General features: G+C 46.7%; 56 protein-coding genes and 2 pseudogenes (1 of these 58 running past the window's edge). 46 read left to right on the top strand and 12 right to left on the bottom strand.

All coding sequences use genetic code 11. The features are described 5' to 3' along the window. The 7 genes from FEF09_RS20705 to FEF09_RS20685 all read left to right on the top strand — a co-directional run. On the top strand, window positions 1–848 hold the 3' portion of the coding sequence (locus tag FEF09_RS20705) for an Ig-like domain-containing protein (RefSeq protein WP_146306870.1). The gene continues 2806 nt to the left of window position 1, outside the view; the window shows 848 of its 3654 coding nt (coding positions 2807–3654); its start codon lies beyond the left edge, outside the window; the stop codon is at window positions 846–848. Window positions 849–872: 24 nt separating this feature from the next. Continuing rightward, a complete protein-coding gene (locus FEF09_RS20700) occupies window positions 873–1841 on the top strand; it encodes a type IX secretion system membrane protein PorP/SprF (protein WP_146306869.1) in 969 nt (322 codons plus the stop codon). A gap of 19 nt (window positions 1842–1860) precedes the next feature. Then, entirely contained in the window at window positions 1861–3699 is a 1839-nt protein-coding gene (locus FEF09_RS20695) for an OmpA family protein (protein ID WP_146306868.1), read from the top strand. Window positions 3700–3865: 166 nt separating this feature from the next. Next, window positions 3866–4423: a hypothetical protein gene (locus tag FEF09_RS20690; RefSeq protein ID WP_222597052.1), complete on the top strand. Its 558-nt coding sequence runs from the start codon at window positions 3866–3868 to the stop codon at window positions 4421–4423. Further along, on the top strand, window positions 4384–4539 hold the full coding sequence (locus FEF09_RS31690; protein WP_222597051.1) for a helix-turn-helix transcriptional regulator: 156 nt from the start codon (window positions 4384–4386) through the stop codon (window positions 4537–4539). Before FEF09_RS20690 ends, FEF09_RS31690 begins: the two co-directional genes overlap by 40 nt. Next, entirely contained in the window at window positions 4536–4718 is a 183-nt protein-coding gene (locus FEF09_RS31685; protein ID WP_222597054.1) for a helix-turn-helix domain-containing protein, read from the top strand. The genes FEF09_RS31690 and FEF09_RS31685 overlap by 4 nt, the downstream gene beginning before the upstream one ends. 145 nt (window positions 4719–4863) lie before the next feature. Then, on the top strand, window positions 4864–5430 hold the full coding sequence (locus FEF09_RS20685) for a DUF417 family protein (RefSeq protein WP_146306867.1): 567 nt from the start codon (window positions 4864–4866) through the stop codon (window positions 5428–5430). Between the two features lie 132 nt (window positions 5431–5562). Here FEF09_RS20685 and FEF09_RS20680 read toward each other — a convergent pair whose 3' ends face one another. The 7 genes from FEF09_RS20680 to FEF09_RS20655 all read right to left on the bottom strand — a co-directional run bounded on the left by FEF09_RS20680 (window position 5563) and on the right by FEF09_RS20655 (window position 8184). Beyond that, window positions 5563–5742 (bottom strand): hypothetical protein, encoded by a 180-nt coding sequence (locus tag FEF09_RS20680; RefSeq protein WP_146306866.1) that lies wholly within the window; start codon window positions 5740–5742, stop codon window positions 5563–5565. Window positions 5743–5807: 65 nt separating this feature from the next. Continuing rightward, window positions 5808–6059, bottom strand: coding sequence for a hypothetical protein (locus FEF09_RS20675; RefSeq protein ID WP_146306865.1), 252 nt, complete (start codon window positions 6057–6059; stop codon window positions 5808–5810). Beyond that, window positions 6017–6259, bottom strand: coding sequence for a hypothetical protein (locus tag FEF09_RS20670; RefSeq protein ID WP_146306864.1), 243 nt, complete (start codon window positions 6257–6259; stop codon window positions 6017–6019). Before FEF09_RS20670 ends, FEF09_RS20675 begins: the two co-directional genes overlap by 43 nt. Before the next feature lie 63 nt (window positions 6260–6322). Then, entirely contained in the window at window positions 6323–6703 is a 381-nt protein-coding gene (locus tag FEF09_RS20665) for a hypothetical protein (protein WP_222597050.1), read from the bottom strand. Beyond that, the gene (locus tag FEF09_RS20660) at window positions 6700–6975 is read right to left on the bottom strand and encodes a DUF6770 family protein (RefSeq protein WP_146306862.1); all 276 of its coding nucleotides are present in this window, start codon (window positions 6973–6975) and stop codon (window positions 6700–6702) included. The genes FEF09_RS20665 and FEF09_RS20660 overlap by 4 nt, the downstream gene beginning before the upstream one ends. Window positions 6976–6991: 16 nt before the next feature. Continuing rightward, complete coding sequence (locus FEF09_RS33355) at window positions 6992–7165, bottom strand: hypothetical protein (protein ID WP_261387631.1); 174 nt, start codon at window positions 7163–7165, stop codon at window positions 6992–6994. After that, a complete protein-coding gene (locus FEF09_RS20655) occupies window positions 7132–8184 on the bottom strand; it encodes a M48 family metalloprotease (protein ID WP_261387630.1) in 1053 nt (350 codons plus the stop codon). Before FEF09_RS20655 ends, FEF09_RS33355 begins: the two co-directional genes overlap by 34 nt. A 449-nt stretch (window positions 8185–8633) precedes the next feature. Here FEF09_RS20655 and FEF09_RS20650 point away from each other — a divergent pair, with 449 nt between their 5' ends. The 3 genes from FEF09_RS20650 (at window position 8634) to FEF09_RS20640 (ending at window position 11572) form a co-directional block, all read left to right on the top strand. After that, window positions 8634–10328, top strand: a complete 1695-nt coding sequence (locus tag FEF09_RS20650; protein ID WP_146306861.1) for a serine protease — start codon at window positions 8634–8636, stop codon at window positions 10326–10328. A gap of 266 nt (window positions 10329–10594) precedes the next feature. Beyond that, window positions 10595–10867: a UBP-type zinc finger domain-containing protein gene (locus tag FEF09_RS20645; protein ID WP_146306860.1), complete on the top strand. Its 273-nt coding sequence runs from the start codon at window positions 10595–10597 to the stop codon at window positions 10865–10867. Between the two features lie 162 nt (window positions 10868–11029). Beyond that, window positions 11030–11572, top strand: coding sequence for a hypothetical protein (locus tag FEF09_RS20640; protein ID WP_146306859.1), 543 nt, complete (start codon window positions 11030–11032; stop codon window positions 11570–11572). Window positions 11573–11625: 53 nt separating this feature from the next. Here FEF09_RS20640 and FEF09_RS20635 read toward each other — a convergent pair whose 3' ends face one another. Continuing rightward, window positions 11626–12018: a winged helix-turn-helix transcriptional regulator gene (locus FEF09_RS20635; protein ID WP_146306858.1), complete on the bottom strand. Its 393-nt coding sequence runs from the start codon at window positions 12016–12018 to the stop codon at window positions 11626–11628. A gap of 119 nt (window positions 12019–12137) precedes the next feature. Between FEF09_RS20635 and FEF09_RS20630 the strand changes: the two genes are divergently transcribed. Next, a complete protein-coding gene (locus FEF09_RS20630; RefSeq protein ID WP_146306857.1) occupies window positions 12138–13118 on the top strand; it encodes an MBL fold metallo-hydrolase in 981 nt (326 codons plus the stop codon). A 48-nt stretch (window positions 13119–13166) separates the two neighbouring features. On the opposite strand, the gene FEF09_RS20625 is transcribed toward FEF09_RS20630, so the two are convergent. The 3 genes from FEF09_RS20625 to FEF09_RS20610 are packed head-to-tail and all read right to left on the bottom strand — an operon-like array spanning window position 13167 to window position 19533. Further along, window positions 13167–15530, bottom strand: coding sequence for a hypothetical protein (locus tag FEF09_RS20625; protein WP_186774437.1), 2364 nt, complete (start codon window positions 15528–15530; stop codon window positions 13167–13169). Window positions 15531–15538: 8 nt separating this feature from the next. Next, complete coding sequence (locus tag FEF09_RS20615; RefSeq protein ID WP_146306854.1) at window positions 15539–17464, bottom strand: hypothetical protein; 1926 nt, start codon at window positions 17462–17464, stop codon at window positions 15539–15541. Then, entirely contained in the window at window positions 17461–19533 is a 2073-nt protein-coding gene (locus tag FEF09_RS20610) for a CHAT domain-containing protein (protein WP_146306853.1), read from the bottom strand. Before FEF09_RS20610 ends, FEF09_RS20615 begins: the two co-directional genes overlap by 4 nt. A gap of 320 nt (window positions 19534–19853) precedes the next feature. On the opposite strand from FEF09_RS20610, the gene FEF09_RS20605 reads away from it, so the two are divergent. Continuing rightward, window positions 19854–21683, top strand: a complete 1830-nt coding sequence (locus tag FEF09_RS20605) for a beta-N-acetylhexosaminidase (protein WP_146306852.1) — start codon at window positions 19854–19856, stop codon at window positions 21681–21683. Window positions 21684–21965: 282 nt separating this feature from the next. Here the strand turns inward: FEF09_RS20605 and FEF09_RS20600 are convergent, their stop codons facing one another. Next, the gene (locus FEF09_RS20600; protein ID WP_146306851.1) at window positions 21966–22724 is read right to left on the bottom strand and encodes a hypothetical protein; all 759 of its coding nucleotides are present in this window, start codon (window positions 22722–22724) and stop codon (window positions 21966–21968) included. Window positions 22725–23440: 716 nt separating this feature from the next. Here FEF09_RS20600 and FEF09_RS20595 point away from each other — a divergent pair. From FEF09_RS20595 to FEF09_RS33350, 34 genes and pseudogenes are all read left to right on the top strand, one after another. Then, window positions 23441–24055, top strand: a complete 615-nt coding sequence (locus FEF09_RS20595) for a DUF4255 domain-containing protein (RefSeq protein WP_012792858.1) — start codon at window positions 23441–23443, stop codon at window positions 24053–24055. A 3-nt stretch (window positions 24056–24058) separates the two neighbouring features. After that, the gene (locus FEF09_RS20590; RefSeq protein WP_146306850.1) at window positions 24059–25282 is read left to right on the top strand and encodes a hypothetical protein; all 1224 of its coding nucleotides are present in this window, start codon (window positions 24059–24061) and stop codon (window positions 25280–25282) included. Window positions 25283–25293: 11 nt separating this feature from the next. Continuing rightward, complete coding sequence (locus FEF09_RS20585) at window positions 25294–26691, top strand: phage tail sheath family protein (protein ID WP_146306849.1); 1398 nt, start codon at window positions 25294–25296, stop codon at window positions 26689–26691. A gap of 55 nt (window positions 26692–26746) precedes the next feature. Further along, window positions 26747–27685 carry a hypothetical protein gene (locus FEF09_RS20580; protein WP_146306848.1) on the top strand — a complete coding sequence of 313 codons (939 nt, stop codon included), beginning with the start codon at window positions 26747–26749 and terminating at the stop codon, window positions 27683–27685. A 42-nt stretch (window positions 27686–27727) separates the two neighbouring features. Beyond that, window positions 27728–28573, top strand: coding sequence for a hypothetical protein (locus FEF09_RS20575; RefSeq protein WP_146306847.1), 846 nt, complete (start codon window positions 27728–27730; stop codon window positions 28571–28573). Between the two features lie 43 nt (window positions 28574–28616). Further along, the gene (locus tag FEF09_RS20570) at window positions 28617–29060 is read left to right on the top strand and encodes a phage tail protein (protein WP_012792853.1); all 444 of its coding nucleotides are present in this window, start codon (window positions 28617–28619) and stop codon (window positions 29058–29060) included. A 2-nt stretch (window positions 29061–29062) separates the two neighbouring features. Further along, on the top strand, window positions 29063–29527 hold the full coding sequence (locus FEF09_RS20565) for a phage tail protein (RefSeq protein ID WP_146306846.1): 465 nt from the start codon (window positions 29063–29065) through the stop codon (window positions 29525–29527). 21 nt (window positions 29528–29548) lie between these two features. Further along, window positions 29549–29719, top strand: a complete 171-nt coding sequence (locus FEF09_RS30860; protein WP_186774436.1) for a DUF5908 family protein — start codon at window positions 29549–29551, stop codon at window positions 29717–29719. Beyond that, on the top strand, window positions 29719–30426 hold the full coding sequence (locus tag FEF09_RS20560) for a CIS tube protein (RefSeq protein WP_146306845.1): 708 nt from the start codon (window positions 29719–29721) through the stop codon (window positions 30424–30426). Before FEF09_RS30860 ends, FEF09_RS20560 begins: the two co-directional genes overlap by 1 nt. Window positions 30427–30428: 2 nt before the next feature. After that, the gene (vgrG, locus tag FEF09_RS20555) at window positions 30429–32219 is read left to right on the top strand and encodes a type VI secretion system tip protein VgrG (protein ID WP_146306844.1); all 1791 of its coding nucleotides are present in this window, start codon (window positions 30429–30431) and stop codon (window positions 32217–32219) included. 11 nt (window positions 32220–32230) lie between these two features. Continuing rightward, window positions 32231–32521: a PAAR domain-containing protein gene (locus FEF09_RS20550; protein WP_089804255.1), complete on the top strand. Its 291-nt coding sequence runs from the start codon at window positions 32231–32233 to the stop codon at window positions 32519–32521. A 25-nt stretch (window positions 32522–32546) separates the two neighbouring features. Then, complete coding sequence (locus FEF09_RS20545) at window positions 32547–33005, top strand: GPW/gp25 family protein (RefSeq protein WP_146306843.1); 459 nt, start codon at window positions 32547–32549, stop codon at window positions 33003–33005. Continuing rightward, window positions 33005–37003, top strand: coding sequence for a baseplate J/gp47 family protein (locus tag FEF09_RS20540; RefSeq protein ID WP_146306842.1), 3999 nt, complete (start codon window positions 33005–33007; stop codon window positions 37001–37003). The genes FEF09_RS20545 and FEF09_RS20540 overlap by 1 nt, the downstream gene beginning before the upstream one ends. Window positions 37004–37033: 30 nt before the next feature. Then, a complete protein-coding gene (locus FEF09_RS20535) occupies window positions 37034–38722 on the top strand; it encodes a tail fiber domain-containing protein (RefSeq protein WP_146306841.1) in 1689 nt (562 codons plus the stop codon). Between the two features lie 43 nt (window positions 38723–38765). Then, window positions 38766–41762: a hypothetical protein gene (locus tag FEF09_RS20530; RefSeq protein ID WP_146306840.1), complete on the top strand. Its 2997-nt coding sequence runs from the start codon at window positions 38766–38768 to the stop codon at window positions 41760–41762. Window positions 41763–41828: 66 nt separating this feature from the next. Next, window positions 41829–42059 carry a hypothetical protein gene (locus FEF09_RS20525; protein WP_146306839.1) on the top strand — a complete coding sequence of 77 codons (231 nt, stop codon included), beginning with the start codon at window positions 41829–41831 and terminating at the stop codon, window positions 42057–42059. Then, complete coding sequence (locus FEF09_RS30855; protein ID WP_186774435.1) at window positions 42028–42273, top strand: hypothetical protein; 246 nt, start codon at window positions 42028–42030, stop codon at window positions 42271–42273. The genes FEF09_RS20525 and FEF09_RS30855 overlap by 32 nt, the downstream gene beginning before the upstream one ends. A gap of 109 nt (window positions 42274–42382) precedes the next feature. Continuing rightward, window positions 42383–43081: a hypothetical protein gene (locus FEF09_RS20515; protein WP_146306837.1), complete on the top strand. Its 699-nt coding sequence runs from the start codon at window positions 42383–42385 to the stop codon at window positions 43079–43081. A 67-nt stretch (window positions 43082–43148) separates the two neighbouring features. Further along, window positions 43149–43616: a hypothetical protein gene (locus tag FEF09_RS20510; protein ID WP_146306836.1), complete on the top strand. Its 468-nt coding sequence runs from the start codon at window positions 43149–43151 to the stop codon at window positions 43614–43616. A gap of 270 nt (window positions 43617–43886) precedes the next feature. Next, window positions 43887–44282, top strand: coding sequence for a hypothetical protein (locus tag FEF09_RS20505; RefSeq protein ID WP_146306835.1), 396 nt, complete (start codon window positions 43887–43889; stop codon window positions 44280–44282). A gap of 27 nt (window positions 44283–44309) precedes the next feature. Continuing rightward, window positions 44310–46007, top strand: a complete 1698-nt coding sequence (locus FEF09_RS20500; RefSeq protein ID WP_146306834.1) for a hypothetical protein — start codon at window positions 44310–44312, stop codon at window positions 46005–46007. A 27-nt stretch (window positions 46008–46034) separates the two neighbouring features. Then, the gene (locus FEF09_RS20495) at window positions 46035–49280 is read left to right on the top strand and encodes a hypothetical protein (RefSeq protein WP_146306833.1); all 3246 of its coding nucleotides are present in this window, start codon (window positions 46035–46037) and stop codon (window positions 49278–49280) included. Continuing rightward, a complete protein-coding gene (locus FEF09_RS20490) occupies window positions 49280–51082 on the top strand; it encodes a contractile injection system tape measure protein (RefSeq protein WP_146306832.1) in 1803 nt (600 codons plus the stop codon). The genes FEF09_RS20495 and FEF09_RS20490 overlap by 1 nt, the downstream gene beginning before the upstream one ends. 68 nt (window positions 51083–51150) lie before the next feature. Continuing rightward, window positions 51151–51789, top strand: a complete 639-nt coding sequence (locus FEF09_RS20485) for a hypothetical protein (RefSeq protein WP_146306831.1) — start codon at window positions 51151–51153, stop codon at window positions 51787–51789. Further along, the gene (locus tag FEF09_RS30850; RefSeq protein ID WP_186774434.1) at window positions 51720–54230 is read left to right on the top strand and encodes a DUF4157 domain-containing protein; all 2511 of its coding nucleotides are present in this window, start codon (window positions 51720–51722) and stop codon (window positions 54228–54230) included. Before FEF09_RS20485 ends, FEF09_RS30850 begins: the two co-directional genes overlap by 70 nt. Window positions 54231–54269: 39 nt before the next feature. Further along, window positions 54270–54563 carry a hypothetical protein gene (locus FEF09_RS20475; RefSeq protein ID WP_146306830.1) on the top strand — a complete coding sequence of 98 codons (294 nt, stop codon included), beginning with the start codon at window positions 54270–54272 and terminating at the stop codon, window positions 54561–54563. Window positions 54564–54613: 50 nt separating this feature from the next. Then, on the top strand, window positions 54614–54949 hold the full coding sequence (locus FEF09_RS20470) for a hypothetical protein (protein WP_146306829.1): 336 nt from the start codon (window positions 54614–54616) through the stop codon (window positions 54947–54949). 314 nt (window positions 54950–55263) lie between these two features. Further along, a complete protein-coding gene (locus tag FEF09_RS20465) occupies window positions 55264–55512 on the top strand; it encodes a hypothetical protein (RefSeq protein WP_146306828.1) in 249 nt (82 codons plus the stop codon). Window positions 55513–55672: 160 nt separating this feature from the next. Then, complete coding sequence (locus FEF09_RS30845; RefSeq protein ID WP_186774433.1) at window positions 55673–55828, top strand: hypothetical protein; 156 nt, start codon at window positions 55673–55675, stop codon at window positions 55826–55828. Window positions 55829–55991: 163 nt separating this feature from the next. Further along, window positions 55992–56382, top strand: a pseudogene (locus FEF09_RS34855) (ParA family protein); the annotation flags it as partial. After that, window positions 56365–56670, top strand: coding sequence for a ParA family protein (locus FEF09_RS31670; RefSeq protein WP_409994869.1), 306 nt, complete (start codon window positions 56365–56367; stop codon window positions 56668–56670). The pseudogene FEF09_RS34855 and the gene FEF09_RS31670, both read left to right, overlap by 18 nt. A gap of 40 nt (window positions 56671–56710) precedes the next feature. After that, window positions 56711–57112: a hypothetical protein gene (locus FEF09_RS30835; protein WP_186774432.1), complete on the top strand. Its 402-nt coding sequence runs from the start codon at window positions 56711–56713 to the stop codon at window positions 57110–57112. Further along, window positions 57099–57299: a hypothetical protein gene (locus FEF09_RS30830; RefSeq protein WP_186774431.1), complete on the top strand. Its 201-nt coding sequence runs from the start codon at window positions 57099–57101 to the stop codon at window positions 57297–57299. Before FEF09_RS30835 ends, FEF09_RS30830 begins: the two co-directional genes overlap by 14 nt. Further along, window positions 57299–57671, top strand: a pseudogene (locus tag FEF09_RS33350) (DUF4157 domain-containing protein); the annotation flags it as partial. The gene FEF09_RS30830 and the pseudogene FEF09_RS33350, both read left to right, overlap by 1 nt.

Raw genomic sequence — 57671 nt, 5'->3', positions numbered from 1 at the left:
CACCAGTGAATAATCCGCCGACTGGTTTTGGAGATTCTAAAACGACACCGGAAAATACGCCTGTCAGCGGTACTGTAAGTGGTACTGATCCTGATGGCGATGTGGTGACCTTTACAAAAGCAACGGATCCTGCGCATGGTACGGCGGTTGTAGGCGCCAATGGTACTTATACTTATACGCCGGCAGCGGGTTATAGTGGTCCGGATAACTTCAATATTACCATCAGTGATGGCAAAGGTGGTACCGCCACTGTAACAGTAAATATCAATGTAACGCCGGTGATTGTGATAGAAGATCCGGTGGCCCTGAATGACAGAGGTGAAACAAAATCCAATATACCTGTTACGATTGATGTACTGACAAATGATGATGCGCGTAATTCTACACTGGATAAGACCTCTGTGGAAGTTGTTGCATCTCCGGCGCATGGCACCGTGAAAATAAACGAAGATGGTACTGTAGTATATACCCCTGATCCGGGATATACCGGTGATGATAGTTTCACTTATCAGGTGAAGAATGCAAATGGTCAGCTGAGTAATGCGGCGACTGTTGCGGTGACGGTCACAGCGACCAGTATCAATGTACCGAATCTGTTTACACCGAATGGTGATGGTAAGAATGACTTCTTTGAAATACGGGGCCTGAACCAGTATGCGGAGAATGAGCTGATCATTGTCAACCGTTGGGGTAATGAAGTGTACAGACAAAAAGGATATCAGAATAACTGGAAAGGTGACGGCCTGAATGAAGGAACCTATTACTACCTGCTGCGCATCAGACGTAACGGTAGTGCAGAATGGGAAGTGATGAAAGGATACGTTACACTGATCAGGGCTTTCAAATAATCATGTGAACCTCAGACCTAAACTATGAAAAAAATATTTTTGATAGCTGGACTGCTGACATCATTGGGATTGTCTGTGCATGCACAGCAGGATGCACAGTATAGCCAGTACATGTTCAATGGCATTTATATCAATCCTGCTTATGCAGGGTATAAGGAGCAGTTGAACCTGCATGCTTTTTACCGTAATCAATGGACAGGATTGAAGGGTGCTCCGGAAAGTTTCTCGCTGGCTGTGGATGCGGTGGCCAACGACGGTAACGTCGGACTGGCCCTGCAGTTATCCGGTGATAAACTGGGTGCACAGGACAATCTTTCTGCCTATGTCAGTTATGCTTATCGCATCCGCCTGAACAGGGAAGGGACTTCCCGTCTGGCGCTGGGATTGAGCGTAGGGATGTTGCAAACCGGTATTAACGGCGCCGTGTTGAACCCGAATGATCCGGAGACGGATATGCCGGCTGGTCTTCACAGACTGACACCGGATGCGAGAGCCGGGATATTCTATTCGGATGATCGCTACTATGCTGGTTTCTCTGTAGACAATCTCGTTGTACAGGCATTTGATAATAAGGGCAGATTCCTTTATCTGCCACAGACCAAACTACACTACTATCTGACCGCCGGTACGCTGATCCCATTGAATGAGGACATTCAGCTGAAACCGTCCTTTCTCCTGAAAGACGACCGTGGTGGTCCGACCAGTCTCGATCTGAATGCATTCGTACTTCTGAAAGAGGTGGTTTGGATCGGTGGTTCTTACCGAACCGGGTTGAAGATGTATGATAAAAGCTATCTGCAGAAAAACCTGATGTACCGTAACGCTGCGGTGGGAGCTGTAGAAGTATTCCCTGTACCCAATTTGCGTATCGGATATGCCTATGATTTTTCTGTAGGTCCTTTACAGAACTACAGCGGCGGCACACATGAGATCTCTGTAGGGTTCACCTTTAATAAACAAAACATCAGGATGGCCACGCCAAGGGTATTCTGATTGCTTAATCATGCTGACGATGAAGACAATACATTACGCGATCGGTCTAAGTTTTTTGCTTACTGCGGTTTCTGCGAAGGCGCAATATATTATTAAGGCGGCTGATAAAGCATACGATAACTATAAGTATGCAGAAGCGACTGAACTCTACGAGAAAGCTTATAATAAAAAGGCAAGTCTGCACGCTGCGGAACGCCTTGCAGATTGCTACCGTTTTAATAATAACTATCCGGAGGCAGAACGCTGGTACGCGGTGGCTACGGGTATGAGTGGCAGTAAAGCGGAGAACACTTATTATTATGCAAGGGCTTTACAGAATAATTCAAAGTATCCGGAAGCACGGGCACAATACGAAAAATATGCGGCTGCAGCTACGACGGTGTCGCCTGAACTGTCACGCACCTGGATCGCTTCCTGCGATTCGGCCATCAGCTGGATGCAATCGCCTGACCGTTTAAAGATCGACAACTATAAGGCCCTGAACTCCGGTAAATCTGATTGGAGTGCGGTTCCATATATGGGCGGTGTGGTGTTTACGTCCGACCGTTTCGCCGGTGGCGCACATCAGCCTAAAAAGCGGCATTTTTTCCTGCGCTTTGATACCAGAGTCAAGCCCGATCCTTTGTTAAACGGATGGACGGGCAATGATTATCTGCATCTTTTCCTTAAGCCGGCAAATGGCGATAGTATTGCTATGTTCCCCTTACAGACCGGTACCGGTTACCATGTGGGTGCTGCCAGCTTTACAAAAGATGGGAAAGAGATGTTCTTTACCCTGACGCGCATTCCCGGCAGGGGAGATCGTGCGAAAGGCAAAGCAGCGACCGTCAATGTAGAGATCTATAGCAGCAGACAGGATGCTTCCGGTAAATGGTCCGCGCCTGTGGCATTTACACACAATAACGTAAATGCTTACTCAGTAGGTGATCCGTTTATTACATCGGATGGTATGACGCTGTACTTTGCTTCCAATATGCCGGGTGGTGCAGGGGGAACTGACCTTTATATGTGTTATCGTACTGCTTCGGGAGAGTGGGGCCCGCCGTCAAACCTGAAGACGATCAATACAGCGGGTAATGAACGCAGTCCGGCGATCATAAAAGGAGACATCCTCTATTTCGCCAGTGATGGACGTATTGGAATGGGTGGGCTTGATATTTACCGCGTAAAGCTGCATAAGATGCTTTCTGGTCAGATGACCGGTACGATCAGGAATATGCGTTATCCGCTGAATTCACCACAGGATGATTTTGCCTTCGGTTTAACTGATGAAGGTATTGCCTATCTGTCTTCCAACAGGGAAGGGGGTAGCGGCAGTGATGATATTTATGCGGTAGCTTACCTGCCGGAGGAGGAAATACCTGCACACGTTCCGGAAACGCCTGTTAAGGATGATGCGCCGCAGAAGGTAACCGCTGATGCAGCTGATACGATAGCAACACCGCCGGTGGCGATTCAACAGCCGGATCCTGCACCTGTAACAACGCCATCGGCTGATTCCGTGAAGGCTGGATTACTGGATATCTATTTTGACTTCGGTAAGGCGGCTGTCAATCCGGCGGCTGCGAAGGTACTGGATGGTCTGGTAAAGATCATACAGGAAAACCCTGACAAGCTGGTAGAACTGAGTGCACACACGGATGCCCGTGGCAATGATGCCTTTAACCTCACGCTGTCTCAGCAACGTGCGACGTCTGTGATGAATTATCTGATATCCAAAGGTGTCGCAAAGAACAGGATCTCAGCTAAGGGATATGGTGAAACTAAACTGTTGAATAGATGTGGTAATGGTGTAAACTGCAGCGAGGAAGAGCATAAGCTGAACAGAAGAACAGAATTCAGACTGATAAAGCAATAACGGAAATATATACCGTTACAGACAAAGCGGAAGGGATCACCTTTCCGCTTTGTTATTTCCCGGCTATTGGGATTTGCCATAAAATACACTTTCATCACCGTAAGACGGACAATCTGTTTATATTTACTTCCATATTTTTGTATTCGTCAGATAATCAGCTGTGTGCATGAAAAGAATCTGTTCTTCTTCCAATGAAACTTTACTCGGACTCGATACCGGAGAAGATTGTCTGGCGAAGCCTGTGCAATATGCCGAGTATACGATTGTATTTGTGGAAGAAGGTGAAGGCATCTTTCATGCAGACTTTGGTGCATTTCCATTTAAAGGGCCTGTATTGTTATTCTCTACGCCTCTGCAAATGATCTATATTGAGCAGCCAAAGCCCTGCAAACTGGCAATGCTGCAATTTCATAGTGATTTCTATTGTATAGAATATCACAAAGCACAGGTGGCATGTAATGGCCTGCTGTTTAATAATATCTATATCGAACCCTCGGTACAGTTAAATGAGCGGGAGGCGCGAATATTCAGGAATCTGCTGGAGGAGCTGGCAGAGGAGTTTGACGTCAGCGGTTGTGACGAGATCGTCATGCGGGCTATTTACAGCTGTTCCTCGCGAAATCGAGTAGTATTAAAACCAGATCTGCCGCCAATCAGCCAGATCCCGGAGAACGGGATGAACAGATGGAAGAATTCAGGCGTCTGCTGGACAAACATTACCTGACCTTACACAAGCCGGCTGACTACGCCGAACTGCTGGCTATGTCGCCCAATAACTTTACCAAACGTTGTACAAAATACTTTAAGAAGTCGCCTTCTGCCATGATACAGGAGCGCTGATTCTCGAGGCAAAGCGACAGCTACATCTGACCCGGCGCAGTATCAAAGAGATCGCTTATTCATTGCAATTCAGCGATGAATTCTATTTCAGCCGCTTTTTCAAGAAGTTTACAAAGGTTTCCCCCCAGACCTTCCGGCAGAAGACCGGCATTTCCATCGTGGCTGACCTTCCTCAGTAATACACCCGTCTTATTGTACCCTTACCTGACACCTGGCATATTTGTCCAAGTGACAGACTGTATCGTCCATGTTCTGCCGTGACAGACCTGCCTAACTTTACATCGTCAATAAGCACACTAACAACTAACTATAAAAAAATGAAAAATTCAATCGTCAGTTCGTAGCAAACTCGATCAGTTTGGTAAAAAGGCCGTCCGTTTTGGTATTGTTGTAGTATTCCTCTGGATCGGAGGTCTGAAGTTCTTTACTTATGAGGCAGATGGTATTGTCCCATTTGTGGCCAATAGCCCTTTTATGTCCTTCTTTTATCATCATCCTGATGAATATAAAACACACCAGAATAAAGAGGGCGAACTGATCGCTCAGAACCATGAATGGCATACTGCGAATAACACCTATGGTTTTTCTGCGGGATTGGGTGTACTGCTGGTAAGTATGGCCATATTGGTGGCCTTGTATAAGGTCGCTCCGTTTGCCAGTATGATAGGTAGTCTCCTGATCTTCATTATGACACTGGGTACCCTTTCCTTCCTCGTGACCACGCCTGAGAGCTGGGTGCCACATCTGACAGACACGGACTGGGGATTTCCTTTCCTTTCTGGTAGAGGTCGGCTGGTGATTAAAGATATTGTGATATTAGGTGGTGCGATCATTACGGCGAGTGAGTCAGCGAAGCTGTATCTGCAGAGACATAAGGCAATCAGGAAGTAGGGATTACTAATCAGGAATCAGATAAAAAAGCCTTACACGTCACACGTGTAAGGCTTTTTTTATAGCGTTTACAAGCTATTTATATCGCTTCTATAGACAACTTCGTGTATTTCTCTTTTCTATTGTATTCAGCTACGATAACATGTCCTTCTTTGGCAGGATAATATAAGTACGTACACCTCCGTCTTTGTGCGGAATGACGCGGACAGTCTTGCTTTTATCCAGATTATAGATGATCGAATTAACCTGATCATTCACGATCAGATAAACGGATCTGGCCTCTGAAGAAGATACTGTGTAGAACGGTGGCATACTGATGAAATCAAACTGTTTCTTTACGGAGAAAGGATCGAGGTCTGACTCAGCGAAAGGGCTTACTACCGCCAGTTTTCCCTTTGCATCCAGCGGAGCATCACTACGCCGCCGTAGCGGGATTTACGATAGTTATTCAGGCCTGCGATATAGGTGTTACCACTGAAGTCTCTGAAACCGTATACTTCTTTCATAAAACCGTTGTTGTTTGAAAGAAAGTCATTGGCTGCCAGTTCTTCGTCTGTGCCGTCATTCCAGTAAGTAAACTGGCGTTTTACAGCCGCTTTTTCATGTCCGTTAACATTGACAGTGAACATACCGGAGAGATGTGGCGTACGACATCTTTTGTATTCAGGTAAGCGCCTGCAGCCATCGGATCATGAATATAACCACCCAGATATGGATTGCCAGTGGCAGGGTCATTCTCGAATGCAACTACCCATAACGGATTCCGCAACTGATCCTGCAAAGGGTATTTCAGAATGCCGGCTTTTGTATCCGTATCATAGGAGATCACCGTAAATTGCTCATTGCCATCGCCTTATCTGTTCTGATCAGCAGAAAGCATCTCTGTTGGAAGTCAGCAGCTGGTAGCGGTCGCCTTGTTCCAGAATGTATTTTTCCCAAAGCAGTTCCCCCTGTGTGTTAAGACCAGCAGATAAGTATGCTCATCGTCTCCGAAGAAAAAAGTAAATCCTTTCTGGTCCTGATTTTTGAGTTGCAGGCGATGTTTAAGTCCGCCGTTACCGATCTGACCATCCCGGATAATTGACCATGCCACCCGGATATCCGTGGTCAGTTTTTTCTCAAAAGTGTGGGCGATTTTACCATCCAGACTGATGAACTGTGCGAACAGGGAGAGGTAACCTTTGGCAAGGGAATCATTCCTTTCATTTCTGTTGGCCCAGTCATAACCCAGTACATTACTTTTCAGGTAAGCCATACAAAGGGTATCATTCACAAAGATACCTGTTGCAGATCCAGTTTCTTCTCTTTGAAATTTACAATACCAAGATCGTTCAGGTTTTCGTCCATGATATCGATCCGGTAATTGAAAGAGTCTTTATTGGCCCGCTCCAGTTCCGAAAAAGTGAGATACCCTATAAGGTTCCCATTTTGAAAGATGGGTTTGAATTCAGTAGAAATACCCTCATGCACTTCCTTGAAGACTTTCGTCTGGGCCTGTAGCAGGAGGGGAGAGAGTATCAGTAAAAGAAGGGTGATTTTTTTCATTATAAGAGGTTCAGGCTTATTTCTTGCTTTCCTTTTCTTTCTTCAGGTCATTCGCGTACTCCCCGTACAGGCTGCTGTTATATTTATCCATAAAGGTTTTGGCAGCCTTTGTTTTGTTTGCCTCGCTGTTGTCGGTACCAAGCGCAACACTCTGCATCAGCGTTCTGAAGCCCTGTTCCTGCTCCTGCATTTTGCTCCAGAAACCGGCGCTCTGCATTTGCTGACAGCTTTTACCCAGTTCTTCGCGGGGCATCTGCTCCAGGAGGTCTGCAGTTCGTAGAAGTCTTTGGAGATATATTCCTTCTGCGTTACCCCGATAGCGGCAAAACGATGCAGCTCGTTGTCAGCATGGAATAATTCCAGCATGATATTGTGAATCATGAAATCATACCATGGATCGTTTGTGCCCTTGTCTTTGGCCAGCAGTACGCGATAAAGACATGGCGCCAGATTCATGTTACAATACATATTCCATATCAGCATCTTATTGGCTTTTTCCCGGATAGCAGCAGGAATCGGTGTTTGTGGTACGGGTGTTGTGGCAGCCACTTTAGTTTTGTTATACCTGTCCACACAATCAGGGTGTGTTTTCAGGGAATCCTGCATGGTCACATTTTCCTGAAAGTTATAGTTTCTGGTAGAAAGCCCTTTAGAGCGTTTCTTCAGCCATGCGTCTTCTATGGTGATACCATATGCGGTGAAGTAGTTTTTAACCGGTTGTTTCAGCGGCTGGTGATACAACATGTCGGCAGTGTCGAGGCGGAGGAACACGTTCGGATCGAATGCGATGTTTGCGTTTTTGAGCAGTACAATAGCAAGTGAATCGGCATCTCCTTCATGGTAGCGCTGGTGACGGCTTCTATCGAAGGAGAAGTTTTCGAATACTTTTTTCAGACGGGTCAGTCGCTCGTATTTAGAGTCGAGCACTTCATCCATAGACTGCTTATATTCATTGGAAGTCAGCCACTCGGCACGTTTCTTCATACTGTTTTCTGCATGCAGGAGGATGTTGTGGGAGAGCTCGTGTGCAAGTGTCAGTACGAGTTCTTCTTTTGTCTGGGCAAACTGGATCAGACCCAGATTGACCGCAATCACGTTACTGCCTACTGCATAGGCGTTGATAGATGGGCTTCTGTCCAGCACAAGGAATGGCTGTGCAGGCAGATAGCCTTTATTCCCTTTGCAGAGGTCTGCTACAATGCTGTACACATAGTTGTAGATGTCTTTGTCATAGACATAGTTATCAGACTTGATAGCGCCGGTGAAAAACTCGGTTCGCCCGTCCCATATCTCCTTATATTTCTTCTGGGTGTCCTTGTCCTTGTAATTGGCAGGGCAGGTCCATGCTTTTTGCAGAGAGTCTTTTGCTTCTGGTAAAAGAGATGGGAGAGGTCCTGATAACTGTAAAGCTCATTTGCTGACTTTGGGCTACCTGACTGGTTACTATGAGCAGTAACAGCAGCAGGGATACATACTTTGGTATAGGTCTCATGCTTGTATTGTCCTTCTTAGTCCGGATAATAGTGCAAGATAATTATTTTATATATATATCTAAGCTTTTCATTGTAAGGGACCTGTGCTTTTCCTTGTCAGGAGTATAAAAACTTGCAAGCGGTAGATTATCTTTATTTTTCCGGTGCCCTATATCCGGTTAAAAAATGAAAAAAAACCAACTATTAATTCTTTTCCTGCTCCTGTTGGCGGGAAATACCTATTGTCAGCGCATTGATGAGACACTTTCTTCAACCTTCCAGCGGCTCAGTACCGAAATCCCACCTGCTTATGTCAGGATGTGGGCTTATGATACGACTACTCAACAACAAATGAGTGCGACCTTCAGCGGCGTCGTTGTTACAAAAGAGGGGCATATTCTGACCGTAGCGCATACTACGATACCCGGTAAGACCTACATGGTGACTTTTGCCGATGGCAGATCCGCGATTGCACAGGCACTGGGTAAGATTAACTTCCCTGAAACGCCTGAGTTGCCTGATGTAGCCATGATGAAACTACTTACACCGGGTGACTGGCCGGTTGCGCCTATGGGCTGGTCATATGACCTGAAGGTCAATGAACCCTGTTTCAGTATTGCATATCCGGAAACGCTGAATCAGCCATTGCCCATGATGACCATGGGACATATCACCCGGGTAAAGAATGAGAAAGGGTTTATTGAGTCAACCTGTATGATGGAACCGGGGGATTCCGGCGGACCGCTATTCGACTACCTCGGCCGGGTGATTGGTCTGAGAAGTGCCATAGAACCTGATGAGCGTAAAAACTACGATGTACCTGTTGATCTGTACCGGAAATACTGGACGGCCCTTACGCAGCCGATCCATTATACAAAGTACCCGGAGATCATAGATAGTATAAAGACAGATCCGGCGGAAAAGCTGATCAGCAGTAATGATCAGCTGGAAGATCTCAACCGCACCATGAAAATAAATCAGCTGGATAAGACAGCCTGTGTACGTGTGAAGAGTGCAGAAGGTAATCAGCAGCGCGCCATCAATGGTATGCTGATCACTGTAAAGGGGAAGTCTTTTGTGGTAAGTAAGAATAGTGAGGTAGGGCAAGAGCCGGTTGTTATATATAATGGTAAAAGCATAAAAGCCCTTACGATAGCCCGTGATAAGGAGAATGACCTGGTGTTGCTTGGACTGGCATCACGCGTGAAAGGGGGCATTGAAATGCCCCTGAAACAGCAGAAGGGGCTTCGCCGCGGAGCTATATTATTATCTCCATTGCCGGATACATTGGGTATTGCCGGCGTATTTGGGAAGGATACTTTCAGTCTTCCAAAGATGAGTAGTCTGGGTTTTCTGGGTGCGGCTATTGCACCCGACAAGAAGCCCCTTGTACTGACCTATGTAATGCCGGGATCTCCCGCAGATGGAAAAGGAGCCACTCCGGGGGATGAAATTCTAAGTATCAATGGTGTGGCGGTGAATGAGCCGATGGATTATGGCCGGGAATTATTTACTTACTGGCCGGGTGATACTGTGATCATAAAGCGCCGGCAGCATGCGGTTGATGCAAGTGCTGACGGAACAGGGGGTACCAGCCGGTATGTGTCTGAAGTGAATGATACTATTGTGCTGGCAAAACGTCCTCAACAGCCTGTTACCCATGCGACAGATATGTTTGCAGGCGGCAAGAGTGAGCGGAGAGATGGCTTTCAATCGGTGATTGCGCACGATGGGATACTCAGGTCCGGACAGTGTGGCGGTCCCGTATTTGATATCTATGGTACATTAGCAGGGATCAATATCGCCCGTTTTTCCAGAACAGTTACGCTGGCCATTCCGGCAACAGTGGTACAGGCATTTGTCCTGAAATCCATCAGATAGTATAACTATAGTCAGATAATACTAATGTTACGTTAATGCTACGTTTTAAACGTAGCATTAACGTAACATTAGTATTATCTGATCCTCTTTTGATACATTCCCTTATTATACCATTATTACGCCGTTGCAGATGGTTATATAGATGTCAGGAGTGGAAAGATGCAGCTATAAGCCGGTTTATGACAATAAATGCTGTTACAAAAGCAGTTGGAATATGTTATCTTGTTACCTGTTAACGCAATTATATCACATTAATTCCTGTCATTATGCAAGAACAGAATACCTGTCAACACATCAGAGATATCAAAGAGGTGCAAATCGGTCAGGAAGGTGTCTGTGAAGAGTGCATCAAGAGTGGGGGAGACTGGGTGCATCTGCGTACCTGCCAGACCTGTGGCGAAACCCTGTGTTGCGATCAGTCACCGAATAAACATATGACCCGTCATCATCATGCTACAGGACATCCGGTAGTAGCTTCGGCAGAACCGGGAGACCGCTGGCTCTGGTGTTATCCTGATAAGCTGTTTGTAGAATATTAGCAGAAAGACATACGTAGTTCTACGCATTTTTGGATGCTAACCCTTATCCTGATACGTTAATTACCGGATTTGATAGCAGATAATATAAAAAGTGCTTACATTCGTATACATTATATTTTTCTATTGACCATCCATCTTTAATTCTAAACCAATAATTATACGATGAAAAGGATCATTCTTGTGTCTTCTGTTGCCCTCATGGTAGCTATGGCTGCATGTAAAGGAAAGAACAAAACTGAGAATGCTGATCAACAGGCCCCCAGCTCCGAACAGCAGTCTGAAAGCACCCCAGCTGCCAGCACACCCGCAAACGAGCCTAAAACGTTCGCAATTACCTTTGCTCCGGATTCCGTATTTCTGGGCAAGAAAAAAGAAGTCTTTGTTCGCTTAAAGAATGCAAAAGGTATTGAGTTAACTGACCCTGATGGGAAAGTAACGGGTACTGAAATTACCTACGAAATTGAAGTGACCAACAAAAATGCAGTAGGTGGTAATGGTATTTTCTTTAATCCAAACGATTTCCGTCTGCAGCTGGATAATGGTAACAACCTGACCCACGACAATTACAACACTGTAAATGTTGATGCAGAGTCTACAAAAACATCAGAAGAGAATAAATTCAAATTGCCAGCGGGTGCAAAACCTAAAAACCTGAACCTGTTTTATGATGAAACAAGGGTTTCAGTTGGCGTTGAAATGAAATAACCGGATATAATCCGTTTTTTACAGTAAAGAGCTCTGGCAATTGCCGGGGCTTTTTATTTTTCGGCCCCTTCTTCCTCCGTGATCACACATGATAAACTGCTCTTGATAGCAGGTATGTTTTCCTTTGCCATCTGTTTATCTCCCCATTCCCGTAAATGATCAATAAATGGTATCAGTTGCTGGCTGGCGGCTGTCAGTGAGTACTCTACACGCGGAGGCATTGACTGAAATACCTCCCGGTGTACCAGCCCGTCTTCTTCCAGTTCGCGCAGGGTCTGTGTCAGCATTTTAGTCGTAATATCCTGTATGCTGCGGCGTAGTTCCCCATAACGTAATACCTTATACTGATGCAGGTACCAGATAATACGGCCTTTATATTTACCACCTATTCTCCTGAATGCAAAATCGACTGCACAGATAGGGCCCTCTATATTTTTCTTTGCCATGCGGGCATTTTTTTGATGTTGAAAATCAATGTTAGTTACTTTTTGGTATCCAGGATACTAAAAAGTACTTACTTGACTCAAAGATACAACCCCCATACTTTTGATCTAAATATTTGAAGATGGAAAGAAGAACCCTGATAAAAAGCATCGCCATAATGGGCCTTGGCGCCACATTACCTTTACGTACACTGCTGGCCCGTTCCGCAGCAGCGGCCAATAAGCGGCCATATCACCGCTTTCAGCTGGGAGATCTGGAAATGACGGTCGTTACAGATGGTCATATTGTAATGAGCCCCGTGCAGGATCATTTTGCACAGGATGTGCCGGCGGCAGCAGTGACAAAGTTGTTACAAGATAGTTTTCGTTCTGTAAAGTCCGTTGATCTGGGTATGAATATGCTGCTGGTCAGGAAAGAAAAAGAAGTTATACTGATCGATACCGGTGCTGGTTTTGGCTTCGGGCCTGACTCGGGCTGGCTGCCTTTGTCACTGAAAGATGCAGGTATCAGTACAGATGAAGTGACAAAAATTGTGATCACACACGCACACCCGGATCATATCGGCGGTCTGTTCAGCAAAGATGGACAATTGGTTTTTCCGCAGGCACAGGTGTATATGTCAGCGACAGAGCATCGTTTCTGGATGTCAGATAAGCCGGACTTCTCTAAAAGTAAATTTAGTAATAAAGCGCTGCTGGCGAAGATTCTTGTATCTACAAAGCAGACCTTAACCGCTTTGAAAGACCGCCTGCATTTCTTCGATGATAAGGAGACCTTATTTGGCTGTGTGCGGCTGCAGGCTGCTCCCGGTCATACGCCCGGACATACACTGGTGCGGGTATTCTCAGGTAATGAAGAGATTGTACATATAGCAGACCTCATACATTCGGATGTATTGCTATTCCCACATCCGGAATGGGGATTTGATGGCGATACTGATTTTACACTGGCAGCAACTACCCGGAGAACAGTGCTGGAATCTCTGGCGAAGGATCGCACGATGGTATTTTCCTATCACCTGCCATGGCCGGGTATCGGACATGTGACAAAGAAAGACGATGGCTTTGCATGGATCGCTGAAACCTATGCATTTCCTGATTGATGAGCGTTGACACAAGCAGCAGCAACTGCTGCTTGTGTTATTGTATAATTATCGGATAGCAATATCTTCCAATGCTTTTTCCAGTTCGGATGAACTGAATGTTCTGAGCTTACGTTGTGCAGAAAGTGCATCCGGTGTGCCTTTTACCCAGAGTTTGAGCCTGAGGCCATTCATGCTCATGATCATATCTGTATTGGCCGGATTGAAGGCCCATGAGGTATAATTGGCATAACCACCAAAATTCTCTACACGGTAGCCGTTATTATCATAGATAGACAAAGAACCACTTTCTCCTGTGATAATATAGTTGCCATTTTCTGACAATACCACCCGTCTCGCATAAGGAATATTACCGGGGAGCTTCCTGCTGTTCTTAGGCAGACTGAACGCATATAATACAGGCGGAGTACTCAGCTGTGGTCTGATAAAGTTCTTACTGATCTGTTGCTGCTGCACCTGTTGCTGTTGTTGTATCACCTGCTGTTCTGCGGGTTCTGCCATGAAGAGTAGCGTGCGCAGGTTATCTGCAATACTGATAATGGACACCCGCGAGTAATCTTTTTCCAGTGGTACGAAATATCTTTCCTGCACCACTTTATTGCCTGCACTTCTTGCCAGTAATAATCTTTTTCCGGATACAGCGATAAACCCATTACCGCCTTTGGCAAGGAAGCTGTTAGGCTCCTGATAAGTTCTTATCAGCCGGCCGTTAGTCAGGTCATATGCTTCTATGATATCATTCTTTCTGATGTATAATAAGGAGTCATTGGAACTGACTTCCGTATCGTCATCATTATTACCCGAAGGGATCACCACTGCCGTTGTTGAATTGACGTTTTTTCTGATCTGGACTTCTGCAGGGGTCACGACGATGATTCTGCCCCTCGCGGTATATACTGCTTTTACTACGTTCTCCATTCTTTCTGAGGTAGCTCTTAAGACGCCGTTGGCATTATAGCTGAAGATATTGTTTCGGGTAGCGATTAATGCACTGTTATCTACCGGACTGAATTGCGCAGAGAGGATCTTGCCATTGATGATGATATTGGTGTCTTTATGATTGACCAGATCCAGTAAACGAAATTTATTATCTCCATGTATGGCGAGTACTGTTTTCCCGTTGTCAGCAAAGAATGCAGAAGAGACATTCTCAACAATAAAAGATTCGTAGAATGTGTTACGGGTGTCCAGAGTGTCGTGAATATAGTTTTTGATCTTCTGATTACCACTGTCATACTTCAAAGATTCCAGCGCCAGCTGATAGGCCATTGCCGGATCCGAATGCATCAGCGAACGGGATTTTGTGAGATAGGCAGCCGTCAGTTTTGCATATTCTACTTCCCGGGTTTTGTTCTGGATGATGACAAGCTGCGTCTTCAAAGAATCGGAATATGTACGCAGGGAATCGGCTTTCGCCTGTAGGGAGAGCGAATATTTTTTTACCTCTTCCTGTGAGAGCAGCAAGGCATTTTGTTTTATCAGCAGTTCTTTCTTTTGTCTTTCGACAATGGTGCGTGCTTTCTTTTCCTGCTGTGCTGCGGAATCTGCTTTTTGTCTGGCGATATTCGCTTCCGCTGCACTTTGCCGGGCTTTTTCTGCGGTAACGTTCAGCGACTGATTCAGTTTTGTGAGATCATCCGCAGAGCTTTGCAGCCGGTGATTGAGTTCCTGTATCTGCCGGACAGACTTTTCTGATTTATTCCACTGACTATATACATAACTGGCCGCGATGAGCAAAGAAATGAGGCCCAGTGCCAACAGGATGGTTCTTTGTTTCTGCAACCGGGTTTTTGCTTTTTCCCCTTTGAGTTTTTCGAGCAGGACGGCTTCTTTTTCGCTGTTCAGTTTTGCAATGGCTTCCTGTTTACTCAGTTTTTCTTCCAGCAGTTCTTTTTCCCTTTTTTCTTTTTCTGTACTCAGTTTGGCTACTGCTTCCTGCCGGCTTATTTTTTCTTCTACCAGTTCCTGTTCTCTTCTTTTCTTTCTGTCTTCCAGTTCATTCCTGCGTTGCAGGCTTTTCTTTACGAAATTGGTTTCCTGTTTGTTTAACCAGTTGTCGGGTGACTTCATGATATTCAACAGGGTATTCAATTTCGGATCATCATGCCAAAGCTTTTTCGGATTGAGTTTGAACTGTTTGACGGCATCCGAAAGGTCTTGCTGCAGATAGAGCAGGTCTTTACCGAATTGTTTGATCCAGTCGCCGATCAGGTTCCATGAGCGGATGAGAGAATCGTGGGCTGGTTCGTAGTAGATCTGGCCGTTTTCATCCGGACCCGATACGATCAGGCGGCTGTTCACCAGTTCGTTGAGCACTTTCTGTACACGTTCATTCTCCACCGGACTTTCATACACAAGGTCTTCCGCCAGTATTCTTTTAGAGGCCTTTTCATTGATACTGAGTGACAGCATACGCAGCATCACATTTTGATAGTGTGTTGGGTTTCCGGATCGGAATTACTGTATAGTTTGGATGCCCGGAGCCGTAGACCGTCTACTACGCCGCCGATCGCATTATAATGGTCTTCTGTGAGAAAACCGTCATTGGCGCCACTTTTTTCATACTCGATATACATCTGTTCCAATGCGTAGGATAGCAGGGGCAGTGTGCCGTTGGACTGCATGACATCGCGTACGATATTGTCAACGAGGTAGGTCGGTTTGTATTCAAGTCCGGCGAGATAAGCCGGTTCTGTAATAATCTCTCTGACGGCGCTTTCCATCAGGTCGGGAATTGTTTTTTTGGCTTCCCGCCAGCCGGTGAGCGTTCTTTCAAATTCATATTCATAATCAGCGCGGACGCTGAGGATTATTTTCAGTTGCTGGAGACCGGGATCGCTGCTGTTCTGGATGTCATTAAGCAGTTGGATAAATTCTTCGCTTTCCTGTGTGCTGGCCTGTGTACTGAGTTCTTCGAACTGGTCGATATATATCAGGGCTTTGGCGCCGCTGAGGTTTGTCAGCCGGCGTTGCAGATCCCTGCCGAAGATCATGGGATGTGTGCCGGGTTCACCATTAAAAACGGCATAACCTTCCGTTTTCAATGTAGGGATGATACCGGCTTTGATAATAGAAGATTTACCCGAACCGGAGGGACCGACGATAACCAGCAGGCGTTTATCCTCGAAGAAGGTCAGGAGTTCCCGGAGAATAACACTACGGCCAAAGAAGATGGTGGCGTCTTTTTCTTCGTAGGAGGGCAGTCCTTTGAAAGGATTACCCTGTACGCTGGGGTGGATATTCCTGCCTCTGGATGCGGCTGTTTTCTTTTGTGAGATGAGGGGCACGAGACTGTCATGCGTCAGGGTATAGACTTCGTTGTCTGTTTCCCTCCCACATTTCACGAGTTTACTTTTACTGAGTTCGTTGAGCCACATACGGGCCGTCTGCAGATCGATGTCCTGTAATTCGGCGAGCCGAAGCGGCTGTTTGGTCTGGGAGCGGGACACAAAATGTTGCAGGAGGAACCATACGCCGCCTGTTTTGCCTTTGGAGACCCTTTCGACGACGGCATTCAGGTAGCGGGCGAGCACGTTTCTGCCATCGCCGATCTCCCTGAGAATGTTGTAGGTGAAGGCGATGTCTGCGTCAGGGGGGGCTTTTTCGGCCGCTTTTTCCCATGCCCAGAAGAGGTATACCTGCAGATTGGCCAGATCGACCCGTCCTTCTATGGAGCAGTCGGTGGCTATTCTGGCCGCGCAGGCCCGGTGATCCGCATCGGGTGTCTGGATATTATACTTGTCGAGGAGTTTGGCGACGGCTTCCGAGGCCTCCGGAATATTCATGGGTTCTATCTTGACGGAGGCTTTGAAGACCGGCAGACCGGCATCCTGTAATGTTTTCAGGTGACCATGGTATTCCTCCCGGACCACGAGGATGATCTTGCATTGTATGTCACTGCTCAGAATCTCCTTTATGATGTTTATGAAGGCCTGAATTTCGCCGTTTGATCCGAAGATGAATAATTCCTCCAATTGATCAAAAACGAGAAATATGGGCTTAAAATGCTTTAAATAAACCCGCCGGATAATTTCCGGCACCGGAGAGGGAGGCGCAGAGGGGCTATCCCCGGCTTCCCGGGAGAGTGTTTCGGTCAGGCTTTGGTTAAGGTCGTCCTTTCTGGTGATCCAGACGGCGTGCCAGTCGGTGCGTCTGAACTTATTGGCCAGTCCGCATTGAATAAGACTGGTTTTACCAACGCCGGAGGTACCGTATACCAGTATGAGGTTGGCCGCAAAAGAGAGATTGTACAGGTGTTCTATTTCTGCCGACCGGCCACCCCATATGTCCTTATCCTCTTTTGTGTAGGACTCCAGCAGTTTGAAGGGATTTTCCATCAATTTCATGGCTGGCTGTTTATGGGAGTGTTGTTTTGTACGGCGACCGGTGTGGCCGCAATCTTGGACCGGTAGTATGCGAATTCCGCATGCAGTTGCAGCAGACGGTTGGTGATCCTGTTCTTTTCCCGGTCTGTTTTGATCGCCATATCCTCAATGAAGCGCAGCGTTGTTCTGGTGATGGTGGCGGCGCCCAGTTCTATATCCTGCGTTTCCGGCTGGATGTGGATCAGTCTTTCGTTGTTGGTCAGGCTTTTATAGACGATGCCATTGCCTTCTGTGTAGTTGTAAAAATAGAGGTCAACACCATCAAACTCACACAGCACATTTTTATCGATCAGGAAGGGGGACAGGGAAAGGTACTCGAACATTCTGTAGATCTCTTTGACCAGTATCACGGAATAGGATTCCGCGTATTCCGGCAGGGATTGCAGTTCCATTACCTCCATCCGGTCGGAAATGCGCTGTTCCAGCAACATGTATTTATGGAAGTAGGTTTTGGCGAGCACATTCCGCTTACGGATGGCCTCTACGTTTTTGATAACAACCATCTTGTACTGGAGAATGAAGAACAGTTCCTTCAGGAGATTGATGAGTCCCAGTTCGATCTCTTTACAGTGATGAATATAGGCGGCTGTTGTATTGAGCATAGGTAGTTTGGCCTTGATGCCTTTGATCACCATATGAGAATTAAAGAAGTTATTCTCATAGGTGTTGATGCTTTCGAAATGCAGATATTCTTTGACAAAGGGGGCAATGTCCGGTTCATCTTTCAGGTTTTCTTTCAATACCTGACTGATGACCTCGATGAAGGAGGTGTAGTCAAAGTCCTGTTCGTTGTCTTTGGTCTGCCGGAAATAATTCAGGATAATCTCCTTCTGGATCGGATTGAACACCAGTATTTTCCCGATCTTCTCTTTCATGCCGTATACTTCCAGCAGGTCGGAGAGGATGGTGGCGGCGGCCAGTTTGACCAGTATTTCATAGAAGTTGATCTGCAGGTCAAGAAATTCTGCATAGTCGTCTTCTGTGAGGAGGTTTTCTTTACTGAAAGAATACATCCGCTGAAGGAGTTTACCCAATGGCAGGGGAAAGGTATTGATGAGTTTATCAGCGATATCGCTCAGGCTTTGCGGGTCCTGTATATAGGCGGCGTAGAGGTCATTGATCTCTTTGAGCTGGTTGTTACGCCGGTTGAATTTATCGTTGATGTTTTCGACTTCTATGAGCACCTCTTTTGCGGAGAGGTCTGATTTATCATAGAGGGTAGCGATGAGTGCGTCCCTTTCTTTGGTCAGGTTACTATATAAACGGCTGGCATTGGAGGCCAGTGCCCGGATCAATTCATCATTGGGGGCATATTTCTCCTGACTATCATATTTTTCGTTGAGGTATTGTGTAATGGACCAGTCGTCTGTCAGAGATTCCTTGTAGTATATGCCCCACGGAAATTCTTTCTGTGCTGCTTCATCATCCGGATCATCATCCATGACAGCGGCCCGTTTAGTACCTATGTAACGGTTGGGTCCTTTGGGGAACAATGCGAAGTGTTCGCCGGATAAGACGAAGGTCTTTGCAAAGTCGAAGGCTTTTCCGATGGGCCATGACTTGGTCAGGGCGGTGTAGAAGTAGATGGAGAAATCGCTGGCTACCTTATCGTATACGGGACGTTGTGTGCCGATGACGATAGGCACACCTTTCTGCGGATTGGCAGGATCGGGGGTATGCAGTACGTCTATGATCTCTCTGGAAGCACAGGCGTTAAGGAATACGAGTTTGAGGTTGGGTGCAAAAGCCATCAGTTCTGCGAGCCCTTCTTTTCTGAAGGCACCGTCTTTTGTGAAGAAGAGGGCCAGGCTGTTGCCGTGTCCTGAAAAGTGCATTATTTCGATATCCGGGCCGTGGTCGGCGAAATAACGGAACAGATCATCTTTAGTGGCACTTATAAGGATATCCGGATTTAAGTGCTTTTTGATGTTTCCGAAGTAGGTGTTGATCTCTTTGATCTCCTGTTCGACATAATGTAGCGGCTCATCTTTCATGTCGTTGGCATACGCCAATAGCGCTAATCTTGACATTTCTCAGTAATGTTTTAACCAGGTTGGAAGGATATATTGGGGTTGCTGGGGTGCTTCGAAACTTAGCTGTTATTTATAATATACCACTATTAAGTTAAGGAATTTAATTGCAATTGAAAAATATAATGGACTATAGCCAGCTGAGCTTTGATTCCCATTAAATTATTTCTATATTGGCTGCTAACGAAGCCCGTTACGGAAAACCAGTATAAATAATATCATAATAGGAGAATATTATGGCAATAAGGGGTCTATTCCATGTTTACAGGCATTGCAATCTTACACCAGGCAAATAATTCGTAAACTATTAAAGTAACAAGATGTTAAAAAGAATTGCATCTATTTTGGTCTTAACACTCGGCGTTAGTGGCGCTCATGCACAAAGTAACTACGCTATTATCCCGAAACCGGTTGCTGTACTGGCAGCGGCGGGCCATTTTGTATTAGGTAAACAGACAGTATTGGTTGCAGCAAGTGATGCGGCAAGAAAAAATGCAGACCTGTTCAATGAATTTCTCCTGAATCGTTATGGTATCAAACTGACGGTGGCCCGTGAGGCCAGCGGAAAGGCGATTGTGCTGGAAGATCAGGCAGATGCCGCCGCACAAGAGGCTTATAGCCTGAGTGTAACGGCTGACAGGATCACTATCAAGGGAGGTAGTGCAGGTTGTTTTTATGGACTGCAATCAGTATTGCAGCTGATCGAAACGCAGAACGGCGGACTGACAGTGCCGGCAGTCAACATCAATGACAAGCCGGAGTTTGGTTACCGTGGCGTGATGATCGACGTAGCAAGACATTTCTTCTCACTCGATGAAATGAAGAAGATCGTTGATCTGCTGGCTTATTTTAAATTCAACAGACTGCATTGGCATCTGACAGATGATCAGGGATGGAGACTGGAGATCAAAAAGTACCCGAAACTGACACAGGTATCCGCATGGCGTGATTCCAGTATTCTGGGACAGTATGGCGATTACAAACCTTTTGTGTATGATGGCGTAAAACACGGCGGTTATTATTCACAGGAAGAGGCGCGTGAGCTGGTAAAATATGCCGCTGACCGTAAGATCACCATTCTGCCGGAGATCGAACTGCCGGGTCATAGTACAGCCGTACTGGCTGCCTATCCACAGTTTGGCTGTAAAGATACCATGTACCACGTACCGGGTTACTGGGGCGTGCATTATGCGATCTATTGTCCGAAGGAAGAGACGTTCAAATTCCTCGAAGACGTGCTGACAGAGGTGATGGCGATCTTCCCGGGTGAATACATCCACGTAGGTGGTGATGAGGTACCAAAGGAGCACTGGCAGGAGTCTAAATTTGCACAGAGCCTTATTGCGAAGCAGAAGCTGAAAGACGAGCATGAGTTACAGAGCTATTTCATTGCCCGTATCGAGAAATTTCTGAATAAGAACGGCAGACGTCTGGTAGGTTGGGATGAGATACTGGAAGGCGGATTAGCACCTAACGCAACTGTGATGAGCTGGAGAGGCGAGAAAGGCGGTATTGCAGCGGCCAGAATGGGACATGATGTGATCATGACGCCTAATAGTCACTTGTACATCGACCATTATCAGTCTAAAGACAAACAGAATGAACCAACAGCTATTGGTGGATTCCTGCCGCTGGAAAGAGTATATAGCTATCATCCACGTCCTGATTCCCTGACACCGGAACAGCAACAACATGTACTGGGTGTACAGGCTAACCTCTGGACAGAATATATCGGTACCAATAATAAACTGGAATATATGCTGTTCCCACGTATGCTGGCATTGTCAGAAGTGGCGTGGTCAGCGAGGAGTCAGCAGAACTATGATGACTTTTCAACCCAGCGCTTACCATTACGTTTACAGGAGCTGGAACAGATGAAGGTGTTTTATCGTATTCCGGAGGCGAAGGTAACATTTGGTACAGATGCTGCCGGCAGAAGAACGGCGGAGATCATTCCGTTTGTGGCGAATAGTAATGTGTATTATACTGTTGACGGACATAAAGCTGATCAGACAGCCAATCTGTACAACGGCGCGATATCACTACCTGTGAAAGGTAAGAGTGAGAAACCGATGGTATTGAACTATATCATTGTGACACCGGGTGGTAGAGTGAGCAATATGTTTACGGTGCCGTTGGAGGGTAATTAATCATTCTGATAAAGTTAAAAGAAAGGGCCGGCTTAGCTGGCCCTTTTCTTTTAGTATACCGGGCGTTGTGACGGTGTATACGATACATATACAGGACGTATAACAGGTGGTGAGCTGGACTTGACAGGAAGGTGCTGATCAGGGAGGAGGAGAAATGCTGCGGCAATAGAAAAGCCCTTTGCATGGGCTGCAAATAACTTATTAAGGAAAATACGGTATGACTAAATGAGCTGTAATGAATATATGAGGGCACCTTTATACAATTGCATGGCAACAGATGGTCTATTCCCTTTGAACAGGAGACAGCTTCTTATAAGCACGTGCGGGGCGTAATACCTGTTCTTCGGATACGGGTATATGAGTTTGTGCAACTGCTGCCGTTTTCACTACAGCAACCTTTGTTTCCTGTACAGCGATGATATCCGCTGTCAGCAGTTGTTTGTTTTGGGACGGATGCTGATCGCTGCATGCCTGTACCTGCAGGACCACTACAAGTGTACCGTTACCCGGAGCGGATACAGACAGGTTTGCACCGTTAAAAGGTACCCGGGGATCTATTGTAATACCGGCGATATCTGTACCGGTTGTTTTGCGTGTGTTGAAGTCGATACGCGTAGCAATCACTTTTACTGCCCATGTACGGATGCCTTTGAATATTGGCAATGTCTGGGCGGGGATATGCAAATGTCCGTCTTCAGAGAATACCGGTGTAACCGCAAAGAAGCGACTGATAGCAGCTGACTGATTGAAGCGGAAGCCTTGCAGGGCACGTATGTTATGGACGCCTGTGTGAATCAGTGCGGCGGTAAGCCGGGTAATATGACTACTATCACATGGGATATCCAGTTCGCCATAAATAGCCTTACGGAGTAAGGCGCCCCGTTTACTCGCGATACCGAAGCGTTTTGCTGCACGACAGGTGGCCATGGTCTGCCGCACCTTTTGGGGCATGCTACGCAGGTAATAGACCCCATTACGGCGGTAGCCGATCAGGTTACCCAGCCGGCCTGTAAAAGGGATGATAGATGTTTGTATTGCCATCGCAAATTGTATTGGTTGCCATAAATGTAGGGTAAGCAACTGTGATGCCGGCGGGTGTGCATTAGTTGTTATTAAAAGGATGCGTGTGTAGTTGGGTGTATGTTTAATGGTGAGGCGGTGGCATATGAATAAAAATGAAAAGCGATTCGCAGGCAATTGAACAAATTGAAAAAAAATGTATCCGTCAGGCGTGTGCTATTCTATGAAAATACGATATAAAAGAGGAGCGAAATATGATGAAAATAGTCAGCGTATAAACGCATAGTATTGATATGAAAAAGGAGGACGTATCCACCGCTAAAAACCCGCTGCGTACTTGTACGCAATTTCTGCTCATGAGTATTTAAAAGTTTTTTATTTCGGGAATAATACCTAGTTTTACATTCTCTATGGTAATCGTGTGTTATGCGTTTGAAGAACTCCAGAATATAAATAATTAGAAGACAATTTTTTTAATTACCCCGAAAAGAAAAATCATAACAGAAAAGAAGAACTTGTAACTCTTGATGCGCTGCAGTCACCGCAACATGTGCATTATGGTCATTATTACACCCCAAAAAGAAATCCGTAATTCAGAATGCTGCATGTGCTGTACAGGAAGACTGGTACACCATTTTCCTCATCAACCGTATCCATAAAGAATACATCATATCGAGTATGCAGCCGCTGGCAATAGCCATTGGCCTGATCTCCGTGTCTTGATTAAAATCATAACCATGATCTTCACTGCTTTTAAGTTATTAAAAGACCAGTTAGATAGTTATATCCAGTCCTTTAACCCTATGGGAAACGACCCCGAAAGCCATGTAGTGCTGGACAATGTAGCTACGCTGGAAACACCTGACAGACCCCCGGGCGCAGAAGAACGAATCATTCTGAGCATGGTGAATATAGAGGAGGAAGCAACCCTGAAAAATAGTTCACATTTTTACAGGAATGCGCAGGGCATCGCCTATCATAATCCTCCTATTTATCTTAACCTGTACATGTTGGTGTCAGCACATTATAAGAACTATGAAGATGCGCTGTCACGACTCTCTCAGGCTATTCAGTTCTTTCAGGGTAAAAGTAGTTTTACGCTGAAGAACTCTCCTAACGAAGTCCTGATCAATAGCGGTCAGGCGCTGGATGACTTGCAGTTACACCTTGAGCTGTTTTCCCTCTCATTTGAACAGTTGAATCATCTATGGGGCGCATTGGGTGGTAAGCAAATGCCTAGTGTGTTATACAAAGTAAGACTCGTAAAGATCACAGAGAACAGGATAACAGGACTTGGTACCATTGTGGAGCAGATCCAGTCCAAAGACAGTATTGCTTTCCCCAAATCATAATGAATGGCTTTTCAGATTACATACAGGCGCCTGGCAGTTGTAAATATGTTGCACAGCTTCTATCTTGATAAGGAGGGCAGCAACTATTACAGCCTGTCACAGGAAGACCAGGAGTTCAGATTGGCCGATCTCCTTATGGATAACCGGTATAATCTGATGGATGATGTGAGCATCACCCCTACACCTGCTACAGAAAAAAAATTAAAAGGACAACGTATCGTTTACCGTCAGACTTCTACAGGGATTGTGCTGGGTGTCGCTTCAACACCAGGCCCCGGCGGAGCATTGACAACTGCGGTACCACTGGATGGGCAATTGCGCCTGCAGTTTTTGATACGACTGAAGAACGCCGCTCTGGTGTCGCGCAGTAACCTGCGTATTAACCCTGTATTCCCTTCGGTTTATTATTTCACCAATGACGATACGACCAGCGGTAAATCTTTTCCGTCGCTTTCGACAGCCGTTGAAGCAATCACTGATGGAAGGACCTATGAAATGGGAGAAACCGCCATTGTGAATGGGAACGTATCTCAGGCCATTGCACGCACGGATAGTGCGGCTACAGGCTGGATCAACACAGATGATTTTCATTATATCAACGAATATGACCGTATACTGCTGCCATTGAAATTTCCATACACTTTCGATCAGCAGGGAGTAGAGCAGGCCACGTTTACATTGCTGCGCGGTGCGGATGAAATTAAAACATTGCCTTTTCAGCAGGTGGGTGGTTTACGTGATGCATTGCTTGACTTCACCGGTACACCGGATGGTATCTATACATTGAAGATCGCCGGTAGTAATAACTATACCCGTAGTTACACAATATATCTGCATGCAACGCTTTATCAGAGAGATGCCTGGGGTGTGCTCGATCTGGTAATGCAACCTGCGGATACTGCATTCCAGCTGATAGATGCAGATGGTTTGCTGACATTACCTGCTGCACCTGTGTTTGAGCTACGTTTTGCCAGCAGGGCGACCTACTGGAAATATTATCTGCAAAAAGGTGATACACCGGGTGCAGATAGTAACTGGGATGAAATCTCTCCCGCTCCGCCAGGTATCAGAAAGGTGATCATCAGCAAACAGCCTTACCCGCTGATGCAATCCTATCGTAAAGTGAGCTACGCTGCTGTCAACCTCCCTAATCCGGACGGAGAGCTGATCAGCAGACAAGGCGATCTGATATGTTCCGAAATTTTACTTCCTAAAATGAAATTATAAATCGATCAACTATGGCAAACACATATTATACACCAGGCGTGTATATTGAAGAAGTCTCCAAGTTCCCCCCGTCCATCACGGCAGTAGAAACAGCAATTCCTGCATTTATCGGCTTTACGCAGACAGGCATCGTAGATGGTAAAGAAATCTATGGTACGCCTGTGCGTATCAGCTCACTGCTGGAATATGAGAACATCTTTGGTGGTCCTCAGCCGGAAGTTAATCTGGTTGTAACCATCACTACCAGCGATTCTTCCGGTACCCGTTACACGGTAAGTTATGATCCTGCTGATGGCAAGGGCCTGTCCAAACACATCATGTATTATGCTCTACAGCAGTTCTATGCCAACGGTGGTGGCCCATGCTGGATCATCTCTGTAGGTCCGTATCAGGATTTCGGTACACCTATCATTGATCAGGACCCATTCATGGATGCACTGACCGAACTGAGAAAACAGGATGAGCCTACGCTTATCATTTTCCCTGAAGGCCAGAACATGCCGCAGGATACTTACAAAACACTGCTGGAAGCAGCACTGACACAGTGTTATGATCTGAAGGACCGTTTTGTGATCATGGATATCTTTGATAATGGTCTTACGCTGAAAACTGAAGGCGAGATCCTCGCCGCTGCACAGGAATTCAGAGACGCGATCAACTCTCCTTATCCAAGCTATGGCGCCGCTTATTTCCCTAACATCCGTTCTACTTTCGATTATGCATATGACGAAAGCACTGTTGTGATCGTAGGTGGCAGCGCCGATAACTTCGGAGCACTGAACAGCCTTGAAAAAGCGAATGTTAAACTCGCCATTTCCAACTACTCTATCATTCTACCTCCATCTGCTTCTGTAGCTGGTGTATACGCCCGCGTTGACAATTCACGTGGTGTGTGGAAAGCACCTGCAAACGAAGGCCTGCTGGCAGTATCTGGTGTTACCTGTGATATCAGCGACCAGATTCAGCGTAACCTGAACGTGGACGTAAACGCAGGTAAGTCTATCAATGCGATCCGTTTCTTTTCCGGCAGAGGTATTAAGATCTGGGGTGCCCGTACTCTGGATGGTAACTCCAACGAATGGCGTTATGTATCTGTGCGCCGTTATTTCAACATGGTGGAAGAATCTACCAAAAAAGCTTCTGAAGGTTTTGTATTTGAACCTAATGACGCGAATACCTGGGTGAAAGTAAAGGCGATGATCGAGAACTTCCTGATCAATCAGTGGCGTTCCGGTGCATTGGCAGGCGCTAAACCTGAACATGCATTCTACGTGAAAATCGGTATCAATGAAACAATGACTGCATTTGATATTCTTGAAGGAAAGATGATCATCGAGATCGGTCTGGCAGTGGTGCGTCCGGCAGAGTTCATCATCCTGAGATTCAGTCACAAGATGCAGGAATCCTGATACTCTGACAACCCCAGGTAACAACAAACTATAAACCCCAGAAAATACACCACATATGAGTGATTTCAAACCTCCGGTAGAGACGCCGGTAGTACAGTGTGTCCCACCTTCTCCGTCTCAGTTCGATCTGTTAATGAAAGACTACGGCGTAGTACTGAAAACAGAGCAACAGCAGAAATCAGCTGCGCTTGAAGCAGAGGTCATCAAGACCAATACAGCCAGTCAGGTGGTATGCGTCGAACGTAAAGTCAATGAAAAGTATGCACGGGCTGTGAAGGAATATAACTTCCTCAGCAACTGTGTGACCGTATATACAGGTCAGGATCTCGAAGGACTGACCAGTACTGTATCGCTTGCACAGGCAAAATATACCGGTGTGAAAACTTCATTTGATGCGGCGGTTGCTGCGATCAAGGCTGCGAAACAGAAGGCCGGTCTGGTAAATACACTGGCAGGTAAACTGAAAGATGCAGTAGCTGATTCCTGTAATTCAGAAGAGCTGAAGCTGATCCGCGAAAATCTTTCCAAGGGAGGTCCCGGCAAAAAGAATATCGAAGACAGCGTACAGGAATTCGTTGCTTATGCAGAAAAGATCGTTAATCAGGCTGATGACGTTGTGCAGGCTGCGATAAAAGTGGCCGGTATCAATGCCTTTGTCAATGTAGATAATCTGGCTGCACTGATCACCACTGCCAAGACAGACGGTACGAGCCTCATTACAGACGTGGAGAACAACGTTAAGAATTCCCAGAAGAAATATGATGATTCCCGCAAGCCGCTGGGCGACGCATTGAAAGAACTCAGCAAAGCCAGCACCCTGAAGAATGTAGCATGGGTGGTGAAAGATGCTGTGGCAGATGCGGCCAAATTTGTGGAGGATAAAAACTGTAACGGCGGTGGCTGCAAAAAACTCGACGAGATCTCAGAACAGGCAGAACACGCATTTGACTGCAATAACTGTGATGAACCGGCTGAGCAGCAAAATGAAAGCTAACGCATTCCACATTATTTAAAACCGTTTACAATTTACATCATCATGGCATCTAATAAAGATACTATTCAGCAATATCTTGACCGCCTCAAAAACGACTGTGTAGAGGCTGATCAGGAGCTCAATAATGCCAAGGCCCAGGAGGCATTCAAAAAAAGTGCACTGGATAAAAAGAGGCGCTGGTCAGATGTACTGAAAGACATTCTGACTACCATCACCGAGACAAACCGTCTGGGTATGATCTATCTCGGTACGCTTGAGAGAACGCGTAAGTACAACAAAAAAACAGGTAAGAACGCGCACCTCTGTATTGACGCTATCAAGATCCTGATCTGCGAAGCAAAGCAGCTGCTGGATTGTTCTGAAGTACTGAAAGGACAGGTCAAGGTACTGACCGATCGTATCGATAATAAAATCCCATCAAAAGGCGCAAATTCTATCATCGCCAATCTGACTGCATTGAAAACAGCAGAAGACGATGCGCTGAATGCCATCAGAGATGCGATCAATGCATTGCTGGTAACCTATCGTCAGGAAGAAGAACTCTGGGGCCTGCTGGCAGGAGAGAAAGGTCTGCTGTTTCAGGTAGAGGGTTCTTATAAACTGGTGACTGACGGTAAGAAACCGGATCTGGAAGATTGTGCTTCCTGTCATCCGCAGAAGACACCGTTGTTTCCGATGGACGATGAAGCCTGTGATTTCTACACCAAAACGAAACATCAGTACGGGTCCACACTGGATGAACTGAAGGATCTGCAGAAAGATGTAGAAGTGGTTTCCTGCAAACGCGAATTTGCTCAGGCGCGTAAAGATGCACTGGACAAAGCATATGCAGCAGCATTGGCGGCAAAATCCTGCGAGACAACACCTGCGCCGGCAGCTAAAAAATAATCAAGATTTCCATATTCAATCATAACAGTACAAAAGAAAAACAATGGCAAATTATCCATTACCCAAGTTTCACTTCCAGGTAGAATGGGGTGGTAAAAACATCGGTTTTACTGAAGTAACCGGTCTTACTGTTGAAACAGAGGCGATCGAATACCGCCATGGCGCCAGTCCGGAATATCACAAGACCAAACAGCCAGGTCTGAAAAAATACAGCAATATCACTCTGAAACGTGGCACGTTCCAGTCGGACAACGAATATTTCGACTGGTGGGAAGAAACTGTCTTCTTTCAGGAGCAGAACGGTAAATACCGCAGAAATATCACTATCAGTCTGCTGGATGAAATGCACAAGCCTATCATCGTATGGAAGGTGAAGAATGCATGGCCGATCAAGGTGCAGTCAGCCGATCTGAAAGCAGATGCCAATGAGATCGCCGTTGAAAGTGTTGAGCTGGTACACGAAGGTCTGGTGATTGAAAATAAATAAAGATGGCAGCCGCTAATTATCCTCCTGTAGGGTTCCATTTTAAAGTAGAGTTCCTGTTCGACAAAAAGGGCACTGTTCAGCAAACGGACAATGACATCCTTTTTCAGTCCGTATCGGGACTCAACTTTCAGATGCAGACAGACACCCTGCGGGAGGGAGGAGAGAACCGCTTTGAGCATGTCCTGCCCCTGCGCAATAAGTGTACGGATCTGGTGCTGCGCCGTGGTATCTTCAAACCGGCGGATTCCATCGTCTCACAATGGTGTCTTGACGCTTTCAAAAACTTCAGCTTCGCGCCCATTGATCTCATTGTAACCCTGCTCAATGAACAACACCAGCCGCTGATGACCTGGAAAGTACACCGCGCATGGCCAAAGAACTGGAAGGTGGCGGACTTCAATGCAGATAAAGGCGAGTTGGTGATTGAAACATTTGAACTGAATTATAACTATTTCAGTGTGGAATAGCAGAACATTAAAACAAGGCCCATGCCAGTAGAGATAAGAGAAATGGTCATCAAGGTAGCTGTCGATGAAGCTGCCGGTAGTAAAGGTAACACAGGTGGTGGTAACGAGCAGCAGGAGGGATCTCCTGAAGCAATCGTACGCACCTGCGTCGAAAAGGTGCTTGAAATCCTGAAAGATCAAAGAGAACGCTGATGGCAAATAAAGAAACAGCGAATGTTGAGAAGATCGTTATCCGGCCGTTTCTGGATCAGAAACAGAAACAGTCGGCCGGAAGCGACTTCACCATCCCGATCAACCCCGAGAGTTATTCGCAGTCCTACAAAGTAGAGGCCAAGCAGAAAACGACCGGGGGTAATCAGGGCAGCGCTCCCGAATACAAGTTCACCGCACCGGAACAGCTGAAACTCGATTTCACGCTGGACAATACCGGTACCATCGAAGGGAACGTCCTCAATGGTACAGAGGTAAAAGATCAGGTGGACCAGCTGCTGGGCGTCGTATACAAGATGCAGGGAGAGGCACATAAACCCGCTATACTGAAAATTCAGTGGGGTTTGTTCACCTTCGATTGTATCCTGACCTCGCTCGACATCAACTATGTGCTTTTTAAGCCTAATGGAGCTCCTTTAAGGGCAAAGGTGAGTGCTACCTTCACCCAATACACGGAGCCCAAAAAACGGGTTGCAAAAGAGGATAAACACTCGCCTGACCTTTTCAGGAGTGTCCGGGTGGCTGATGGTGACACACTGCCCTTGCTTTGCTACAAAAATTACGGCGATCCTGCCCTCTATATGCAGGTTGCTTACTACAATGAACTGGTCAGCGTACGGAAGATCCGTACTGATGATGAACTGGGCTTCCCGCCGGTGAAACAGTCAGAAACACAAAAAACTTCCTGAACATGGCCAATGAGGAAAATATAGCGACAGACGAACGGATCATCCCCACTCCCGGGGTCTACGATTATACCAGCTTTGAAGTGCTGATCAACGGCAACAGGGTGAATAATCCGGCTTATCATCTGCGCTCGGTTACCATTGTGAAGGAAGTGAACCTGATCCCTTATGCACGTCTCCAGTACCTCGACGGTGACGTCGCCGACGAAAAGTTTGCGGTGAGTGAAGCAGCTGACTTCATTCCCGGTAATAAGATCGAACTGAAAGTAGGTCGTGATGGTAAACAGACGACCGTGTTCAAAGGTATCATCATTAAACATGGTATCCGGGCCAGTGAGAACGGTAATGCTGTTTTGCAGCTGGACTGCCGTGATGAGGCGGTATCGCTGACCCTCGGCAGGAAACACAGGTACTTCAGGGAGACCAGCGACAGCGATGCACTGAAAAAGGTGCTGGGCAATAAGGCCGGTGCGCTGGATAGTACGCCCGTACAACATAAGGAACTGGTGCAGTTCAATTGTACCGACTGGGATTTTGCCCTTAGCCGCGCTGAAATGAACAGCTGCGTACTGATGGTGCAGGATGGGAAAGTCGATATGAAGAAACCTGAACTGGCCGGATCTCCCACACTGACACTCGTATATGGCGCTACCATCGACGAATTTGAAGCGGAGATAGACGCCCGTACACAGTGGCAGGAAGTAAATGCCAGTTCCTGGAGTTACAAAGATCAGGCGGTACAACAAAATTCCACTACCAGTGTGTCTTTTAAAGAAGCTGGTAATCTGTCAGGAAAAGAACTGGCGAAAGCAGTATCTCCTGACAAACTGGAACTGCGTCATAGTGGCCTGATCAGCGAGCCCGAACTGAAAGCGTGGGCGGAATCGGTTATGCTGAAAAGCAGGATGGCCAAGATACGCGGCCGCGTGAAGATCAAAGGATCTCCTGATACAAAACCGGGCGACACCGTTGAACTCAAAGGGCTGGGTAACCGCTTCAATGGATTGGTATATGTAAGTGGTGTAAGACACGAATATGCGGAAGGTGTATGGACTACACAAATGCAATTTGGTATTTCTCCTGAGTGGTTTCATCATAAGGAGGATCTGACGGAGACACCGGCTGCAGGTCTGCTGCCGGCAGTACACGGATTGCAGATAGGCGTAGTGGTGCAGCTGGAAAGTGATCCCGACGGAGAAGACCGCATACTGGTGAAAATGCCGCTGACCGATAATAACGACAAAGGTACCTGGGCCCGTATGGCTTCACTGGATGCCGGTAAAGAACGTGGTTATTTCTTTCGTCCTGAACTGGGAGATGAAGTGATCGTAGGTTTTGTCAATGATGATCCCCGCTTCGCCGTAGTACTGGGCATGTTGCACAGCAGCAAGAACCCCGCTCCTGTAAAGGCAGAAGATACCAATCATATCAAAGGCCTGGTGACCCGTAGCAAAATGAAGACCATGTATGACGATGAGAATAAGGTAATGAAAATGGAAACGCCTGCGGGCAATTTCATTGAGCTGAGTGAAAAAGACAAAGCTATTACCATACAGGATCAGCATGGCAACATGATTAAAATGGAGTCAGCAGGTATTACCATTAAAAGCGCAAAAGATATTAAGATGGAAGCTGCCGCCGCTTTCTCACTGAAAGCAGGTACTGACATCAAAATTGAAGGCATGACCATCTCCGGAAAAGCAGATACTTCACTGGAACTGAATGGTCAGGCGAAAGCAAAAGTAGCCTCTTCTGCCATGCTGGAATTGCAGGGCGGAATGGTAAAGATCAACTAAACAAACAGACAATGCCCCCGGCAGCAAGATTAACAGATATGCATGTTTGCCCCATGTCCACAGGTCCGGTGCCTCACGTTGGTGGTCCTGTCAGTGGGCCCGGTGTACCTACGGTGCTGATCGGTGGTATGCCTGCGGCGACGGTAGGAGATATGCTGGTGTGTACCGGTCCGCCTGACGTCATCGTAAAAGGTTCGGCCACGGTGATGATCGGTGGCAAGCCGGCCGCACGGATGGGTGACTCCACTGCACATGGCGGTTCTATCGTACTGGGATGTCCCACTGTGATGATCGGAGGATAATATAGATCGTATAAAAGTTTTGTATATGCCCGACGCGAAAGATTTTCTAGGCTGCGGCTGGTCTTTTCCCCCCACCTTCCGCAAAGACAATGAAGACAAGGATTGTTACGCCGTGATGGCGATAGGGAGGGAGGATATAGAACAAAGTCTGCACATTCTCCTGTCTACCAGTCTGGGTGAACGCGTGATGATACCCCAGTTCGGATGCAATCTGGCAGATTACCAGTTTGAATCCATGAGTAATACACTGATCGGTTTCATTACAGACATGGTTACGAATGCCATTCTCTATTATGAAGCAAGAATAAAGGCAGACAAGATCACTGTATCCCAGTCAGATTCCTGGGATGCCATACAGGGATACCTGCGCATCAGTGTTGATTATACCATCAGAGCCACCAATTCACGGTACAACTATGTATATGACTTCTATGTACAGGAAGGCCGTGCAGAAGGAATAAATGCAGCTATAGCAATAAGATAATGAACGCTTCAGATAACATATCAAATAACCTGGTACGCGATGGTGTAAGCCAGTTGCAGCGTAAAATGGATGCGCTGTCAACCGACAGGGTACAGATTGATGAACGCAGTACTGCACAGTTACTGGGCTTCCTGTACCGCTACGCCAGATATGTACTTTACTATGATGACAGGGATCAGCCGTCCCGCAGGGCAGATACGCCGTTAGTATCGCGTGGGGACTGGCAGGATTTCTTCCGGAATAATCCGCCTTTCCAATATGCCGCTATCCAGCAGTTTGATTCGGCCGGTTTTGATGCCGCCTATCAGAAGGCAAGAACGGAGCTGTCGCAGCAATTGCCTGCTGATCAGTTCTGGTCTATGTTCTTCCGCATACTGGATATGGTGATGCAACTGGATAGCTGGAACACAGATCTGGATGCCGGCACCGGATTGAGCGGCATGCTGCATGCGCTCGTTCAGTCTGACTTCAGTAAAGCATTATACCGGCTTATTGCCATCGCCAATACGATGACAGATGCGGATAATCCTTTGCCTGATGAAGCGGTGAACAATATCGCCATCCTCCGTAAGAATCCCTCCTGGTCACTGACCATGGATAAGCTGATTGCGAAAGATGCTTACCTGCAGAGACTGGGGAACTATCCCCGCAGGAAAAGAGAGAAAATGCTGACACAGCTGGATGAGCTGTTCGTCATCTTCTATAAAGGTATTCAGCAGGTTCAGACTTTTGCGGTGCAGGACTTTGATGCTGTGATGAGCGGTTCGCAGCAACACCAGCCACATGTCGGTTTGTTGTACGGCTTCCTGCAACTCTTCGCTCAGGTGAAGACACAGCTGAATACATTCGGTCGCCAGCACCTGAACTTCTTTTATGAAGAAGTGCTGCAGCTGAAGAAGAAACCACTGACGCCTGATCATGTACATCTGGTAGCAGAACTCGCCAGACAGTTACCGGATTATCTCCTCGAAGATAACATCGGAGTGAAAGCCGGTAAAGATGCGCTGGGGAATGACGTTACTTTTTATACAGAGGAAGAAGTGGTGTTGAACAAAGCAAAGGTTGCTGAGTTACGTACGCTCTTCAAAGATGAAAATGCAAATGTCTATACCGCTCCGGTAGCCGCAAGTGCTGACGGACTGGGAGATGGATTCCGTAATCCTGCTTACAACAGCTGGCCTTTATTAGGGGCAGCAGAGTACGTCAGCAAGAATAATCCGCAGGCAGGTGTATCTCACTTTCCATTTGGTACCACAGGTCTGTTATTGTCTTCTCCTGTGTTACTTCTGAAAGAGGGTACGCGTAACGTGACCGTAAGCATCGAGCTGACACAACCCGCATCAAAAGCAGATCAGCTGGCGGCGCTACTGGCGAAACCTTTCTATCTGCTGAATGAAGAAATACTGATCGCCTTTGAAAAGGCAGCTATCGATAAGGGCACTGTAGCCGCGATCCGTAGTAAACTGAAAACTGCCGGTCTTACTGAGAAGTGGCTGGATGATGAAGTGGGTGACAATGAATTCAGGATCTACACAGGTATCAGTTCGCAGCAATTGCAGCTGGCAAAAGATATCGCAAGGAAAAGACTGTTGCAGGTAGACTGTACCACCGCAGACGGCTGGTATCCTGCACCGGTAACAGCGATATCGCTGACAGCGGGTATTATGACCATCAACTTCGCACTGGCTGCAGATGCACCTGCATTAGTGCCACCTGTTGCCGATGTGTTACAGGCCACTTATCCGGTAAAAGATCCTTTGCTACGGATACTATTTAATCATGGTCTGCATTTTCATCTGGCAGAACAGGATGAACCCTGGTATGATGTGCTGAGCAATCTGGTTATTGTGAATACTTCGATCAATGTACATGTCACCAATATCAAAAATCTGCTGATAGGTAATGATGAGGGTCCGCTGGACCCTAACAACAAATTCATTCCTTTCACCAGTGTGCCGAAAGCGGGTGGCAACTTTTACATCGGCAGCGACGAAGTATTCAGAAAGAAATTAACAGATGTAAAACTGAATATGGAGTGGGAGGGATTGCCCGACAATTTCGCTACCCATTATTCAGCTTACAATATGGGTATCTCCAATACCTACTTCACAGCGTCGATACAACGCCTGAACAACGGACAATGGGAGAGTATCCCCGGTGGCAATGCAATACAACTGTTTGATCAGGATGGCGGCAGTCATCTGCAATCCACACGACAGATCACCATACCGGCGGCGGGCAGTATTCCTGTACTGAAACAAGCAGCGCCTTTATTGCCGTATAATAATGCAACGCTCTACGGCTTCCTGCGTTTCAGACTTGACAAGAGTTTCAAACAGGAAGAATATCCGGGTATACTGGCTGATCAGCTGATTAAAATAGGTAATCTTAAACTGAGTGTCTTACAGACAGATGCAAGTGGGTTGCTGACACAATCACTGGATGCTTACAGCAAGGCATGGAATGTATCCAATCTGGCCACCAATCTGCATAGTGGCGATCCTGAACAGGAGCATCTGGACCTGAAACAGGCAGCAGATGGTACTACCGGCAGTGCATATAGCACCTATAGTAAAGCCGCTTCACTGGATAGCTATGTAAATGGTACATCCGGTAACGTGCTGGGCTTCCCGCCTCCACCTTATACACCTGTTATCAAATCATTTACGCTGGAATATGCGGCTGCTGCCAGCGGTGCAGATATTACGCTGCTGCATCAGTATCCATATGAGCCGGGTAACTATAAACTCTTATCATCCGGTACTACTGCGCATTTTATGCCGGTGTATGAAGATGAAGGTACTTTATATATCGGTCTGCAACAGGCTGTACCCGGTACGAATGTAACGTTGTTATTTCAGCTGGCTGAGTTTACAGCAGATCCGGATATCCGCAAGGCAGATATCAGATGGCATTACATGTTAGGGAATGAGTGGAAAGCGCTGGAAGATCATTCACAGATCATCAGTGATACCACGCAGGAGATGCTGGTGTCGGGTATTGTAACGATCGCGTTACCATGGGATGCAGATACGACGCATACAGTATTACCATCCGGTTATCATTGGTTGCGCATCAGTACACACCTTTATTCAGCAGCGGTGTGTGAAGGGGTGGCTGTAATAGCACAGGCTGCGAAAGCGACATTCCGTAATCAGGAGAACGATCCCGCGAGAGTGGGAACCGTTTTACCTGCACAGACTATCAGCGGACTGCTTGTACCGGATGCAATGGTGACGAAGATCAGTCAGCCGTATCCATCTTTTGGTGGCAGAAAAGAAGAAACTTCAGATGAATTCTATATACGCGTCAGCGAACGTCTGCGTCATAAAGGAAGAGCTATCAACGTTTTTGACTACGAGCGTATCATTCTGGATGCATTTCCCGAGATCTTCAAGATAAAATGTATTCCGCATTCGAAGATGTGCAGGGACGAAGCCGGCGCCATTACACAGTTACAATCACCCGGTTGGGTTACACTGGCTGTGATACCACGTATCGATGCGTATCCTGCAGATGAACGATTCAGTCCGAAGGTAAGCCGTATCATACTCGAAAGAGTAAGCGAATACCTGAGCAGCCGCACATCGGCATTTGCAAAAGTGCAGGTCATCAATCCTGTTTATCAGCCGGTAAGTTTCAAAGGCAATATTCGCCTGAGAGCGGGCAGAGATGCTAATTTCTATCTGAAGAAACTGGTCAGCGAAGTACAGGCTTATCTGTCACCGTGGATCAATACGGGCGCACAGGATATCGTGTTTGGCGGTACCATGATGATGTCTTCCGTATTACAGTTTATCGAACAGAGGGAATATGTGGATTATGTAACAGACTTCACCATGTTTGATAAGAAGGATGGCGTGGAAGGACCGCCGGTAAAGGCGATCACAGCCGATACGCCGTGGTCGGTACTCATCGGAGGAGAACAATCATACACAAATATTATCACCGATTCCTGCACAGCGACCAGTCAGCAAGCGGTATTCAGGATCAAATAAAACATTCATAAAAAACTAAAAGATACTCCCATGTCTATAACAACCAGAGCAGCGCTGAAAGCACAATTCAAGACCGGCGCTATACCCACCTCGCAGGATTTCTTCAACCTGATCGACTCAACGCTGGTAAGAAGGGATGATGCTTTTTTCGGCAAGTGGGCAGCTGGGACCTGCTACTACGAAGGAGATGTAGTGATCTACAACAATGCATTATACACCTGCGTGCCAGCCGGCGATAAACCCTGCGGCTGTGAAGGAAAAGAAGGAGATACCAAAGCGGACAAATCAAAAGGACATTGTTCCGTAGACAATCCTGAGATTGATTGTACCAACTGGAAAATGCTGGATATCGATGCTTCTGATGAAGATTGGGAGATCGTCCGCAATGAAGACAAGGTGCCGATTATCATGTATGCAAAAGTATTTGGTAAGATCGGTATGGGTACAGAAGATCCTAAAGCGCGTGTACACATCCATGCGGATGAAGCAGGCGGAGATTTCCTGTTCAGTCCTGATAATGCACAGACACCGGAGTTTGTGATCAGGCAGGCAGGTGGTGATGCGCCTGCACAATCCCTGTCAGAAAAGATCGCAGATAATAAAGCAGTTTTCACCACGAATACAGACGGTTTCCTGTTCTCTACCACTGTTCCTCCGGTAGCAACAGAAGGAGAGGAGAACGTACCTAAAGAAGCGGCGGCGGTAAAGCCGGTGTTTATTACTACACCAGATGCCGGCGCGGCAATTGGTATTGGTACAATAGCGCCTGAAGGAGCTGTTGATATCCAGAATCAGCCCGCTGCGAGATTGTTACTGAACCCGGTGCAGTCCGTTGTTCCACAGGCTGTATGGCTGCACAAAGGTGAATACGGTCAGCAGAGTTACCTGAATACTGCATTGGATGGTATTGCGACCACTTTCACTACGAATGCTGCTGAAGGTTTTTATTTCCGCAAAGGACTGGAAGAAAGCAAAAACTATCTGAAGAATATTGCCAAACCTGCGGCTGAGACATTGGTGTCTATCAAACAGGATGGTCGTGTAGGTATCGGTACAGAGGCGCCCGTGACCAATGTGGAGATCACCAAAGCAGATAGTGCCGGTGCGTTCCTGTTGTGTCTCGACAATACCAATCCCGGTTTCAGTATCATTAATAACCGCCCTAACAACGAAAAGAGAAACTATTTGTTGCTGGGTGCTGACAATGACTGGGGTGCTTTCCTGACGGATGCTTCCAAAGGATTTGTCTTCAGAAGAGGTGGCGAATATGGTAACGGCAACGAACTGGAGATCAATCAGGGAGATGACCTTGTAACGATATCAAGTGAGGGTAAAACCATTATCGGTGGCCTGACAGCACAGGGTTTTGATCTGAATGTAAAAGGCAAATCCAGAAGTTTCGGCCTGTATCTGGATACAGATGTACGCAAAGTGACCAATCAGGCGAAATTGGGTAGTGTGATTGATAAGGTAAAGAAACTGAATCCTATCACTTTCAACTTCAACCAGAAAGCAAATTGTCCTGCGAATGAATCACAGATCGGTTTCCTGCCACATCAGGTAGAAGAATTCTTCCCTGAGCTGGTGAATACGGACAGCGATGGTACACAGACACTGGCTTATGCCAATATGGTAGCTGTGCTGACGAAAGCGATACAGGAACAACAGGATACGATTGCAGCTCTGCAGAAACGCCTCGATGCGCTCGAAAGCAAATAACAGGATGTGATCACTGATACAATTTACCAAGCACTCTCTTACAATGCCTGATCTCAAATATATAACTACGGATAAAAACAGCGGGTTCCCGGAGTACCTGGACTTTGCCACGCTGCGCAAGCTGGGTATACAGCATATTGCGGAGCTTTCAGGCAAGATATGGACAGACCACAACCTGCATGATCCGGGCATCACTATCCTTGAGGCACTGTGTTATGTGCTGACAGACCTGGACTACCGTACCAAACTTGATTTTAAAGACCTCATCGCTACTCCTGATGGTGCTGAGGATAATTTCTATACAGCTGCGCAGATCCTCGGCAATAACCCGCTGACGATCGCAGATATCCGCCGCATGCTGATCGATATCAAAGGCGTGCGTAATGCATGGCTGATACCGATCAATGAGGCGGAAACGGAAGCGGAATACTCATTGGTATATGATTGTGAAGCGGGTGTATTAGACAATACACGTCTTACAAAAGAACAATCTGCTGTTCCACTGAAAGGATTATATCGCGTGTATATCGAACCGGATGATGTATATGCGGCTGCTTATGAGAAAGACGCCTGCGGCAATGATGTATTCCCGATGGATACAGTGCTTACGACCATTGATCAGCGACTACATGCACACCGTAATCTTTGTGAAGATTTTCCCGATGTAGTTGTATTGGAGAAAGAGCCGATCAGTCTGTGTCTGCATATTGAACTGGCTGCCAACTACAACCCGGATGACGTGCTGCTGAACATTTACAGCAGCATACAGGACTTCCTGTCTCCTGCGCCTGTCTTTTATAACCTGCAGCAATTGCTGGAGAAAGGCAGGAGTATGGAAGAGATCTTTGAAGGTCGTCCGTATGATTTCGACAAAGATGAGCCTTTACAACAGAACGGTTTCATCGATGTACAGGAACTGGAAAGTCTTGAACGTATCACGGAACTGCATGCTTCTGATCTTTACCGTATTATCATGCAGGTGCCGGGTGTGGCAGGAATTACCCGTCTGATGATGACCAGCTTTGATGAAGATGGTTATGCACTGACAGATGCAGCTGGTAATCCTGTTAAACAGGAAGGCGAGGAATGGTGTCTGCATCTGAAGAAAGATCATCGTCCTGTTTTATCTCCCGAAACCTCCAACGTTATTTTCTTCCGTAATAAGCTACAATTTGGAGCCAATACGGAGGTTGTAAATCAGCGCTACAAGAAAGCGATTTCTGATTATAGCAAGTTTCCGAAAGCACCTGCTGCACTTGATACAATAGTACCGAAAGGGCGCAGGCTGGATCTTGCGCAATATACTTCTGTACAGTATGAATTTCCCAAAGTGTACATGATCGGTAAAAATGATGTACCGGGAGATTCGACAGCCGCAAGAAAAGCACAGGCCTTGCAGTTACAGGCGTATCTGTTGTTCTTCGACAGATTGCTGGCAGATTATTTTTCACAACTGTCGTCTGTACGGAAACTGTTTTCGTTGCAAGGTTCCACAGATGCTCGTACTTACTTCCCGGCTGATCTGAATGGTATTCCGCAGTTACCTTCCCTCTTGCGCTACAAGAAGCAGTTGCCTGCAACAACAGCAGGTAATACCTACAATGGTATGCAGCTGGCTTATGAGCCTGATAATACCGGTAGTGGCAGAAAGGAGTATGCGTCCATGTATCTGCGTGATGAAATGATACGCCGCATTATCAGCGAGTGTAGCAATAGTAATGTAGATCGCAAGATATGGCAGAGGGAAGACAATGGGTACTGGTTCTTCCAGCTGACTGATAAAGCAGGCAAGGTATTGCTGGAAAGCACTATCTTTTTTACTACTGAGATAGCAGCTGAACAGGCGGCACTGGATGTGGTATTCCTCGCGGCATTGTCTGGCAGCTATGTAAAGAATAATAACCGTCAGGACGATATATACAGTTTTGACCTCGTCTACAATGATGCGGGTGATACTGAGATGCTGACTGCCTTATATGAGACATCTGCGCAGTATCAGGAGCGTAAAGAACGCTTTCTGAATCATCTGCTGGCAAGGTTCTCGGAAGACTTTACCGATTATGCCCTGATGATGTACAATATCAGCGGCAGAAAGAATGATCCTGCACGCAATATTGCAGATAAGGCAGCTTTTTTGTCTGCGTACCCTGAAACAAGCGCCAATCGGGCACTGGCATTTAATTATAAAGATCCGGGTGTGGGATTTCCTGTCTGCGGACTGGAAAAGAGAGTAGCCGGTCTGATGGGTATCCGTCAGTCTCCTTCTGCCTCTCTGAATAATTTTGATCTTGTTATAGCGGAGAAAAAGACAGGTTTTATCTGTCGTTTGCCAGAGCAACTTACCCCCTTGTTCATCAGTGATAGTCTGCATGACAAGGAACAGATCAGCACTATCTTCAGCCAGTTTCTTGAACTAGGCAAAAATAAGGCTAACTATAAACCTTATGGTTGCATCGGTGAAGGTGTATATGGATTTTCTATTCAGTCACCAGCCACTGCGAAGGAGTGGATCGCTGCTAAATGTACGATTGAATATTCTACAGAGGAGGAGCGGGATACGCTCATCGACTGGTTTGTACATTTCTTTGAAGATGATGGCCAGTATAAAATTTATCCGCAGACACAGGAAGGATATTATTTCCTGTTACCTGATGACTATGGTAAAACATTATTGAAGAGCAAACAAGGTGTTGATACGCAGGAGCTGGCTCTTTCACAGGGATATGATTGTCTTGTGTTATTGCAGGAAGATGTAGTATGGGAGGTAGAGCCAGATGTAGCCGCCGGCAATTTCAGGATCATAATAGTGAAAGATGATGTACAGATCGCTTATCATCCGCAGACCTATGGTACGGAAGACGCAGCTTTACAGAAGATAAAGGAGTTGCAGGAGTATTTCCGCCAGCACTACCTCGTGTATCAGCAGGAAGCAAGTGAACTATATAACTGGAGAATGACCATGAAGGGCAGCCTGCGTGGGAGGGTATTCTTCCTTATAAAGATATGGCGCAGTTACCTATTGCGTTTGTACAGTTTGTAGAACTGGCATCCAAAGCAGAAAACTACCAGATCGTACAGACAGGAGACGGCGTTTTTTCGTTTGCAGGTGGTACGTACTGAACAGGGAGAAGAAGAAGGATCGTCTGTCAGTACCGTGATATCTGAGCATCTGTCGTCCTTTGTGAATGCAGAGGCCGCGCAACAGGTACAGCAGACTTATGTAACCTTATTCAGCGGGTTGTGGCTGACTGTCAGTGGAGGAGTAACAGGTGTATCTGCTGCGACCTACTATTTCAGAGATCTGGATGCACCTAAGATACGGCTGCAGTACTGCTGACCACCGTCGCCCTGTACCGGATGGCGCTACTGTCACACAGGTGACACGCGGTATTATCCGTTATGCATCCAACCCAAAGAATGTTACTGTTAAAACACTGGATAACTGCCAATACATCGTGCAGGTGCAGGATGATAATGTGTGGTATTGGCAGAAAGCAGTGAAACGGGGGATCATGCGTCTGCGACGAATTTACTGGAACGTATTCTGCTGAAAGCAGCACAGGATACGCTGTGGGTAGAGAGAGGAACGTCGGCAGAAGCGTATGGTCTTTATTGGGAAGATGCAACATCTGCAACACCCTTACTCCAAAGTGTACATGTGTGGGAGACCGTGAAGGTGCTGTAACAGCCTTTATGGAATGGTTGCTGCATACAACTGCGGAGGATATTTGTCCGGAGCAACAGGCAGCCGGTGGATATGGTACAAACATTTTCGGGAAAGATAAATCCCTTTTTGCAAGACAGCCCCAATGGTATCCATCTGCAGAAGAAAGAGATGCTGTTATGTTGCTCCTGAAGCAACAGATCGCTGCTTTACAAACCAGCACCGGATGGTCAGCCGTTACACTATATCATTATTATTTCAAGATCAGTGATAAGGAAGGCCTGTTATTACAGGAGCCTCACTACTATACAAGTTATGATGCCGTACGGACGGCGTTTTATGATACGGTGAAATATGGTAAGCAAAGACAGTATTATTTGTTGACGGTACTGGATAATTGCACTTACAGTTTTAAGCTCATCGATGGTGATAAACATGTATTGGCCATACATCCGTTTGAATATACCAGCATGGCCGCGAGAGATGCCGCTGTAGAACGTACGCTGCGTTTCCTGCAGGTACATGGTCAGACGGTCACTCAGGTAAAACTGGCGGGTGCATGGAAATACAGCTGGCAATGGCTATCCTGCTGTTGCTGGTATCCGGAGACAGCCCTGGAGGGGCTGGATGAGAAGCCGGAAAAAGAAGATGCACAAAAGACACTGGAATATATCATTGAGAACTGGCTCCTGTAAAAGATAACTACGATATCGTACAGGAAGAAAGCGGGTTCCGTGTGTTCCTGAGAGAAGGAAAGGAAGAGTGGCAGTACATCCACACTGGTATGACTGCGCAAAGGAAGCCGAAGCCGCAAGAGATCGTCTCATTGTATGGTCAGGTTTCCGTCTGAGTAAAATCGAAGAGGGCAGTTATTCAGTGGAAAGAGATATCCGCACAGATCTGTATAAAAACGGTGATACAGAGCAGGCATTGGGTTATCGTCTATGGGACCGTGATTTCAGGATTGCGCATTATCTGCCAAAGTTTGAAACTCCGACAGACCGTGAGGAAGCGATAACGGCGCTGTTGCAAAGATATCAGCGTAGACTGCCTGCGTTTACTGCGCTGGAGAAAGGATCTTCTGTTGTAGTCTATGAGAATGGTGCTTATTATTATCAGTTGCGTCGCAATGATTTATTGTTGTGGCAGAGCATTATGGGATATGGTTCGGCAGATGCAGCCGCTGCAGCTTTTGAAAGAGTGCTGGGGACTATTACAGCGTACGCTTAAACAGGAGTATTACAGTAGCTGGACACCGGCTGCAACACAACTGTATCTTAATGATGATAAGGGACAAGCACTCGCTGTAGCGGCTATCACGCCGGGTAGTTACGAGGCTTACATTGCGGCCGTACAGGCAAGGCAACAATTTGCCCGTAAACATGGTGTGTTCCTGAATGAAGAAGCACTTTCTCTTTCCATATTTACAATCCGAAAACGAATAGTTACGAATGGGAAAGCACGCACAGTTATGCAGACCCGGTTGAGGCGGAGCAGGCATTGCTGGAATTCAGACAATTGTTACGCTTCCGTGGTAACTATTGTGCGGATGATGAAACCGTTGGCTGTTACTACTCTATTAAGCTCGGTAAAGTATTGTTGGATATACAGCAGGTGACCAGAAAATGCGAGGGTGATAAAGAAACGATGACGGCAACAGACGCCTGGGATCGGCTGCAGGTCTTTCTGGATAATATTGATCCCGACAGCCAGAACCTGTTTCCATACACAGATTATGCAAATGACTGCCGTTATGCCTTCCGTCTCGTGGATGACAGCATTTACCGCGTAGCACAGCATACGGGCTGGTATCAGGGAATGGAGAAAAGGGAAGAGCACAGAATGGAATTGCTGCAGACATTTACTGCAAGAAACATTTGTATGGCTGGTTTGTAAAACCTGAAAATCTGAAAACAGAAGGAATTGCTGGCAGACATTTACTGCAAGAAACATTTGTATGGCTGGTTTGTAAAACCTGAAAATCTGAATACAGATCCACGGATATTGGATTGTTACTTCAAACATCCGGAAAAGCTCAATTTCGCTGATCTGTGGATGAGTTATGGTCAGGTGCCTGCACTCAATCAACTATGGAGTATTGCAGAAGAGACATTACCTGCTGTTAGTGCGAAATTATATTACTATCAACTTTATGGCAAGGTAGATAAAGATACCAAAGTGATGTGGCGGGCAGTTACCCGTTATAATTCAACGGCACTGGCACAGGATGCAGAGGCACATTTCTATGTATTCCTGCTGGAAATGGCACGTTCGGCTGCTTCTTACTACTACGAGCCGATGGCAGGTTGTGAGAATGCTTATACGCTGTATCTGAAGGATATGGATGGTAAGATCATTGCAGTTGCACCGGATGTGATCTGTGGTGAAGACATAGAGAACGATCGTGCTACCCGTATGTTTAATGCGATGTTATTCCCTATAGTGGAAACAGGTAAAGGTTACACGTTCGAAATTAATGATATCAATGAGGTACAGGGTGATACCATCAGTTATACGTATGCGGGTGTCTGGGAATCTATTCAGACATATGATACACCTGAAGATGCCTGGGAGGCGCTGACTACTGCCTGTGAACTGCTGACAGATCTGCGCAACTATCAGCGTGGTGATGAAGACGCCTGTGGACCATTCAGTGTTACGCTGGTAAATCCTGAAGGCGTGCAGGCGGAACATCCATTGACTTACACAAGTATTTCGGCCAGAAATGCGGCGATGGAGTATGTGTTGAATGCGATCAGTGCAGAAGGTCTGCATTTGCTGGAACATATACTGATGCGTCCGCGTACACAACAGCAATCTTATGAAGCATGGCAGCTGGAGCTGAGCTGGTATACGCAGCGCGAGTCGATGATCTTATTACAGTTTGTAAATGAAGCCGTGTATGCAGATGCTGCATCTTATGTGAAAGCTTTGCAGGAGGCGGCTATCGCAAATGAAGTATATGTAGATCAACAGGCCTCCACGCTGACGATCTCTTTCTATAAAAAGGACGAAAGACTGGCTGTCGCAAAGCTTGCTGCAACAGATGAGCTGATTGCTTTACTGAGTGATCTGTCATCTGTACGTACTGCGATGCAGTCATTGCTGGCAAATGCCTCAACAGAACAGGTAAGTACCGTGGTGATCCCGATCGTTTGCAGTACAGAGAATGCAATCCTGCCTATTTGTGATGATGTGTGTCTTTGCTGTGATGAAGAAGAGGCGACAGATAAAGAAAATGCGATCTACTGTGACCGTACTTTTCTTGCAGATCCTTATTCATTCTGGGCGACGGTTGTATTGCCGGCATGGCCACAACGTTTCCGGCTGGCGCGTTTCAGACAGTTCTTTGAGGATACCCTGCGCAGAGAAGCACCGGCACATATCCGGCTCAATATACTGTGGGTAAGTCCACAACAGATGCTGGAGTTTGAAGGCGCATGGAAAAACTGGCTGGCAGCACTTTCGAGAGAAGAAAGTTGTGATTATAATGATAGTCTGCAGGCACTGAACCTTGTATTAAAAGAATTGAAAAATGTATATCCGGCCGCTTACATGTGGGATGATGAAGGAGGAGATGATAAGCCACTGATCTTATTGGATGAAGCTATGCTGGCATAGTTTAACTAAATTAAAATTCTTCAGAAAATGATAATTAATAATTCTACCCCTTACCCGGTTTTTAAAAAGGGGCAGCAGTTGAAGAGTAGCAGCCTGAAAGGGATCGTTGATTTCGCGGAAGGAGAGATCATGGATACCCGCATGTTCCTTGAAGGTTCAGGTATATTTTACGGACTGGATATTGCGATCGATGAACAGGCAGGCACTCTTCGTTTGTCACCCGGTGCGGCGACCACCTCCGATGGTAAACTGTTTACCCTTGAACAGGAGGTCGTGTACAATGGTTTCAGTGCAGAGGCACCGATCACCCTGCTGAAGAAAACACCTGTTGTGGCTGTGCTGAGTACGAATAGCGAGAATCACAATGAGTTCGCTTATCGTATAACAGGTAAAGATCCGGGTAACCCGAACAGAACACCCAACACCACGCCATATATTGTTTTGCTGATCCTGACGGAGAAGACAACCAGCAATGATAGTTGTCTGTATGGACAGGATAACAGTGAAACGTCTCAGACCAAAACCGTGCAGGCAGTATTGATCGATAAGAACCTGATCGATCAGTCAGATCTTGACAAGTGGTTTATTACCGATAATACCACTGATGGTGCAGATGATGCTGTGATTAACCGTTTTGGGTACAATACCGGCGATGGTAAACCTTATATTTCATTTGAGAATTTCACAAGCTGGAAGAATGTCAGTGATGGATTTGACAGTGTGTGTGCTGCCGCAGAACCACTGATCGGTGCTTCTCTTAAGCAACTGTATGATCTGGTGAAAGAGAAGCTGGGATTGAATCCGGTGAATCCTTTCAATAACCTTGACAGTAATCTTAAACAGCTGCGTGAAACAGTAAAAAGCAAGGGTGGTATGTCATATCCCTGGCTTTACGATTACTACAGGGATCTGATCGCAGCTTATCAGGAACTGGTTGCAACTGATCTTTTCAGCTACTTGTCGTTCCTGCCGCAACGCGATCGTTTTGAAGAATACATTGCGTTAGGCAGTATCCGTGCAAAACATGGCGATAAGGATGCAAATTACCGTATGGGACTGTATCGTCCACCTTTTGCGGATCTGAGCATTAATGCGCTGGAAAAGCCATTACTGCTGATCAAAAGACTGCAATACCTGACAGATACGGCGCATACCCGATTTAATGCACAAGGTTTCCCGCCGTCTGAAGTGATATTTACACCTGATGCGGGTATCAATGAAACACTTTCCAGACGTGCGATACCATTCTATTATAACGATCCGCAGGAGTTGTCAAAGAGCTGGAATGCCGAACTGGCGCGCAACCGCCGGACCTTCACCATACCGGGTATCACAGATGAGAAAGACAGGAACCTGCTGTTAGCGAATATGGACGGTTATGAATTCTTCAGGATCAAAGGACATACCGGTGCGCTGATAGAGCCTACGCTGGATGCTATTGCCGCACAACGGAGTGAATTACATCTGCCCTTTGATGTGAAGGTTTTGTACATCGGAGAGAAGGATGATATGATCAAACTGGTGAAAGAACGGTCAGCTGCTTTCAGTGATCTGACGGTGTTGCTGGAGAAGATCGTGTATGATATCCGCTGCGCGCGTACCTGTTCTGACAATTTCGAGGAAAGCATCTTTGGCAGGCAGTTCGATAGAAACGATATCGGTAGTATGTTCGAGGCGCTGGTCACCTTATTCGGTCCTTTACCGGTAGATCTTGACAAAAAGCTGGAAGAGCTTTGCAGTCGCGAGGGTACCTGTTATGATGAAGACAAGACCTGTTGCCGTTCACATCTGACAGCACTGTTTGCGGTGTATGAAGAATATGTACGTCGCAAAGATGAGCTGGCGGGTAATCTGTTGTTCCATTTATTCGCAGAGAAGCATCCGGGTATAGAGCATAGCGGCGGTGTGCCTAAAGGAGGTACCCTGATACTGGTATGTGGTAAAACAGATCCTGCGTTTTTATCAGAAGAAAAGAAATCCAGTCTGCTTAAACTGGCATTGAGCAATGCAGCCGGTGTCAATATTGCGGACGAACTGGAGAACTACACTGTGATGGCTGATTTTTGTCTGCCATACATCTGTTGTTCTAACAAACCATCCATTAACCTGATCTTTCAGGAAGCTCCGCCGGTGGCGTTATTCTCAATTGCGGAACAGGAGCAACTGCCTGAAGGACAAGGTACTGCGGTTGTGCTGAAAAATGAATCGCTGCGTGCAGATACTTATCATTGGGAGCTGCAGGATTATCAGGGGAATGTGTTGAAAGAAGAACATACCACAGATATCAATGAAACACCGAAGTTTGAACTGCTGATAGAAAATGGGGTAGTGTTTACCCTTGTGCTGACGGCTTCACGTGAGGGTATGAACAGTAAATATGCGCTTGAGATAACGATTTGTCCCCAAGGCAATGTAAAGGTGACCAGCAAAGGTAAATCTTCTATCGACTGGGATATTACGAAGTCTCCTGAACTGGAAATTGAAGCCTTTCCTTATGGCGGTAGTTTCGGTCTGATATTGCAACAAAACGACAATGAGCAGGAACTGGATCCGGCGGAATATGATATTACGTGGAAGCAGGATAAAGAACATCTGACATTGACCATACAGCAACCGCAGGCGGGCATATATCGTTTGCGCTATACATTCGAGGATATTGAGAATTGCGAAAAAGGATTCGCGATCCTTGAGATCCATACGTTCGTGCCTTCGAATCCACAGCCTAAAGATAAAGAGACGGGAACAGAAACGCCTCCGATAGTGCCGCCGGTGGCATCAGCTGCCAGTACGCCGGCGGCGGTCAGCCGTGGTTTATCAGCCGGCGGCAATGATGCCGTATTCAATAAGCGGATACTAAGTTACAGAAGTGGTATCAATGCGATGTCTAAAGAAGATGATACGTTGCTGGAGGATAGTCGTTGGTCAGATACCAAAACATTCCTGCTGGCGAGCGGTGCACCGGAAGAACTGCATGCTGCGTATGAGCGTCTGCAGGGTGTATTACAGACCGGCTTCAGTAAACTGAAGGTAGCGCAGAAAGCGCAGATGATCAGATTGTTGATCTACGCGACCGCTTATTATATGGACAGACTGATTGCGGCCTCTCCGGATAAAGTGCCGGCTATTGCCAGAAAACTGATCAAAGCCGCCGGTGAAAGTATTACGCTACAGAAAGATGGTGCGCAACAATGGTCACAGATCTGGAGCAGTGAAGGTATTGTGACTGCTGAGAATGAAAAAACAGTCTCTGCTTATAAAGCTATGATCGCCTGATGGAACAACAGCATGCCATAGGAAAACTGGTGCTGGAAGTACAGCTGCCTTCCCGGGAGGATGCCTTTTCAATACAGCAGGGTCTGAGTGTCCGTTGTAATGTGGAGCTGACGCCTATGTTGGGACCATTACTGGATGGCTGGGCTGATCCGGACACCTTATTACAAATAGACACACTGGAGGTGGATCTTGGCAATTGTAGCTTGAAGGATTTGCAGGAGGAGTTGCCGGGTATGGTGATTGCTTATCTGCAGAAGCACTTTCAGAGCGTGACGGCTGTACCATCACCTGAATTGAATATACAACATATGCAGCGTCGTCCGCTGACACAGGGATATTTTGAGAGCTGGCTGTATTTTATGCAACATGGAGTGTTGCCATCTACAGCGATAAAATGGGAACAGGAGGAATGGGAGGCGGGTATTCTGACTGCACTCGCTACTGAGACGAGTGCTTTAAGACAATGTCAGGAATTACTTGCTGCTCATCCTTATGCGATCCGTCGTCTGGTGATGCAGTTCTCCCGGAGCTTTGTATACAATTGGGTACTGGCTTTCAGCGCCGGTGCTTACAGACAGCAATTGGTGCTGATAGATGAATGGGAGGCGTTTGTGTTTAGTCCGCGGTTTATAACTATGATGAAGACACAGATTGCACAGCAATCGCTTCCTTCACTTACATTACCGGCGCAGAGTCATTACGCAGGCAGTGTAATGGAATGGCTGATCGGAGATATTGTGATTGCGGGTAAAACGATCAGTCATCCTGCATTACTGGAACAATTGGTGAGACTGTTGGGTGCCGTATCACAATTGCCGGCCCGGCTATTTACACTGGAAAGAGTTACTACAGCTGGTGTAAGCATGCCTGTGGCGATACAAGAAGCAGTAGGGGCTGTGGCCGGAAGATATGCAAAGGAAATGGCTGCACTGAGCGCCTCATTCGGTATCACACCTGACAGCAAAAACAGGGCTGTTGATAGCGGTGAGAAGATACGACCTGAAGCTACGGAACGCCTTCAACGTGAGGAACAGCTGGCAGCTACATTACGGAGAAAGCAGGAGCAGGATGCTACAACAAAACAAGCGCCTTCATCCGGTGTACAGTCGGGTGAAACGCCTGACGGTACACCGCTAAAACACCCAAAAGATGCTTTGTCTGAACAGCGTGTTGCTGAAGAAAAGGTGGCAGAGCATGCAGATATCATTGCCGATGAGGCAGGCGTACATCATGATCAAAAGAACGCGTCAGATAATGTAAGCGGAGCGGATACTGGCGGTGCAGGGCTTCCTGAAGAAGGTACGGTGTATTACATCAATAATGCCGGACTGATATTGTTGCATCCTTATCTCTCGTATTGTTTTGATGCGCTGGAACTGAGGGAAGGACAGCAGTTCAAAGATGAAGCAGCCAAACATAAGGCAGTGCAGCTGATCGGATATATGGCTTATGGAGAAGAGGAGATTCCGGAGTGGGATCTGGTATTGCCTAAGATCCTGTGTGGTATTTCACCTACGGAACCTGTAAGACGTTTTGTGCCATTATCCGAAGTAGAAAAAGACGAAGCGAATCAGTTGCTGAGTGCTGTCATCACCCACTGGAATGCCCTTGGTAATACTTCGCCTGACGGCTTACGCGGCAATTTCTTATTGCGTGAAGGTAAGCTGGAATGGAAAGAAGAGGAGTGGCAGTTGTTCGTCACCCAGCAGGCATACGATATGTTGTTGAACCGTTTACCATGGGGATTCAGCGTAGTAGGATTGTCGTGGATGCCGTGGCTGATCAAGACCGTGTGGGTCTAGTTATAAATATGTTTTTAACCCCGGACGCCATACTGCATATGGCTTGTTAATTCCCTTACTAAGGACAAATGATCAAAGCAACCGATAATAAAAGCAAAACTGCAAAAACGAGGCAACAGCCTGAAGGCGGCTCCTTTTTCAATAAAGATAAGGGAGCTGGCAGCGCGTTTTTGGGAGAGACTGCCGCATCGGAAGAACCCTTTTTCGTTCAACGGAAACTTACCATCGGAAAACCAGATGACCATTATGAGAAGCAGGCTGACCAGATAGCTGATAAGGTAGTACAGCGCATGAGTCAACCAGCGCCGGTGCAAACCAAGGCAGCTACACCTTCTCCTGTCAGCACTGTTCCTGCTGGCAGTGTGCCCGCATCCGCAGCACAACCTGCGGGGGTGCAAATGAAGGAGCAGGAGAAAAAAGAAGAGGATATACAGACGGATGAGAAGAAGCTGCAACGCAAGCCTATATTCGATAGTATGGGTGATCCGCCTGATGATATCCAGAAAAAGAGACAACGCAGGCACCCGCGGCAAATGCGAAGGCAGATGCAAAGGGGGATAGTGGCCATCATCTTGAACAGCGTTTGCAGGGTACTAAAGGTGCTGGTTCGCCATTGGCTTCAGAAACGCGTGCTGCAATGGAATCAGCGATTGGTGCAGACTTCAGTGGTGTACGTGTACATACGGGAAGGGAGGCAGCAGAGCTGAGTAATGATCTGCAGGCACAGGCGTTCACACATGGTAACGACATTTATTTCAATGAGAATAAGTTTGATGATACCAGTAGCACCGGCAGACATCTGCTGGCGCATGAGCTGACGCATACCGTCCAGCAGGGCGCTTCTGTACAACGGAAGGCTACACCGGAAAGTGGTGAGCAGAAAGAAGAGACGCCGGTAACGGAACAAGCGGAAACTGCTGTGCAGAAGAAAGCAGATCCCTTGTTGTCAGCCGATAGTATGACGATACAGCGTGCAGGCGGTAAACCTGTTGCAGCTGCACCAGCGGCGGCATCCGGAGAGGTAGTGAATGTTGCCGCCGGTAAATTTAATCCTTCTGCGGCATTGCAGGAGGCTATCCGTGCGGCTGGCAGAAAAGGACTGGATGTGAATGTCAGCGCTGGCAAGGTAGCAGGTGCTGGCGTGATGAAAGTGCGGGAGAAGGATGGTGTGATGGAAAGTCTGAAAAATACTTACCTGCCATTGAACATGCCGATGTTCAGTGCGGCGAATCCTGTACTGGCTGTGCGACTGGCCAGTGGAGAAGTCAGTGGTTTTGCCACTATTGGCCAGAGCAATGCGCCGGAGGCTATTCCACAATGGTTGCGTAAGAACGGGAAGGCGATTGGTTGGCTGACAGGCATTGACGTAGAAAATGTACTATCCAAAGCGACGAATACATTTGAGAATGGCAACTTCACCTTTACGCTGAATGGTATCAAGGTGAAGGTAGGCGGTTTTGCATCGGCTACGATGGATCTTGGCTTTATGAATATGCAGCCATCTGCGCATGTGGTAGCAGAGATGGATATTCATGGCATGGCGAAGGGTAACCTTGATATTACGATGGCGGAAGATAAGCTATCGGGTGAGGGTGCATTTGCTGTGAGTTTTAAAGGATTCTCCGGAGAAGTAGCAGCGAAGTTTCAGGAAGGTGTGCTGGATGTGAAAGGTATGGTACAGTATGCCGGTGATAAACTGAGTGGCTCACTCATGCTCGTCATGACAGATAAGAAAACAGCGGATAATTTTGCGGTTACACAACTGGGAGGTGCACCTGCAGCAGAAGCGGCACCACCAGCAGAAGTGCCGGCGGCAGCTGAAGGGAAAGGGCCACGCGGTATGGCGGGTGTTGGTACACTGACCTTTAATCTGACAGAATGGTTTGCCGGTAGTGTGAATGTGATCGTAGATGGTAAAGGATGTGTGACGGTAGTGGGCAAGATCGCACCACCAAAAGAAATTATACTGTTCCAGCAGAAAGACTACAGCAAGGAACTCTTTAAGATGGAGGCCCGTGCGGCATACGGTCTGCCGGTAATAGGCAACGTATTCGTATTCGCTAATATGGCATTGATTGCTATGGCGAAAGTGGGACCTGCGAAAATATACAACATTGAAGTAGAAGGTACTTACTCCAACAACCCTGACATTGCGAAGAGCATTACTTTGTCAGGTTCCCTGAACATGTCTGCTTATGCGGGATTACGTCTGCGTGCAGAAGGTGGTGCGGGTCTGGAACTGTTGGGACATGATCTGAAAGTAGGTGTCGGACTGAATGCAGATGCAGGCGTGAAAGGATATGTAGATGCGCGTCCGACCATCGGTTATCGTGATCCGGGAGAGTTCTTCTTCAAAGGGCATATGGAAATCGCGGCACAGCCGTTCCTCGGATTGAGTGGTGATCTTTTTGTGGAAGTGGATAGTCCGTGGTGGTCACCATTACCGGATAAGAAATGGACCTGGCCGATTGGTGCGCTGGAATATCCTTTACCGGGAGAATTTGGTATCGGTGCTGATATGGAATACGTACTGGGTTCCGGCAAGGTACCTGAAGTGACATTCAGCGAGGCGAAATTTGATGGTGCGAAGTTCATGACTGATCTGGTGGATGATCATGTGCCGCAGAAGAGTGGTGCAGGCAATAAAGACAAACAAGGTAAATTTACAGATGGTGGTGGCGCGGGCGCTGCTCCGGCCGGAGGGGCTCCTCCGCCAGCGGCGGCAGGTGGTAAACCGGGTGCTCCGGGCGGGAAACCGGGAGCAGGTGCAGCACCTGGTAAAGGTGGTGCTGGTGGTGCCGGTGGCGGAAAAGGACCCGGTAAAGATAAAGGTGCTGACAAGGCTGATCCGGACCAGATGAAGAACTTTGCTGCCGCTATGCAGAAAGTGAAGGCACTGGAAAGTCATAAGGCCATGACCCGTGCTGAAATTACCACAGCGATCGAAGGTATTAAGAAACAGCATAATACGCCGGGTATTACCATTGCGCCACAAGGAAATGATCTGTGGATTGTTACAGGCAGCATAAAAGGCAAGCCGAATAAACAATCCGTGAAAGTGAAGGCACTCAGGACGCCGGGTGACGATAAGGATAAAGGTGATGATAAGGAAAACAGAAAAAGCTGGATCTTGCGATACAGGATCTGAAGAAGATCGATACTACAACCGCAGCAGATGGTAAGTTGAATGACGAAGAGCGAAAACTGTCGCGGAGAAGGCGCAGCAGAACATACTGATGTATTCAAGTCGGTTAAGGCAATAGATGCCGGTAAAAACTGGAATTATCAGTATATTCAGAAGGCAGAAAATCCTGTGAAGGGTAGCGGACATGAGGAACTTGATCCGAAGATCAAGAAAATGGTACACAGGAATTTTACCGCAGAACAAGCGAAGGCATTATTAGATCAGGTAAATGCGATTGTGGGCGTTCCTGCGATTGTTGACAACATATTCACGTCAAGCAAGAAGCAGAAATCCTGATTGAGTTCCTGGAAAAGGTAGTAAGCATTGCTTCGACGCATGAAAAAGGCTTGAAAAATGGTTTCAGAATTGAGCACACCGAGCCGAAGAATGGAATAGTTGAATTTACCTATGTTGGCTTTACAGGCAAAGGCGACGCCGTGAATGTGGGCCCGACGGCAATACGGGATCCGAAGGTGAAAAATGCTGCCAAAGTGAAAGACAAACAGCTGTTTCTTGATCTCGTTGTATGGAAGAAAGTAGGTGATGCTGGTGTGAAAGGTGCAGGAACCGCGATGTTCAATCTGGCAGTTGAGATATTTAAGAATGATTTCACGGAATCAGGTCACAATGGGTTTCTCATGATGGTATTTATAAGAATAAATTTGGCTGGTCAGACAACCTGAGGGATTTCATTAATGCGCTGAAACTCGACAGAGGTAATACAAAAAGGCTGCAAAAGCTACCTGGTCTTATACCAAAGCTAAAGAGCAGGGGTACGGTACAGTTAAAGACGTTAAGCTCAAATTTGGTAACCGGAACATTTCAAGGAACTGGCAAAAAAGAACCCCGGCGATTTTGCGGAACCATTGAAGGAAGGTGAAAAATATCCTGCTCCTGTAAGGCCGGACGAAGTTAAGATTCCGGCATATCCTGAAAATATTATACAAGTTGATGCCGTTTTTATATCAACACAAGACGAAGATAAATAACAATAATAATGATGAAAGAGGTATATACCTGCGCTGCCCACGATGAGAGTATAATTATGATCTATGAACAGGATCCGCTGTTTGATGCGGTGTCAGACATATTGGAAGATACATCAGGTATTGAAAAGGAGCGGTTCGGAACCAGTGATATTATGCTGAGCGGAGAACAGATCTCCCTGATGAAAATACCACTGGAAGAGCTCATAAAAGAAAGCTTGCGGTACATGAACCTGTCGGAGAAGCTAATAAGCAATTGACATTGTTTGGCCGGAAGTATGCATTGAATACACGCGATGATGAACACATGGCCATCTATTCTTTGCATATGCTACTGGATATGATCGATGCTGAAATAGCCGCCGGTGGTCTGTCTGGTTTTATAATGTTGCATTTGAAGATGAGGCAGATCTATATATATTGGGTGTTATCAAGCCTGCGGAGGACGGTATTACAACTGATGCTGCGTTTGCACAATTCAGCGAATCACAGGATCTGCTAACTGCCGGACAGTTCAAAGAACGGGTGGACGCACTGAAGACACAGGGTTTTATCATTGACAAAAAAAACTGGTGAAGATGATCCTTTATTGTATCCATCTGAAAAGACATTGAAAGTGCAGACGATTTAATTATCATTACCCATAATTATACCCCATGATCGTTCTATCCATTGCCATACAAAAAGGCGGTTCAGGCAAAACTACCACGGCCTGAACCTGGCGGCTGCATTCCAGCGGATGGGACAGAACGTACTCCTTATTGACCTCGATCCACAGGCGAATCTGACGCAATCATGGGCATTGCAGATGACTCAGACCTGAGTATATATGAACTGCTGAAACAGGCTGCATCCGGAGAATTGACAGACGTACATCAGGCAATTGTAGAAACAGGTATCCTGCCGCTCATTCCGGCTAACCTCGAACTGGCCAGTGCCGAACTGGAACTGGTGAGTATGTACGGAAGAGAACAATTACTGAATCAGATACTCACGCAGCTTGAAGATACTTATGATATGGTGGTGATTGATTGTCGCCGGCAGTAGGAATGCTGACCGTCAACGCACTCACTGCCAGTAACTATGTATTAATGCCTTTGCAGGCAGAATTCCTGCCTTTTAAAGGCGTACAGCGTTTTGTCAGGAATGTACACCTGATCAAAAAACAGCTGAATAAAAAGCTGGAGATACTGGGTATCATATTGACGAAGTACGATGAACATAAGAGCATGCACCGTCAGATCAGGACACAGCTGCAGGAACTCTATCCCGGTTGGGTACTGGAGGCCAGCATCCGTAGTAATATCTCGCTGGCAAAAGCACAGGAACAATCAAAAGAGATTTTCACATTTGATCATAATGCCAATGGCGCCAAAGATTATCATGCGCTGGCAACAGAAATAAAAGAACGCCTTTGACAGCGGTAGAATAATACCCTGTTGACTTAAATCGATAGATATGAAAACGAACAGTCGTCGCTATCGGAGACACCGTAACCCCGAAAATACAGATACGAAGGAAGCTCCTTTCTTCAGCCCCACTCAGAAAGTACTGCAGAGCAAGGAAGACGCCTTCTTTCAGCCGAAGCTGTCTGTAGGACAGCCGGGAGATAAATTTGAAAGAGAAGCAGATGCTGTGGCAGATAAGGTGGTCAGCCGCCAGTCAGCCAAAGGCAATGCGGTGCAACGTAAAGAAATTTCTTCCGTACAGGCTAAGTCTGAGCCAAAGGAAGAGGAAAAGAAAGTGCAGAAGCAGCAGGATATGGATGAGAAAGTACAGAAAAAAGATGTAAAAAAAGAGGAAGAGAAACCTGTACAGAAGAAAGGTAAAGAAGAAGAAAAAGAAGATGCCTGCGCCTGATAAAAAAGAGGAAGAGAAACCCGTGCAGAAGAAAGGCAAAGAAGAAGAGAAGAAAGCACCTGCACCAGAGAAAAAGGAAGAGGAAAAGCCGTTGCAGAAGAAAGAAGAACAGGAGAAGAAACCTGCTGCAGATGAGGTGATAAAGAAGAGAAAGAAGAAGATAAGAAAGGTGGAAAACCTTCTGTGATGGCAAAAGAAAGTAACTCACGTGGCATGGAAGATGGTGGTGAACAACTGGGCCGGCGTCTCAGCGAACAGCGTGGTAATGGTGTGCCACTTTCTCCTGATGTTAAAAGAGAGATGAGTCAGGCGATAGGGGCTGACTTTGGCAATGTTCGTGTGCATACGGGGGATAAGGCCACCGAACTGAGTCAGAGCTCGGTGCACAGGCATTACACATGGTAACGACGTTACTTCAATAGTGGAAAATATGATCCTTCCTCCGCCGGTGGTAAACATCTGCTGGCGCATGAACTTACACATGTTGTGCAACAGGGCGCCGCACCTGCTGTGGATAATAAGAAAGGCGCACCTGCTGCGGGACATGGTACTCCGGGGG

Origin of the sequence: Chitinophaga pinensis, assembly GCF_007896845.1 — a bacterium.
Classification (GTDB): Bacteria; Bacteroidota; Bacteroidia; order Chitinophagales; family Chitinophagaceae; genus Chitinophaga; species Chitinophaga pinensis_C.
The sequence above is the reverse complement of the archived record's forward strand: the minus strand, read 5'-3'. Positions and strand labels throughout refer to the sequence as shown.

Coding starts and splice junctions, on each gene's coding strand:
- FEF09_RS20650 (WP_146306861.1), top strand. CDS start 8,634: ATGAAAAAAAACCAACTATTAATTCTTTTCCTGCTCCTGTTGGCGGGA.
- FEF09_RS20560 (WP_146306845.1), top strand. CDS start 29,719: ATGGCAAATAAAGAAACAGCGAATGTTGAGAAGATCGTTATCCGGCCG.
- FEF09_RS20535 (WP_146306841.1), top strand. CDS start 37,034: ATGTCTATAACAACCAGAGCAGCGCTGAAAGCACAATTCAAGACCGGC.
- FEF09_RS20585 (WP_146306849.1), top strand. CDS start 25,294: ATGGCAAACACATATTATACACCAGGCGTGTATATTGAAGAAGTCTCC.
- FEF09_RS20475 (WP_146306830.1), top strand. CDS start 54,270: ATGACGAAGAGCGAAAACTGTCGCGGAGAAGGCGCAGCAGAACATACT.
- FEF09_RS20635 (WP_146306858.1), bottom strand. CDS start 12,018: ATGGCAAAGAAAAATATAGAGGGCCCTATCTGTGCAGTCGATTTTGCA.
- FEF09_RS20590 (WP_146306850.1), top strand. CDS start 24,059: ATGGCTTTTCAGATTACATACAGGCGCCTGGCAGTTGTAAATATGTTG.
- FEF09_RS20530 (WP_146306840.1), top strand. CDS start 38,766: ATGCCTGATCTCAAATATATAACTACGGATAAAAACAGCGGGTTCCCG.
- FEF09_RS20625 (WP_186774437.1), bottom strand. CDS start 15,530: ATGCTGTCACTCAGTATCAATGAAAAGGCCTCTAAAAGAATACTGGCG.
- FEF09_RS33355 (WP_261387631.1), bottom strand. CDS start 7,165: ATGCAGGAGCAGGAACAGGGCTTCAGAACGCTGATGCAGAGTGTTGCG.
- FEF09_RS20490 (WP_146306832.1), top strand. CDS start 49,280: ATGGAACAACAGCATGCCATAGGAAAACTGGTGCTGGAAGTACAGCTG.
- FEF09_RS20610 (WP_146306853.1), bottom strand. CDS start 19,533: ATGTCAAGATTAGCGCTATTGGCGTATGCCAACGACATGAAAGATGAG.
- FEF09_RS30830 (WP_186774431.1), top strand. CDS start 57,099: ATGCCTGCGCCTGATAAAAAAGAGGAAGAGAAACCCGTGCAGAAGAAA.
- FEF09_RS20540 (WP_146306842.1), top strand. CDS start 33,005: ATGAACGCTTCAGATAACATATCAAATAACCTGGTACGCGATGGTGTA.
- FEF09_RS20545 (WP_146306843.1), top strand. CDS start 32,547: ATGCCCGACGCGAAAGATTTTCTAGGCTGCGGCTGGTCTTTTCCCCCC.
- FEF09_RS20595 (WP_012792858.1), top strand. CDS start 23,441: ATGATCTTCACTGCTTTTAAGTTATTAAAAGACCAGTTAGATAGTTAT.
- FEF09_RS20600 (WP_146306851.1), bottom strand. CDS start 22,724: ATGGCAATACAAACATCTATCATCCCTTTTACAGGCCGGCTGGGTAAC.
- FEF09_RS31690 (WP_222597051.1), top strand. CDS start 4,384: ATGGAAGAATTCAGGCGTCTGCTGGACAAACATTACCTGACCTTACAC.
- FEF09_RS20680 (WP_146306866.1), bottom strand. CDS start 5,742: ATGCCACCGTTCTACACAGTATCTTCTTCAGAGGCCAGATCCGTTTAT.
- FEF09_RS20695 (WP_146306868.1), top strand. CDS start 1,861: ATGAAGACAATACATTACGCGATCGGTCTAAGTTTTTTGCTTACTGCG.
- FEF09_RS20465 (WP_146306828.1), top strand. CDS start 55,264: ATGATGAAAGAGGTATATACCTGCGCTGCCCACGATGAGAGTATAATT.
- FEF09_RS20640 (WP_146306859.1), top strand. CDS start 11,030: ATGAAAAGGATCATTCTTGTGTCTTCTGTTGCCCTCATGGTAGCTATG.
- FEF09_RS30860 (WP_186774436.1), top strand. CDS start 29,549: ATGCCAGTAGAGATAAGAGAAATGGTCATCAAGGTAGCTGTCGATGAA.
- FEF09_RS20630 (WP_146306857.1), top strand. CDS start 12,138: ATGGAAAGAAGAACCCTGATAAAAAGCATCGCCATAATGGGCCTTGGC.
- vgrG (WP_146306844.1), top strand. CDS start 30,429: ATGGCCAATGAGGAAAATATAGCGACAGACGAACGGATCATCCCCACT.
- FEF09_RS30855 (WP_186774435.1), top strand. CDS start 42,028: ATGCACCTAAGATACGGCTGCAGTACTGCTGACCACCGTCGCCCTGTA.
- FEF09_RS20690 (WP_222597052.1), top strand. CDS start 3,866: ATGAAAAGAATCTGTTCTTCTTCCAATGAAACTTTACTCGGACTCGAT.
- FEF09_RS20660 (WP_146306862.1), bottom strand. CDS start 6,975: ATGAAAAAAATCACCCTTCTTTTACTGATACTCTCTCCCCTCCTGCTA.
- FEF09_RS20675 (WP_146306865.1), bottom strand. CDS start 6,059: ATGTTCACTGTCAATGTTAACGGACATGAAAAAGCGGCTGTAAAACGC.
- FEF09_RS20485 (WP_146306831.1), top strand. CDS start 51,151: ATGATCAAAGCAACCGATAATAAAAGCAAAACTGCAAAAACGAGGCAA.
- FEF09_RS20615 (WP_146306854.1), bottom strand. CDS start 17,464: ATGAAATTGATGGAAAATCCCTTCAAACTGCTGGAGTCCTACACAAAA.
- FEF09_RS20580 (WP_146306848.1), top strand. CDS start 26,747: ATGAGTGATTTCAAACCTCCGGTAGAGACGCCGGTAGTACAGTGTGTC.
- FEF09_RS20700 (WP_146306869.1), top strand. CDS start 873: ATGAAAAAAATATTTTTGATAGCTGGACTGCTGACATCATTGGGATTG.
- FEF09_RS20575 (WP_146306847.1), top strand. CDS start 27,728: ATGGCATCTAATAAAGATACTATTCAGCAATATCTTGACCGCCTCAAA.
- FEF09_RS30850 (WP_186774434.1), top strand. CDS start 51,720: ATGGAATCAGCGATTGGTGCAGACTTCAGTGGTGTACGTGTACATACG.
- FEF09_RS20645 (WP_146306860.1), top strand. CDS start 10,595: ATGCAAGAACAGAATACCTGTCAACACATCAGAGATATCAAAGAGGTG.
- FEF09_RS20570 (WP_012792853.1), top strand. CDS start 28,617: ATGGCAAATTATCCATTACCCAAGTTTCACTTCCAGGTAGAATGGGGT.
- FEF09_RS20605 (WP_146306852.1), top strand. CDS start 19,854: ATGTTAAAAAGAATTGCATCTATTTTGGTCTTAACACTCGGCGTTAGT.
- FEF09_RS20550 (WP_089804255.1), top strand. CDS start 32,231: ATGCCCCCGGCAGCAAGATTAACAGATATGCATGTTTGCCCCATGTCC.
- FEF09_RS20495 (WP_146306833.1), top strand. CDS start 46,035: ATGATAATTAATAATTCTACCCCTTACCCGGTTTTTAAAAAGGGGCAG.
- FEF09_RS30835 (WP_186774432.1), top strand. CDS start 56,711: ATGAAAACGAACAGTCGTCGCTATCGGAGACACCGTAACCCCGAAAAT.
- FEF09_RS20565 (WP_146306846.1), top strand. CDS start 29,063: ATGGCAGCCGCTAATTATCCTCCTGTAGGGTTCCATTTTAAAGTAGAG.